Origin of the sequence: Alkalicoccus saliphilus (genome assembly GCF_003044065.1) — a bacterium.
Taxonomy (GTDB): domain Bacteria; phylum Bacillota; class Bacilli; order Bacillales; family Salisediminibacteriaceae; genus Alkalicoccus; species Alkalicoccus saliphilus.
The window spans coordinates 115344-172669 of record NZ_PZJJ01000001.1; the positions used below are offsets into that span (position 1 = coordinate 115344).

Annotated in this window: 59 protein-coding genes, 1 tRNA gene and 1 riboswitch (2 of these 61 cut by a window edge); of the genes, 10 read left to right on the forward strand and 50 right to left on the reverse strand. The window is 45.1% G+C overall.

Annotation, left to right across the window (positions count from 1 at the left end):
- Positions 1-297: the 3' portion of a MerR family transcriptional regulator gene (locus C6Y45_RS00590; RefSeq protein ID WP_245922442.1), read on the forward strand. It extends 9 nt beyond the left edge of the window; the window shows 297 of its 306 coding nt (coding positions 10-306); its start codon lies beyond the left edge, outside the window; its stop codon occupies positions 295-297.
- 219 nt (positions 298-516) lie between these two features.
- Complete coding sequence (gene cbpB, locus C6Y45_RS00595) at positions 517-966, forward strand: cyclic-di-AMP-binding protein CbpB (RefSeq protein ID WP_107582913.1); 450 nt, start codon at positions 517-519, stop codon at positions 964-966.
- 197 nt (positions 967-1163) lie between these two features.
- Here cbpB and C6Y45_RS00600 read toward each other — a convergent pair whose 3' ends face one another.
- Both C6Y45_RS00600 and C6Y45_RS00605 read right to left on the reverse strand, forming a co-directional pair.
- Positions 1164-1592: an SRPBCC family protein gene (locus C6Y45_RS00600; RefSeq protein ID WP_107582915.1), complete on the reverse strand. Its 429-nt coding sequence runs from the start codon at positions 1590-1592 to the stop codon at positions 1164-1166.
- 154 nt (positions 1593-1746) lie between these two features.
- On the reverse strand, positions 1747-2922 hold the full coding sequence (locus C6Y45_RS00605) for a DNA polymerase IV (protein ID WP_107582917.1): 1176 nt from the start codon (positions 2920-2922) through the stop codon (positions 1747-1749).
- 189 nt (positions 2923-3111) lie between these two features.
- Here C6Y45_RS00605 and C6Y45_RS00610 point away from each other — a divergent pair, with 189 nt between their 5' ends.
- A complete protein-coding gene (locus C6Y45_RS00610) occupies positions 3112-3306 on the forward strand; it encodes a hypothetical protein (RefSeq protein ID WP_107582920.1) in 195 nt (64 codons plus the stop codon).
- Between the two features lie 172 nt (positions 3307-3478).
- Here C6Y45_RS00610 and C6Y45_RS00615 read toward each other — a convergent pair whose 3' ends face one another.
- The 4 genes from C6Y45_RS00615 to C6Y45_RS00630 are packed head-to-tail and all read right to left on the reverse strand — an operon-like array spanning position 3479 to position 8684.
- Positions 3479-4591, reverse strand: coding sequence for a M20/M25/M40 family metallo-hydrolase (locus C6Y45_RS00615; protein ID WP_107582923.1), 1113 nt, complete (start codon positions 4589-4591; stop codon positions 3479-3481).
- Between the two features lie 55 nt (positions 4592-4646).
- A complete protein-coding gene (locus C6Y45_RS00620) occupies positions 4647-6194 on the reverse strand; it encodes an acyl-CoA carboxylase subunit beta (protein ID WP_107582925.1) in 1548 nt (515 codons plus the stop codon).
- Positions 6181-7026 (reverse strand): methylmalonyl-CoA epimerase, encoded by an 846-nt coding sequence (gene mce, locus C6Y45_RS00625; protein WP_107582927.1) that lies wholly within the window; start codon positions 7024-7026, stop codon positions 6181-6183. Before mce ends, C6Y45_RS00620 begins: the two co-directional genes overlap by 14 nt.
- 14 nt (positions 7027-7040) lie before the next feature.
- Complete coding sequence (locus tag C6Y45_RS00630) at positions 7041-8684, reverse strand: acyl-CoA mutase large subunit family protein (protein WP_107582929.1); 1644 nt, start codon at positions 8682-8684, stop codon at positions 7041-7043.
- A 128-nt stretch (positions 8685-8812) separates the two neighbouring features.
- On the opposite strand from C6Y45_RS00630, the gene prli42 reads away from it, so the two are divergent.
- On the forward strand, positions 8813-8902 hold the full coding sequence (prli42, locus tag C6Y45_RS17235; RefSeq protein WP_156897264.1) for a stressosome-associated protein Prli42: 90 nt from the start codon (positions 8813-8815) through the stop codon (positions 8900-8902).
- Positions 8903-9168: 266 nt separating this feature from the next.
- On the opposite strand, the gene C6Y45_RS00635 is transcribed toward prli42, so the two are convergent.
- The 12 genes from C6Y45_RS00635 to C6Y45_RS00690 form a co-directional block, all read right to left on the reverse strand.
- Complete coding sequence (locus tag C6Y45_RS00635; RefSeq protein ID WP_107582931.1) at positions 9169-10146, reverse strand: aromatic acid exporter family protein; 978 nt, start codon at positions 10144-10146, stop codon at positions 9169-9171.
- A gap of 640 nt (positions 10147-10786) precedes the next feature.
- Positions 10787-10861: transfer RNA gene (locus C6Y45_RS00640), tRNA-Arg, on the reverse strand.
- A gap of 69 nt (positions 10862-10930) precedes the next feature.
- Positions 10931-11296 (reverse strand): hypothetical protein, encoded by a 366-nt coding sequence (locus tag C6Y45_RS00645; protein ID WP_107582933.1) that lies wholly within the window; start codon positions 11294-11296, stop codon positions 10931-10933.
- Positions 11297-11477: 181 nt separating this feature from the next.
- Complete coding sequence (locus C6Y45_RS00650) at positions 11478-11906, reverse strand: BrxA/BrxB family bacilliredoxin (protein WP_107582935.1); 429 nt, start codon at positions 11904-11906, stop codon at positions 11478-11480.
- Between the two features lie 186 nt (positions 11907-12092).
- Positions 12093-13382 carry a dihydrolipoamide acetyltransferase family protein gene (locus C6Y45_RS00655; protein ID WP_107582938.1) on the reverse strand — a complete coding sequence of 430 codons (1290 nt, stop codon included), beginning with the start codon at positions 13380-13382 and terminating at the stop codon, positions 12093-12095.
- Between the two features lie 27 nt (positions 13383-13409).
- On the reverse strand, positions 13410-14393 hold the full coding sequence (locus C6Y45_RS00660; RefSeq protein WP_107582940.1) for an alpha-ketoacid dehydrogenase subunit beta: 984 nt from the start codon (positions 14391-14393) through the stop codon (positions 13410-13412).
- Between the two features lie 4 nt (positions 14394-14397).
- Positions 14398-15393, reverse strand: coding sequence for a thiamine pyrophosphate-dependent dehydrogenase E1 component subunit alpha (locus C6Y45_RS00665; RefSeq protein WP_107582942.1), 996 nt, complete (start codon positions 15391-15393; stop codon positions 14398-14400).
- Positions 15394-15415: 22 nt separating this feature from the next.
- A complete protein-coding gene (gene lpdA / locus C6Y45_RS00670) occupies positions 15416-16843 on the reverse strand; it encodes a dihydrolipoyl dehydrogenase (protein ID WP_107582944.1) in 1428 nt (475 codons plus the stop codon).
- Positions 16844-16845: 2 nt separating this feature from the next.
- On the reverse strand, positions 16846-17952 hold the full coding sequence (gene buk / locus C6Y45_RS00675; protein ID WP_107582946.1) for a butyrate kinase: 1107 nt from the start codon (positions 17950-17952) through the stop codon (positions 16846-16848).
- Between the two features lie 14 nt (positions 17953-17966).
- Entirely contained in the window at positions 17967-19064 is a 1098-nt protein-coding gene (locus tag C6Y45_RS00680) for a Leu/Phe/Val dehydrogenase (RefSeq protein ID WP_107582948.1), read from the reverse strand.
- Positions 19065-19194: 130 nt separating this feature from the next.
- The gene (locus tag C6Y45_RS00685) at positions 19195-20100 is read right to left on the reverse strand and encodes a bifunctional enoyl-CoA hydratase/phosphate acetyltransferase (RefSeq protein WP_107582950.1); all 906 of its coding nucleotides are present in this window, start codon (positions 20098-20100) and stop codon (positions 19195-19197) included.
- Positions 20101-20244: 144 nt separating this feature from the next.
- Positions 20245-22215 (reverse strand): sigma-54 interaction domain-containing protein, encoded by a 1971-nt coding sequence (locus tag C6Y45_RS00690; RefSeq protein ID WP_107582952.1) that lies wholly within the window; start codon positions 22213-22215, stop codon positions 20245-20247.
- 166 nt (positions 22216-22381) lie between these two features.
- Here C6Y45_RS00690 and C6Y45_RS00695 point away from each other — a divergent pair, with 166 nt between their 5' ends.
- Entirely contained in the window at positions 22382-22645 is a 264-nt protein-coding gene (locus C6Y45_RS00695) for a DUF2627 domain-containing protein (protein ID WP_107583253.1), read from the forward strand.
- Between the two features lie 18 nt (positions 22646-22663).
- Here C6Y45_RS00695 and spo0A read toward each other — a convergent pair whose 3' ends face one another.
- The 17 genes from spo0A to C6Y45_RS00780 form a co-directional block, all read right to left on the reverse strand.
- Entirely contained in the window at positions 22664-23443 is a 780-nt protein-coding gene (gene spo0A, locus C6Y45_RS00700; protein ID WP_107582954.1) for a sporulation transcription factor Spo0A, read from the reverse strand.
- 303 nt (positions 23444-23746) lie between these two features.
- Positions 23747-25471, reverse strand: coding sequence for a DNA repair protein RecN (gene recN / locus C6Y45_RS00705; RefSeq protein WP_107582955.1), 1725 nt, complete (start codon positions 25469-25471; stop codon positions 23747-23749).
- 464 nt (positions 25472-25935) lie between these two features.
- Entirely contained in the window at positions 25936-26385 is a 450-nt protein-coding gene (ahrC, locus tag C6Y45_RS00710; protein ID WP_107582957.1) for a transcriptional regulator AhrC/ArgR, read from the reverse strand.
- 25 nt (positions 26386-26410) lie between these two features.
- Positions 26411-27223, reverse strand: a complete 813-nt coding sequence (locus C6Y45_RS00715; protein ID WP_107582959.1) for a TlyA family RNA methyltransferase — start codon at positions 27221-27223, stop codon at positions 26411-26413.
- Positions 27220-29109, reverse strand: a complete 1890-nt coding sequence (gene dxs, locus C6Y45_RS00720; protein ID WP_107582961.1) for a 1-deoxy-D-xylulose-5-phosphate synthase — start codon at positions 29107-29109, stop codon at positions 27220-27222. The genes C6Y45_RS00715 and dxs overlap by 4 nt, the downstream gene beginning before the upstream one ends.
- A 9-nt stretch (positions 29110-29118) precedes the next feature.
- Positions 29119-29727, reverse strand: a complete 609-nt coding sequence (locus C6Y45_RS00725; RefSeq protein ID WP_107582963.1) for a CNNM metal transporter family protein — start codon at positions 29725-29727, stop codon at positions 29119-29121.
- Positions 29728-30376: 649 nt separating this feature from the next.
- Entirely contained in the window at positions 30377-31264 is an 888-nt protein-coding gene (locus C6Y45_RS00730; protein ID WP_245922444.1) for a polyprenyl synthetase family protein, read from the reverse strand.
- A gap of 1 nt (position 31265) precedes the next feature.
- Complete coding sequence (gene xseB / locus C6Y45_RS00735; RefSeq protein WP_107582967.1) at positions 31266-31496, reverse strand: exodeoxyribonuclease VII small subunit; 231 nt, start codon at positions 31494-31496, stop codon at positions 31266-31268.
- Positions 31496-32851 (reverse strand): exodeoxyribonuclease VII large subunit, encoded by a 1356-nt coding sequence (gene xseA, locus C6Y45_RS00740; protein ID WP_107582969.1) that lies wholly within the window; start codon positions 32849-32851, stop codon positions 31496-31498. The genes xseB and xseA overlap by 1 nt, the downstream gene beginning before the upstream one ends.
- A 1-nt stretch (position 32852) precedes the next feature.
- On the reverse strand, positions 32853-33716 hold the full coding sequence (gene folD, locus C6Y45_RS00745; protein ID WP_107582971.1) for a bifunctional methylenetetrahydrofolate dehydrogenase/methenyltetrahydrofolate cyclohydrolase FolD: 864 nt from the start codon (positions 33714-33716) through the stop codon (positions 32853-32855).
- 31 nt (positions 33717-33747) lie between these two features.
- Entirely contained in the window at positions 33748-34149 is a 402-nt protein-coding gene (gene nusB, locus C6Y45_RS00750) for a transcription antitermination factor NusB (RefSeq protein WP_107582973.1), read from the reverse strand.
- Positions 34150-34419: 270 nt separating this feature from the next.
- Positions 34420-34830: an Asp23/Gls24 family envelope stress response protein gene (locus tag C6Y45_RS00755; RefSeq protein ID WP_107582975.1), complete on the reverse strand. Its 411-nt coding sequence runs from the start codon at positions 34828-34830 to the stop codon at positions 34420-34422.
- A gap of 2 nt (positions 34831-34832) precedes the next feature.
- Positions 34833-36191, reverse strand: coding sequence for an acetyl-CoA carboxylase biotin carboxylase subunit (accC, locus tag C6Y45_RS00760; protein WP_107582977.1), 1359 nt, complete (start codon positions 36189-36191; stop codon positions 34833-34835).
- A gap of 9 nt (positions 36192-36200) precedes the next feature.
- Positions 36201-36698 carry an acetyl-CoA carboxylase biotin carboxyl carrier protein gene (accB, locus tag C6Y45_RS00765; protein ID WP_107582979.1) on the reverse strand — a complete coding sequence of 166 codons (498 nt, stop codon included), beginning with the start codon at positions 36696-36698 and terminating at the stop codon, positions 36201-36203.
- Between the two features lie 340 nt (positions 36699-37038).
- On the reverse strand, positions 37039-37374 hold the full coding sequence (locus C6Y45_RS00770; RefSeq protein ID WP_107582981.1) for a hypothetical protein: 336 nt from the start codon (positions 37372-37374) through the stop codon (positions 37039-37041).
- Positions 37375-37413: 39 nt separating this feature from the next.
- Positions 37414-37971, reverse strand: a complete 558-nt coding sequence (efp, locus tag C6Y45_RS00775) for an elongation factor P (protein WP_107582983.1) — start codon at positions 37969-37971, stop codon at positions 37414-37416.
- Positions 37972-38033: 62 nt separating this feature from the next.
- Positions 38034-39095 (reverse strand): M24 family metallopeptidase, encoded by a 1062-nt coding sequence (locus C6Y45_RS00780; protein WP_107582985.1) that lies wholly within the window; start codon positions 39093-39095, stop codon positions 38034-38036.
- A gap of 468 nt (positions 39096-39563) precedes the next feature.
- On the opposite strand from C6Y45_RS00780, the gene C6Y45_RS00785 reads away from it, so the two are divergent.
- Both C6Y45_RS00785 and C6Y45_RS00790 read left to right on the forward strand, forming a co-directional pair.
- A complete protein-coding gene (locus C6Y45_RS00785) occupies positions 39564-39974 on the forward strand; it encodes an SA1362 family protein (RefSeq protein ID WP_107582987.1) in 411 nt (136 codons plus the stop codon).
- A 56-nt stretch (positions 39975-40030) separates the two neighbouring features.
- Positions 40031-40828, forward strand: coding sequence for a hypothetical protein (locus tag C6Y45_RS00790; protein WP_107582989.1), 798 nt, complete (start codon positions 40031-40033; stop codon positions 40826-40828).
- A gap of 114 nt (positions 40829-40942) precedes the next feature.
- Here C6Y45_RS00790 and mntR read toward each other — a convergent pair whose 3' ends face one another.
- From mntR to C6Y45_RS00805, 3 genes are all read right to left on the reverse strand, one after another.
- The gene (gene mntR / locus C6Y45_RS00795; protein ID WP_107582991.1) at positions 40943-41377 is read right to left on the reverse strand and encodes a transcriptional regulator MntR; all 435 of its coding nucleotides are present in this window, start codon (positions 41375-41377) and stop codon (positions 40943-40945) included.
- A 335-nt stretch (positions 41378-41712) separates the two neighbouring features.
- The gene (locus C6Y45_RS00800) at positions 41713-44268 is read right to left on the reverse strand and encodes a vitamin B12-dependent ribonucleotide reductase (protein ID WP_425427841.1); all 2556 of its coding nucleotides are present in this window, start codon (positions 44266-44268) and stop codon (positions 41713-41715) included.
- Positions 44269-44565: 297 nt separating this feature from the next.
- On the reverse strand, positions 44566-45402 hold the full coding sequence (locus C6Y45_RS00805) for a lipoate--protein ligase family protein (protein WP_107583255.1): 837 nt from the start codon (positions 45400-45402) through the stop codon (positions 44566-44568).
- Between the two features lie 132 nt (positions 45403-45534).
- On the opposite strand from C6Y45_RS00805, the gene C6Y45_RS00810 reads away from it, so the two are divergent.
- Positions 45535-45909, forward strand: a complete 375-nt coding sequence (locus C6Y45_RS00810; RefSeq protein WP_107582996.1) for a rhodanese-like domain-containing protein — start codon at positions 45535-45537, stop codon at positions 45907-45909.
- A 72-nt stretch (positions 45910-45981) separates the two neighbouring features.
- Here the strand turns inward: C6Y45_RS00810 and gcvPB are convergent, their stop codons facing one another.
- The 11 genes from gcvPB to C6Y45_RS00865 form a co-directional block, all read right to left on the reverse strand.
- Positions 45982-47463, reverse strand: coding sequence for an aminomethyl-transferring glycine dehydrogenase subunit GcvPB (gene gcvPB / locus C6Y45_RS00815; protein WP_107582998.1), 1482 nt, complete (start codon positions 47461-47463; stop codon positions 45982-45984).
- Positions 47460-48806, reverse strand: a complete 1347-nt coding sequence (gene gcvPA, locus C6Y45_RS00820; protein WP_107583000.1) for an aminomethyl-transferring glycine dehydrogenase subunit GcvPA — start codon at positions 48804-48806, stop codon at positions 47460-47462. The genes gcvPB and gcvPA overlap by 4 nt, the downstream gene beginning before the upstream one ends.
- A gap of 19 nt (positions 48807-48825) precedes the next feature.
- Positions 48826-49914: a glycine cleavage system aminomethyltransferase GcvT gene (gene gcvT / locus C6Y45_RS00825; RefSeq protein ID WP_107583002.1), complete on the reverse strand. Its 1089-nt coding sequence runs from the start codon at positions 49912-49914 to the stop codon at positions 48826-48828.
- Positions 49915-50092: 178 nt separating this feature from the next.
- Positions 50093-50185: riboswitch (glycine riboswitch) on the reverse strand.
- Positions 50186-50304: 119 nt separating this feature from the next.
- Entirely contained in the window at positions 50305-50607 is a 303-nt protein-coding gene (locus tag C6Y45_RS00830; RefSeq protein WP_146159134.1) for a hypothetical protein, read from the reverse strand.
- Positions 50608-50665: 58 nt separating this feature from the next.
- Positions 50666-51148: a competence type IV pilus minor pilin ComGF gene (gene comGF, locus C6Y45_RS00835; RefSeq protein WP_107583006.1), complete on the reverse strand. Its 483-nt coding sequence runs from the start codon at positions 51146-51148 to the stop codon at positions 50666-50668.
- Positions 51141-51377 carry a hypothetical protein gene (locus C6Y45_RS00840; protein WP_160058025.1) on the reverse strand — a complete coding sequence of 79 codons (237 nt, stop codon included), beginning with the start codon at positions 51375-51377 and terminating at the stop codon, positions 51141-51143. The genes comGF and C6Y45_RS00840 overlap by 8 nt, the downstream gene beginning before the upstream one ends.
- Before the next feature lie 67 nt (positions 51378-51444).
- Entirely contained in the window at positions 51445-51876 is a 432-nt protein-coding gene (comGD, locus tag C6Y45_RS00845) for a competence type IV pilus minor pilin ComGD (RefSeq protein WP_107583010.1), read from the reverse strand.
- Positions 51869-52192 (reverse strand): competence type IV pilus major pilin ComGC, encoded by a 324-nt coding sequence (gene comGC / locus C6Y45_RS00850; RefSeq protein WP_245922447.1) that lies wholly within the window; start codon positions 52190-52192, stop codon positions 51869-51871. Before comGC ends, comGD begins: the two co-directional genes overlap by 8 nt.
- A gap of 387 nt (positions 52193-52579) precedes the next feature.
- Complete coding sequence (gene comGB, locus C6Y45_RS00855) at positions 52580-53605, reverse strand: competence type IV pilus assembly protein ComGB (RefSeq protein ID WP_160058027.1); 1026 nt, start codon at positions 53603-53605, stop codon at positions 52580-52582.
- Positions 53602-54669 (reverse strand): competence type IV pilus ATPase ComGA, encoded by a 1068-nt coding sequence (gene comGA, locus C6Y45_RS00860; protein ID WP_107583014.1) that lies wholly within the window; start codon positions 54667-54669, stop codon positions 53602-53604. Before comGA ends, comGB begins: the two co-directional genes overlap by 4 nt.
- Before the next feature lie 228 nt (positions 54670-54897).
- On the reverse strand, positions 54898-55440 hold the full coding sequence (locus tag C6Y45_RS00865; RefSeq protein WP_107583016.1) for a YtxH domain-containing protein: 543 nt from the start codon (positions 55438-55440) through the stop codon (positions 54898-54900).
- Between the two features lie 565 nt (positions 55441-56005).
- Here C6Y45_RS00865 and C6Y45_RS00870 point away from each other — a divergent pair.
- A complete protein-coding gene (locus C6Y45_RS00870) occupies positions 56006-56251 on the forward strand; it encodes a DUF2626 domain-containing protein (protein ID WP_107583018.1) in 246 nt (81 codons plus the stop codon).
- 56 nt (positions 56252-56307) lie between these two features.
- Here the strand turns inward: C6Y45_RS00870 and C6Y45_RS00875 are convergent, their stop codons facing one another.
- Positions 56308-56946 carry an MBL fold metallo-hydrolase gene (locus C6Y45_RS00875; protein WP_107583020.1) on the reverse strand — a complete coding sequence of 213 codons (639 nt, stop codon included), beginning with the start codon at positions 56944-56946 and terminating at the stop codon, positions 56308-56310.
- Between the two features lie 201 nt (positions 56947-57147).
- On the opposite strand from C6Y45_RS00875, the gene C6Y45_RS00880 reads away from it, so the two are divergent.
- Positions 57148-57326 carry the 5' portion of a DUF2759 family protein gene (locus C6Y45_RS00880; RefSeq protein WP_107583022.1) on the forward strand. 7 nt of this gene lie beyond the right edge of the window, so only the first 179 of its 186 coding nucleotides appear in the window; it begins with the start codon at positions 57148-57150; the stop codon falls past the right edge of the window.

Below are 57326 nucleotides of genomic sequence, written 5' to 3' on the forward strand. Positions count from 1 at the left end.
TCTACCTCCTATAAAAACAAAAAAGTAATTGGTATCGGTATTACCAGTGAACTGACCGGGCTGTCTGAAAGACAGATACGCTACTACGAAGAAAGAAAACTTATCCAGCCCGACCGCAGCAAAGGCGGCACGAGAAAGTATTCTTTTGAAGATGTTGAACGTCTTGTCGATATCGCAAATAAAATGGAAGATGGAATGCAGACTTTTGAAATACGTAAAGAAGAAATGAAACAGTCTGACGTAAGAAATAAAATGCTCCGCGGGCAGTTGAACGCAGCTTTCAAAATGCGCAAATAGCTGATAATCTCCCGGCCTGCAGGGTGTCAGAAATCACTGCAGGGCTTGTGATATTTCCCTTTTACTAATGGTTTGCACCTATAGACGCATCTTCAACGCCCCGGTCTGGAAGGATTCGTTCTTCTGCCGGGGCGATTGACATTCTTCCCCAATCCGGATATTATAATGCTTGGAGAAACAATTACTCTCTAATCTACCGATAGAAAGTGTGCATAGATCATGCCTGATACTCAAGATAGGGATCTGCTGAATGAAAAAATTACGTCGTTTATTATTCCTGCAGAAGAAGTCGCTCATGTACAGCCGGATAACTCCCTTGAGCATGCCCTGCTTGTTCTTGTAAAATCCGGATATACTGCTATTCCAGTACTTGATCTCAACAGCAGACTTAACGGTATTATAAGTAAAGCACAGATTCTTGATTCCATTCTGGGTATTGAAAGACTGGAACCGGAGAAACTGACGGACTGCCTGGTCCATGATATGATGACTTCGAGTTATATTGCAGTTCAGGAAAATACAACTTTTGAAAAAGTAATGCAGCAGTCCATACAGCATCCGTTCGTGTGCGTAGAAAATATGCGCGGAGAATTTGTAGGTCTGATTCCAAGAAGTAAAATTCTTGCCTTTTTAAATGGCTACCTTCACGACCTTCGCAAGAAACAATAGCTTTTGGCGTACTTTAAAGTGTGAACAGACTGCGTCTTATCAGGGGAGTAAGACGCAGCCTGCCACATAGAATACGATTTTATAAAAACAGCATAATTTTAAAAACCCTCCGGCTGCTCATTTTGCAGCCGGAGGGTTTTTATCTACACTGAAGAAATACCGGCATCGGTTAATCCTTAACAATTCAGCTGCCGGTATTATATTGTTTTTTCCAGCTTTCTTTTACGATCTGAAAACATCCCAAAAAGCATAAATTTTATCAGAAAGGCCGGGATGAAGGAGGTATATCTCACTTGATCCGTCATGAGAGTCCATCCGGGACGCAGCTCGATAAATTCATGTTTATGCTGCCATTTTATAAACGGAAAAGGCAGTTTCTCCCCCTCATCTATAAAATACCGGAGAGGCTGAACGTGTGAAATTTTACTTTCCCACGAAAGACGTACAATAAAAAAATTCATCTTCAGGTGGACTGCTGCACCTTCAAAAACTTTTTCATCCCCATGTAGTGTGAGTTTTGGGAACGAAGTTATAGCTGCAAGATTCCTGTTGTATTGAAAGAAATTCCAGACATCAGGCAGCGGTTTGTTTATTTTAGTGCGGTAATGAAAAGTTCCTTTAAACATCGTATTCTCCCCTTTTGTATAGATGCACCCGTTATCAGGCTTCAGCTTCCCCCGGGCACTGCTCCAATTTTTTACGAGACTCTCTTTCTTTCTTACTTTTCTCTACGGCATCATTAAATCCCTGCATAATTCAACTTAACACTCAGTAGGAATTCTACGGTGAACTGTTCCCGAATCCTCTTCTCAATTTATTCTCACCGTATTTTTCATTAATATCTCTCAAGAGCGCATCTTTTTCCCAGTCTGCTTTATCTTTTTCGTAGGAGAATAAATTCAGCTGTTTATGAGCTTCCCCATGCCTGATTAAGTCTGTTCCAGTTATACCGACAAGTCGAACAGGATTCCCATTCCAGCTTTCTTCCCAAAGTTTCACTGTATAATGAAGCAGCTCTTCCGTTTTATCAAGAGGAGCCGGAAGACGGATCGAACGCTGAATTGTATCCCAGCTGCTGTAACGGATAGTCAGCTGTAATCCTGAAGCATAAACGGCTTTCCGTTTCAGACGACGGGAAACAGATTCGGCCATCTCAATGAGCACAGGACGGACTGCTGTGAGGCTTTCAGCATCCTGGGCGAGAGTCCGGGAGTGACCAATGCTCTTAAATTGTTTTGCTGCTTCCGGGTCTACCGGCCGGGTGTCTTTCCCCCATGCCCTCTCATGAATTTTCCTTCCCCCTTCACCAAAGTTAAGAATAAACTCTGAAGCTTCAGCTGCTGCTATATCCCCTATAGTGTATATATTGTACCCTGCCAGCTTTTCAGCTGTCCGGTCACCGATTCCGTGCATCACAGCGGCAGGCATTGTCCAGAGTTTTTCCGGAATCTCCCGTTTACGGAGTACAGTTATTCCCATCGGTTTTTTCATATCGCTTGCCGTTTTTGCGAGAAATTTATTCGGAGCTATACCGATGCTGCTCGGGAGACCCAGCTCCTTCAGCAGCCGCTGCTGAATCTCTTCTGCAAGCGCAGGAGCTCCTGCCGGAATGCAGTCTGACACATCCATATATCCTTCATCGATCGAAACCGGTTCGACCATTTCTGTATACTCATTAAGTAATTCAAACATCTGACGGGACTTTTCTCTGTATCTTTCAAAGCGGGGTTCCCTTACAATAAGATCCCGGCATGCTCTTCTTGCTTCCCATAAAGGAACAGGAGGCTTCACACCTCTTGCTCTTGCTTCGTAACTGGCTGTGACAACGATTCCTTTTCGTTTTTTTGCATTTCCTGCTATAGCAAGGGGCTTCCCTTTTAATTCGGGATTATCAGCCGTTTCCACTGATGCATAAAAACTGTTCATATCCACATGGAAGATAACACGGCCACCCATATCATCAATCTCCTTTCAGGAGGACAAGATTATATTTATACTTTATACATTTTACCACAGGACAACAGATGAACCTTGCAAGGCATCTTTCTTTATAACTAATTTACTAGAAAAGTCTTACATACTATCGCCAATTTCCATACGTTTATGTTAAAATTGAATTGTTATAGAAAGGTGGTCGATGAATAAATGGATGCTTATTACACTACTTCCAGCTATCAGTCCGTTTTTTTTCTGGTAATCGAAGTTTTGAATGATTACGCCAGACATGAGAGACCATCACCTACGATTCAGCAGCTTGCTGCAAGAACAGGTCATTCCGAAGAAAAAATACTGGAATCACTTGAATTCGGCAGCATCAGTCCGAAATCCCTTCTCCACTAAGAGGGGGTTTCGGGCTGAAAAGAATACCTGCGAATATATATAAGAATACATCAGCGACTGCCCGGAGTGTTCATTATCAGTTTTTTCAACTGGAGTACTCGCTGTACACAGGGCAAAAAAACACACCGGCAATGCGGTGTGTTTTTTTATTTCGTTCATCCAGGAGATCCTTTTAAGTTTTCACTTCGTTTATAATCTGGACAACGAGACGGGTAAGAAAGTTGAGCTCTTCAACGGACATCCGTTCGTTCGTAGTGTGAATATCTTCGTAGCCTACACCAAGATTGATCGTAGGAATTCCGTGGCCTGCGATAATGTTCGCGTCACTGCCTCCCCCGCTCTGCTTCAGTCTAGGAAACCGGCCGATTTTTTCAACAGCACGGCTTGCTTTTATCACTACTGTGTCATCCGGATTCTGCTTGAAACCTGGATATACTACCTGAATCTTCACTTCTGCAGACGCACCCATTTCTTCTGCAGCTGCTTCAAACGCCTGTTTCATTGCCTCCGTCTGCTTTTCCATTTTCTCTTTTACAAGCGATCTTGCTTCTGCCGTAATATCCACTCTGTCACAGACGATATTCGTCTGGCTGCCGCCTTCCATGCGTCCTATGTTAGCCGTAGTTTCTTTATCGATTCTGCCCAGAGGCATCGAAGCTACAGCTTTTGAAGCGGCTGTTATAGCTGAGACTCCTTTTTCCGGTGCCACACCTGCATGAGCTTTTTTTCCGTGTATTGCAGCATACACTTTTGACTGATTGGGGGCTGCTGTCACAAGATCCCCTACCGGACCATCACTGTCGAGAGCATAACCATAGTCTGCTTTTACAAGGTTCATATCCAGCTCCCTCGCTCCTGCAAGACCTGATTCTTCCCCGACAGTAATCACAAACTGTACTGTTCCATGTTCCGTACCTTCTTCCTGAATAGTCCGCACGGCTTCTATCATAGCAGCTATGCCCGCTTTGTCATCTGCGCCAAGGACGGTTGTTCCATCGGAATAAATGTATCCTCCCCTCACCTCAGGCGAAACACCGAGCCCGGGGACCACCGTATCCATGTGAGAAGTAAAGTAAATTGTATCCCACTCTGTATTTCCTTCCCACGTTACAACAAGATTTCCAGCTCCGTGCCCTGTCCGTGTCTTGGAATCGTCTTCCTTTACAGAGAGGCCGAGTCCGGTAAATTTTTCAATCAGTCTGTCGGCTATTTCTCTTTCATATTTCGTTTCTGAATCAATTTGAACGAGTTCAATGAATTCGTTAAGCAGCCGTTCCTCATTCATTAGGATGTGCCTCCTCAATAGTTATGTACGGAGACGATTGTACCATAAATACAGTCTAGAGCGGGATATTGCCGTGCCTTTTTGCCGGACGCTGCTCTGTTTTCTCCTGGAGCATTTTCAAGCTCTCCATAATTTTCTGTCTCGTCTCTCTCGGGTCGATGACATCATCCACCATCCCATTTGCCGCTGCAATGTAAGGGTTGGCAAATTTTTCACGGTACAATTCAATTTTTTCTGCTCTAGTTTTTTCAGGGTTCTCGCTCTCCTGAATTTCTCTTGCGAAAATTACATTGGCAGCACCGTGGGGTCCCATTACGGCTATTTCAGCATTCGGCCAGGCATATACTATATCCGCTCCTATGGATTTACTGTTTAAAGCAACATAGGCCCCTCCATACGCTTTACGGGTGATCACCGTAATTTTTGGGACGGTAGCTTCTGAATACGCGTAAAGTATTTTCGCCCCGTGCCGGATAATACCTCCGTGTTCCTGCTGGACACCCGGAAGAAATCCTGTTACATCTTCAAATGTAACAAGCGGGAGACGGAAACTGTCGCAGAAACGGATAAAGCGGGCGATTTTATCTGAGGAATCGATATCGAGTCCTCCCGCCATTACTTTCGGCTGATTCGCAATTATTCCAAGCGGACGGCCGCCAACTCTGGCGAAGCCGATAACGGCATTTTTTGCAAAGTCCTTCTGCACTTCCATGAATGACTCTTTATCTGCTGTTTCCCGGATTACTTCCCGTACATCATACGACCTGGACGGATCTGACGGGACATGGTCCAGCAGATCGTATAGAAACTCATCTTTCTCTTCATAGCTCTGAATCGGCGGCTCTTCTTCCTGATGCTGGGGAAGATAAGACAGCAGATCTCTTACCTGGCGCAGAGCTTCTTCTTCACTTTTGCAGGAGAAGTGGGCATTGCCGCTCTTTGATCCGTGAACTTTTGCTCCCCCCAGAGCTTCGGAGGAGATTTTTTCTCCTGTAACAGTCTCTATTACTTTTGGCCCTGTAATAAACATCTGGCTTGTTTTTTCCACCATAAATACAAAGTCAGTTATTGCCGGTGAATATACTGCCCCTCCGGCACACGGACCCATAATAACTGAAATCTGGGGGATAACACCGGAGTATATTGCATTTCTGTAAAAAACATGCCCATATCCATCTAAAGAGAGAACACCCTCCTGTATTCTCGCACCGCCGGAGTCATTTAAGCCGACAAAAGGCGCCTTATTTTTTACGGCAAGATCCATTACGTTGGCTATCTTTTTTGCGTGCATTTCCCCGAGCGCTCCTCCGTAGACAGTAAAGTCTTGAGCAAAGAGGAAAATTTTCCGGCCGTTAACGTAGCCATATCCAGTGACAACCCCCTCCCCGGGAGCTGATCCTTTCTCCATCCCCTCTTCGTCAAAACGGTGTTCAATAAACGGCTGGAGTTCCACAAACGTGTTTTCATCCACGAGAAGCTCTATTCTTTCTCTCGCCGTTAATTTGCCCTTTTCGTGCTGCTTTTCCCGGCGTTTGTCTCCTCCTCCCATTTCCACTTTTCTTCTTTTATCATAAAGTTCGTTCAGTTTTTCATACATGTCCATCCGCTGATTCATCCTTTCTCTCTACAAGTTCCAGTAGGCTTCCGTGTGTGGATTTAGGGTGAAGAAAAGCTATTGGATGCCCCTGGGCTCCCGTTTTCGGTTCTTCATCAATGAGCTGGACCCCGGAACGCTTCATTTGTGTCAGTCTGTCCTGAAGATCTTCCACAGCTATGGCCAGATGATGAAGGCCCGGTCCTTTTTTATCAATAAATTTTTGTACGGGGCTGTTTTCGCCGAGCGGCTCAAGAAGTTCCAGCGTTACTGAACCGAGCGGAAGAAAGGCTACCCGTACTCCTTGTTCCGGAACTTCCACAACATCCTGTATATCAAGCTGAAAATGAGAGCGGTAAAAAGAAGCTGCCTCATCAATAGATGTTACCGCTATACCGATGTGATCCACACCCCGCGGCTTTTGAAAAAGCCGTGTTTCTTCCCCCCGTCTCGCTTTTACGGATTCTTCAATGTATGAAGCAATCAGACCTGTCGGCGTACCCGGAGTAAAAATCTTTTCCACTCCTGCTTCTTCAAGTCTAGCTATGTCATACACTGGAATAACCCCGCCTCCAATAACGAGAATGTCTTCCGCTTCTTCTTCCTTAAGCTGTTTTACCACGGCAGGAAATAATACATTATGCGCTCCTGATAAACTGGAAAGTCCTATTACGTCAACATCCTCCTGAACTGCAGCCCGTACGATCTGTTCTGCGGACTGCCTGAGTCCAGTATATATTACTTCCATGCCGGCATCTCTCAGAGCCTGGGAAATCACGAGTGCCCCCCGATCGTGGCCGTCCAGTCCCGGCTTTGCTATAAGTACTCTAATTCTTTCCATAAATGGCGCCTCCTCTACGACGTATATTCTCCAAACACATTCCTGAGTGTATGACATATTTCTCCAACTGTTGCATAAACTTTAACAGCTTTTACGATGACATCCATCATATTTTCCCCGTTTTCAGCAGCTGCTTTAAGCTCCTCAAGCACAGCCTCCACCTTTTCACTGTCCCTTCGCTCCCGGAGGGTTTTCAGTCTGTGAAGCTGCTCTTTAACAAAAGCGTCATCCACCGCCATCAAGTCCGGTGCCTGTTCTTCGCCTGCCTGAAATTTGTTTACTCCTACAACTATATCTTCTTCCTTTTCAAGGCGTTTCTGTGCGTCATATGCAGCACGGTGGATTTCTCTCTGCATGTACTGGCTTTCCACCGCCTGCACCGCGCCTCCCATTTCATCAATTCGTTCAATATAACGGAAAGCTTCTTCTTCAAGCCTGTCGGTTAATTCTTCAATAAAATAGGACCCGCCGAGCGGATCAATAGTATTTGTCACTCCGGTTTCATGAGCGATGATCTGCTGCGTACGCAGTGCAATTCTCGCGCTGTCTTCCGTTGGAAGCGAAAGCGCCTCGTCTTTCGCATTCGTGTGAAGACTCTGAGTCCCTCCAAGAACTGCGGCCATAGCCTGCAGCGCAACTCTTACAACGTTATTTTCCGGCTGCTGGGCAGTAAGCGTAGAGCCTGCAACCTGGGTATGAAAGCGCAGCTGTTCACTCTTTTCTTTTTTTGCTCCGAAACGCTCCCGCATCATCTTTGCCCACATTCTTCTTGCGGCACGGAATTTTGCCGTTTCTTCGAAAAAATCATTATGTCCATTAAAGAAAAAGGCAAGCCGCGGAGCGAATTCATCCACATCAAGTCCCGCCTCCATCGCCGCCTCGACATAGGCAGCGGCATTAGCCAGTGTGAAAGCAAGCTCCTGTACTGCTGTGGATCCGGCTTCGCGGATATGGTAACCGCTGATACTGATAGTATTAAAAGCCGGAGCTTCCCTGCTGCAAAATTCAAAGATGTCCGTGATAAGTTTCATGGATGGTTTAGGCGGATAAATATATGTTCCCCGGGCAATGTATTCTTTTAAAATATCGTTCTGAATGGTCCCGCGGATCTTTTCCGGCGGGACCCCCTGCTTTTCTGCTACTGCTATATACATTGCAAGCAATACGGCAGCCGGTGCATTTATTGTCATGGAGGTACTGACATCACCAAGTGAAATCTGGTCAAATAAAAGTTCCATGTCTTCCAGAGAATCGATGGCTACACCAACTTTTCCTACTTCCCCTAAAGACATCGCATCATCAGAATCGTATCCGATCTGTGTAGGCAGATCAAAAGCGACCGATAAACCGGTCTGTCCCTGATCCAGAAGGTAACGGAATCGTTCATTTGTTTCTTTTGCAGATCCAAAGCCTGCATACTGTCTCATAGTCCAGAGCTGCCCGCGGTACATCGTACTGCGGATGCCCCGTGTATAGGGATACCGGCCTGGAAAACCGAGCTTTTCTATGTAAGCGTTATCAATTTCCTCCGGGAAATAAGCTCTTTCCACATCCAGCCGGGAGCCGGTACGAAAAGTATCCTTCCTTTCCGGTCGTTTTTTCAGCTGCTCCTTTACTTCTTTCTGCCATGCTGCATAAGCCTCTTTATAATCTTCCATGGGCGCCTCCTTCAACTCGTAAATATGGTCTTATTATAACATAGAGTTGTTAAGTCTTCCCATCCTCTTGAAAAGTCGTTTTTTTCCGGCTAAAATAGAAGTAGTAAAAGTTTTGAGGAGGGAAAAGTATGCCTCGTAAGTTTCGTAAAGCGATCGTTTATATGATGATTATCGTAATGTTTGTTGGAACTGCACTTATGGGAGTTTCTGCGTTTTAATACTAAAACCAAAACAAACGGCTTCCCGGCTGATTTATCTGACCGGGAAGCCGTTTTTCTGTGGCTTTTTTAGAGCTCTGTGCAGATAAAAGGGCACCTGAAGTGGAGGAAGCTGAAAATCTCCTCCAGTTATAACCATCAAACCAAACTTTCACACAGCTTTTTGCTTAGTGATAGATTACTGAACGCCGCCGTCTTTTTATTACATTCAGCAGCCCTTTGTCACGTCGAGGAAAAGCAGGTCATATCAAACCTTATTTCACATATTACACTTTTGATTCAAATATTCCGTATTCCTGCACCGGACGAAACTGTTTTTTGATGGCAAGATACTGCTCCAGTTCTTTCACGAGATGGGCAAGTGCTGCTCTTGCTTCAAATTCTTCCCTCGTTTTAGGAAGCTCCATTTCTTTAAAAGAGTCCCGGAGCTCCTCCAGCTTATCTATAAAAAGGTAAGCCGTATTTTTTGAGTGGACACCTTCCGCCAGATCGTCCATAAATCCAGCGAGCATGTCTGCCTGCATTACATGATAATCTATTGAAGTCAAAAGCGGCATCATTCTTTCGATAATGTCGAGCTGTTTTTCCCTCATTTTAAAATAATGATAGTACGTGTCCTCATAGCGGAGAATATGGTTTTCCAGGTTTTGTACTGCCATATTTTTTGCTTCCTGGATGAGCTTTCCGGCTTCCACAATTTCACTTCCGCTCCAGTCAGAATCCCCGCGGCGTATATAAGAGGCAAACTCATGAAAAATCACCGCATAATTCTCTTCCAGACGGTTCTGAAGTTTGTTCAGCTCCGCCTCATTACTCGGCATATAAATATTCATAACGAGCGCCATTCCGACGCCGATAACTATTAAAAACAGTTCGTTGACTATAACTTCTGTACTGACAGTACCTACTGTATACAAATGAAAAATAATAACCATACTCGTGACGATCCCAGAAGTAATTTTTAACTGCACCGCAATTGGTATAAAAACAAGTATTACAAGCGCAATGCTGAGGAAATGGTACCCCAGCGCCTCGAAAATAATGGCTGCGGTGAGCAGCCCTATAATGCAGGCTGAAAACCTTTCCCAGGCGGATAGATAGGATTTTTTTCTTGTCCTCTGAATACAAAGAATCGTAAGTATTCCTGCAGAAGCATAAAAATCCAGCTGCAGTGTCTGTGCAATTAAAACAGCCAGTGCAGCTCCAACTGCTGTTTTCAGCGTTCTGTATCCAAGTCCTCGCATAATGTACCGCTACTTTCTATTAGTTTGGTAAAACCGGGAAGTTTCTTTTTTATTATAAAGCTATGTTAAAGTTCGCTGTTGACGGCTGGAGAAAAAGAAAAGTTCTGTTCTCATTGACGCTGCTCTTTATTCTACAAAACCGCCGCCGAGGTGATTTTTCGAGACGCCTCTGTAAGCGCGCAGATCCTCCCGGACGGACGGGACAGTCGAAGGCTTTCTCCGCGGCAGGTGTAAAGAGCCGCAGGCAACCTTCATAAACGACTCGGAGCTTTAACAGAGCGTATAATAAAGAAAAATTCTGTACTGGCCGCACAGCTCATTCAGCAGCTCCTGGCTCTTTCTGTTCAGGGAGCGTTAAGGCATGTACCCCCGGACGTGACAAAAAAGCTTTCTTAAAAAATATTTTCTCAGAATCATTCGGTATTATACTTCCATATGAGAGCACGGCTTTCCTGCCGTATCTCTGCAAGCGGAGTAAATTGTTTTCTGAGAAGTAATTCACAGCCTGCTGAACTGTTTATACGGAAAGTGGCGATAGGCGGAAAGCCTCCCTATGAAAACATAGGAAGCATTTTTTATAAAAGTTAATAAAAAAACCTCCAGATATAACTGGAGGTTTGTTAAATGAATTAATTTAAAGTGGCGCGCCCGCCAGGATTCGAACCCGGAACGCGAGAGCCGAAATCTCGTATGATATCCATTTCACCACGGGCGCAGAGCAGTGCGGTGATCTCCCACCGACACCTCATTATTATAGCAGTATAATTTTACAGATGCAAGTTATTTATTCATTTTTAAATTTTTCGTAGTCTTCGAACATTTTTTCAAAACGCTCATTCATCTGTTCCTCATTATAACCTTTTCTTGCCAGACGTGCAGCAAAATTCTGAGCCCATAGAGTCAGTCGTTTCGACATCTTCTTATATTTTTTTGATTCTTTTTGATCACTGACTTCTTTTGATCTTCCGTCGGCGTTGGACATAACATTTTCTGATATGAACAGTGCTTTCCAGATATCTTCTTCTTCGAATTCATCTGCATGATCGTTAAAGTACTTAATAACCCGCTTATAATAATTATCGAAAGTTTTAAAAGGAATTTCTTCTTCCTGATTTAAATAAGTATGTACTTCTTTATAAAGCTCCTGCATTCGTTCACCACTCCTAAATGATTTCCGGCACTTATGCTCACGGTTTAAAATTATAGCATATCCACTCCCTATTGCATAGACTGCCGGACGATTCTTCTTTCCGAAGGTATCTTGAGAGAAAAAATAACCGGGGCCGGCACTAACTATGCGGCTCCCGGTATTGAATGATCATGAAACAATATTATTTTTTGAAATGCTCATCAAAATACGATTCCAGTTTATTCACAACTTCGATCGGCTCGTGACCTTCTATTTCGTGGCGTTCAACCATTGCTTTCAGCTCGCCGTCTTTAAGCAGTGCAAAAGAAGGTGAGGATGGCGGATATCCCGTGAAATAGGAACGGGCCTTTTCTGTAGCTTCCTTATCCTGACCTGCAAATACGGTAACAAAACGATCCGGCTGCACTTCATAATTTTTCATATAAGCAGCAGACGGACGGGCGATACCCCCTGCACATCCACAGACAGAGTTCACGACAACAAAAGTAGTTCCCGATTGATTCAATGTCTCTTCTACTTCCTCCGCTGACTGAAGCTGTTCATATCCAGCCTGATCCATATCCTGACGTGCGGCCTGTACCACATCGTTCATAAACATTTGAAATTCCATGTATATTTCACCCTTTCTTCTTTAATTCTCTTCTTATTTTACACGTTATAAGAAGATTTTCCAAAGATTATCGCACCAGGCTCTTATATAATGATGGATATTTCACAGTGAACTGTCCAGTATCCTGCACGGAACGGAAATTTATACTCCGAAAACAGTACGCATAAAGGAAGTCACTTTTTCTGCTTAATATATAGATACGGAGCCTTCATTCATATTTTCGAGCGATGTTTTAATATGATTCATGAATTTCCCACAAATATAACCATCGAGCACCCGGTGATCCAGAGACATACAGAGATTAACCATATGTCTTACTGCAATAGCATCATTCTCAAGTACAACCGGACGTTTCACTATCGATTCCACTGATAGAATAGCCGCCTGTGGAGTATTGATAATCGGCTGGGACTGTACTGAACCGAATGAGCCTGTGTTGTTGAGTGTAAAAGTTCCTCCCTGCATATCTGCAGAAGACAGGGAACGGCTGCGTACTTTTCCGGCAATGTCATTTAATGAACGGGCGAGACCTTTAATATTTTTTTCATCTGCATTTTTAATTACCGGCACGAAAAGTTCTTCTTCTGTCGCAACTGCCATGGAAAGATGGACGTCTTTGTAGCGTATAATTTTGTCTCCATCCCATTTGGAATTCACCTGCGGATACACCTTCAGAGCATCGACGACAGCCTGCATGAAAAATGGAAGATAAGTAAGCTTAAAGCCTTCCTGTTTCAAAAAATCGTCTTTTTTCTTATCACGCAGACGCACGAGGTCCGTTACGTCTACTTCCACCATCATCCATGCGTGTGGAGCCTCTCTTTTGGAAGCAGTCATATTCTGCGCAATAGCTTTACGGACCCCGGATACCGGAATCTCTTCTGTCCGCCCCGTCGGTGCAGAAGAGATTCCCTGGCTCTGAACCGGCATGTCTTCAGGTTTCGGTCTGTCGGCTGAAGCTTCTGTTTGAGGCGTTTCGTTCTTTGGTGACCTGCTGACCGCTCCGCCTTCAATTACCGCGAGAATATCTTTTCTTGTAATTCTTCCTCCACGTCCTGAACCTTCTACTTCCGTAAGATTTATATCGTTTTCCTGCGCCAGCTTCAGTACTGCCGGGGAATACCGGCCTGAAGATGATTTATCTTTAACTTCTTCTTTTTTCTCTGCCTTTTCCGAAGTGTCTGTAGTGCTGGTTTTTTCCTCAGCTTTGGTATCACTGCTGCCGTTTTCACCAGCTCCTTCGATTTCCATCGTACAGATCACCTGACCTACTTCCACTTTTTCGTCTTCCACCGCAATGAGTTCCCCGATAGTACCCGTGTAGGAAGAAGGCACTTCTGCATTCACTTTATCGGTCATAACTTCCGCAATGGGATCGTATTTATTTACTTTATCACCAGGCTGAACGAGCCATTTTGTAATGGTCCCCTCCGTTACACTTTCACCAAGCTGGGGCATGGTAATTTCTGTTGCCATCGTAAAGGCCTCCTTTATAGGTTCATACTAAAATTCCGCAAGCTCCCGCATTGCTTCTTCCACTTTATCCGCATTTACCATGAATTTCTTTTCGAGTGCCGGAGTATACGGCATTGCAGGAACGTTTGGTCCAGCGAGCCTTTTTACCGGGGCATCCAGGTCAAAAAGACAGTTTTCTGCTATCACAGCTGAAACTTCACTCATGACACTTCCTTCTTCGTTATCTTCTGTTACAAGAAGAACTTTTCCAGTCTTTCTTGCTGCTTCAATAATTGCTTCTTTATCCAGTGGATATACGGTTCGAAGATCAAGGATATGAGCTTCATACCCATCTTCGGCCACCTGTTCAGCTGCCTGCTTTGCAAACTGGGTGCACAGGCCGTAAGTAATGACCGTTATGTCATCGCCCTCCCGCACTGCAGCCGCTTTTCCTATTGGAACGGTATAATCTTCTTCCGGTACTTCTTCTTTTAAAAGGCGGTACGCGCGTTTATGTTCAAAAAACAGTACAGGATCGTTCGAACGGATCGCAGCTTTTAAAAGACCTTTCGCATCATAGGGAGAGGAGGGAATAACAATTTTAAGACCTGGTGTGTTGGCAAAAAGGGCTTCCACTGACTGGGAATGGTAAAGCGCCCCGTGCACACCTCCTCCAAAAGGCGCCCGGATTGTAATCGGGCAAGTCCAGTCATTATTGGAGCGGTAGCGTATTTTAGCCGCTTCTGAAACAATCTGGTTCACCGCAGGCATAATAAAATCTGCGAACTGCATTTCCGCTACCGGACGCAGCCCAAACATTGCCGCACCAATTCCGACACCTGCGATGGCCGATTCAGCAAGCGGAGTATCAATTACGCGTTCTTCACCGAACTCATCATACAGACCATCAGTAGCGCGGAATACTCCGCCCCGTTTCCCTACGTCTTCACCGAGTACGAATACATTTTCATCTCTGGCCATTTCCTCTTTCATAGCCTGTGTTATTGCTTCTATATATGTTAAAACTGGCATGTCATTATTCCTCCTCGTAAACGTAGTGCGTCAGTGTACTGACATCGGCATAATCAGCCTCTTCCGCGTAGTCTGTCGCTTCATCGATTTCCCGGCGGAGCTTTGCACGTATATCGTTTTCCAGCTCGTCTGTTAAAATCCCTGCTTCCCTTAGATACTGACCGAACGTGTGGATAGAATCTATCTTTTTAGCTTCTGCCACTTCTTCTTTTGACCGGTACGTGCTGTCATCGTCGTCACTTGAATGGGGGGTAAGCCTGTAGGAAACCGTTTCAATGAGAGACGGCCCCTCCCCTTTTAATGCTCTTTTTCTTGCTGCTGCAACCGCTTCGTATACTGCGAGCGGGTCGTTGCCGTCGACGGATTCTCCGTGAATACCGTAGCCGTGGGCACGGTCCGATACATGTTCAATGTTCAGCTGTTTATCCAGCGGCACGGAAATAGCATATTTATTGTTTTCACACATGAAAATTACCGGAAGATCATGTACGCTTGCAAAGTTAATTCCCTCGTGAAAGTCCCCCTGGTTGGAGGAGCCTTCACCGAATGTAGTAAAAGCTACGAATTCCTGCTTTTTCATCTTTGCTGCCAGTCCAAACCCTACAGCATGAGGCACCTGGGTCGTCACAGGCGAAGACCCGGTCACAATTCGTTTAGCTTTGTAGCCGAAATGTCCCGGCATCTGCCGGCCGCCGGAGTTCGGGTCTTCCGCCTTGGCAAAACCGGAAAGCATCAATTCTTTTGCAGTCATACCAAAATGAAGCACTACTCCCATATCCCGGTAGTAGGGAAGGACGTAGTCTGCCGTGTTATCAAGTGCCATGGCAGCTCCAACCTGAGCTGCCTCCTGCCCTTGACAGGAAATTACAAACGGAATTTTACCTGCGCGGTTTAACAGCCACATCCGCTCATCTATCATGCGTGCTTCCACCATTGTTGTATACATCTTCAAAACATCTTCACTGCTCAGGCCGAGAGCTTCATGACGATTTTTTTCCATTGTTGAAACCTCCTTAAATTCATTACCCATGTATCTGTTTACCATCGACAGCGAGTGCCGCTTCCCCTATTGCTTCAGAAAGACTCGGATGAGGGTGGATGGAAGAAGCTACTTCCCAGTGAGTAGCGTCCAGCAGCTTTGCCAGTGCCGCTTCAGAAATCATATCAGTCACATGCGGTCCGATCATATGAACGCCGAGAAGATCATCTGTATCTTGATCTGTTACGAACTTTACGAAGCCGGAAGTGTCCCCATGGACGAGAGCTTTACCAACAGCCTGGAAAGGGAATTTTCCAATTTTTACATTATAACCTTTTTCTGCTGCTTCATCTTCTGTCATTCCGACACTCGCTGCCTCAGGTGAAGAATAAGTACATCTTGCAGTCATCTGCGGATCCACCGGATGAGGGTTTCCACCTGATATATGTTCAACGGCCGCAATTCCTTCGTGGGAAGCCACATGGGCAAGCTGCATTCCGCCAATAACATCCCCGACAGCATATATATGACTTTCTTTTGTCTGATAATTTTTATTTACTTTAATAAAGCCGTTTTCCACGATAATATCTGTATTTTCAAGGCCGATGTTCTTTACATTCGGCTCTCTGCCTACGGATACAAGGACTTTATCAGTTGTAACTTCTGCCTGCCCGCTGTCTGATGTATATGGGACAATTACTCCCTCACCCACTGTTTTCACCCCGGAAGCGTCGACCTTTGCACCGGTGTGTATAACTACACCTTTTGCAGCCAGTGCCTTTTCCATTTCTTTTGAAATATCCTTATCTTCTGTTGGAAGAAGCCGGTCCGTATATTCGAAGACGTTTACTTTCACCCCAAAGTCAGCGAACATCGATGCCCATTCAACACCGATAACTCCCCCTCCTATAATTGATATGGAAGAAGGAAGCTCTTCCATCGCGAGAGCCCCATTGGAAGAAACAATATTTGTTTCATCGAGTTCGAGACCGGGAAGAGTTCTCGGTCTGCTTCCTGTTGCAACGATTACGTTGGACGGTATAAGCATATCGTTTTCCCGCCCTTCTTCTTCGTATTCAACTGAGATTGTCCCAGGTGTCGGTGAAAAGATGGACGGCCCGAGAATTCTTCCTAATCCATGGTATACATCAATCTTCCCTTTTTTCATGAGAGACTGCACACCGTTATAAAGCTGATCAACGATCTGCTGCTTTCTTTCCATTACTTTCGGGAAATTCAAAGCAGTTTCCTTTGTTTCCACTCCGAATGTATCGGCCTGCTTCACCGTTTTAAAAACTTCTGCGCTCCGCAGAAGAGCTTTACTCGGAATACAGCCCTGATGGAGACATGTCCCCCCAAGTTTTCCTTTTTCTACTACTGCTACATTTAAATTCAGCTGAGCTGCTCTAATAGCTGCAACGTATCCACCGGTACCGGCTCCTAATATGACCAGATCATATTTTTCTGCCATACTTATCTCTCCTTTATTTTATCTGCTTCAGGTATAACGTATGTTTTTGGTCTTTCCTGCCCCCGAAGAACCCGGAGAGCTCCTTCGTTAAGCGCCTCGAGTTCATTTTCACCGGGCATAACAATTATATCTGCAATCCACTCAATACGGGAACAAATTTTTTGTATGAATTCTTTCCCGTGCGCAAGCCCTCCAGTCAGAACAATTGCATCCACCCTGCCTTCGAGTACTGCTGCACTGGCGGCAATTTCTTTGCTTATCTGAAGAGCCATAGCGCTGTATACGCTTTCTGCTTCTTCATCCCCCCGGGAAATTCTGTTTTCCACTTCCACAGCGTCGTTCGTCCCAAGATAACCGACGAGTCCACCGCCGCCTACAATTTTTTTCATAATCTCATCCGAATAGTATTCTCCTGAAAAGCACATTGCTACGAGGTCTCCTGCCGGCACCGTCCCTGCACGTTCCGGCGAAAACGGCCCCTCTCCATGCAGACCATTATTCACATCAATAACCCGTCCGAAACAGTGGGCTCCTACAGTTATACCGCCGCCCATATGCGTTACGATGAGGCGTGCATCTTCATAGCTTTTATCCATTTTTTCTGCAACCCGCCGCGCAGCAGCTTTTTGATTAAGTGCATGAAAAATACTCTTTCGTTCAATATCTGCAAAGCCGGAAATCCTCGCTTCCGGCATCAGTTCATCGACGACTACGGGATCAACTATGAAGGCTGAAATATTAAGCTGTTCTGCTATTTCAAAGGCAATGATCCCTCCCAGGTTGGACGCATGCTCTCCTGCATATCCTTCTTTCAGATCTGCAAGCATGTCTTCATTAACCGTGTAGGTGCCCCCCTCTATTGGTCGCAGCAGACCGCCTCTGCCTACCACGGCTGACAGTTTAGATAAATTGATTCCTGACTGATCCAGCGTCTGCAGAATCATATTTTTCCGGAAAGAGTACTGATCAATAATGGAGGAATAGGGCGCCAGATCACTTCTTTCGTGACGAATCGTTTTTTCCAGAACTTCGTGCTCGTTATCGTAAATCCCTATTTTTGTGGAAGTAGACCCGGGATTCAACGCTAGTATTCTATATTGCTTTTCCACATTTTCCTCCTTATTTATCTGCCACGGGATAAAATATTCATTCCGTTCTGCAGAAACTGCCGGCGGGATTTTCTCATCGTTTCGATCCGTTCCTCGGCCAGGCGGTTCGCAGCTGCATAGGTTGGGATATTATCTCTTCTGGATATCTCGAATATTTTTTCTATGCTGTCGTAGATCGTCTCCACTTTTCTCATAGCGCGCTCCCGATTGTATCCAAGCAGTTCATCGGAAACATTGATGACTCCCCCCGAATTAATGACATAATCCGGTGCGTATACTATTCCCTTTTCCTGCAGAATCTCTCCATGACGGTTTTCCAGAAGCTGATTGTTCGCTGCCCCAGCCACCACTTTTGCTTTCAGCTTCGGAATAGTATTATCATTGATCGTTGCTCCTAAAGCACATGGTGAATAAATGTCGCAGTCTACACTGTATATATCTTCTATATCTACAGGTTTTGCCCCAAACTCCTCTACTGCACGATTAACAGCTTCCTTATTTATATCAGTCACAATCAGTTCGGCCCCTTCTTCATGAAGGTATCTGCACATATTGAAGGCTACGTTGCCGACCCCCTGAACCGCTACTTTTTTCCCTTCCAGGCTATCTGAACCAAATGCTTCTTTAGCGGCAGCTTTCATTCCTACATATACGCCATACCCGGTCACAGGTGAAGGATTTCCAGAGGAACCAAAGGCAGGCGACACTCCTGTTACATAATCAGTTTCTGAATAAACAAGGTCCATATCTTCTACTGTTGTACCGACATCCTCTGCAGTAATGTACCTGCCGTTTAGACCTTGGATAAATCTTCCGAAAGCACGAAACATCGCTTCGTTTTTATCCTTTTTCGGATCTCCGATAATAACTGTTTTTCCACCGCCGAGATTCAGTCCTGCCGCAGCGTTTTTGTAAGTCATTCCCCGGGCGAGACGAAGGGCATCTTTGAAAGCTTCTTCCTCTGTATCATACGTCCACATTCTCGTTCCCCCGAGTGCTGGTCCGAGCGTCGTATCGTGAATAGCAATGATAGCTTTAAGGCCGGATTCTTTGTCCTGGCACACTACAACCTGTTCGTAATCATATTCTTCCATATGTGTAAATAATTTCATAATTAATTCCTCCTGTGAATCTGTCTATGTTTTTTAGTGTAATAAATATGTTTTATTGGGAAAAATTCGTTTTCAGCCCGGGATGAAATTATTGGGCCAGCATTTATTATTAAGGTGCATCAAGGTTTTGTTAAAATTTTCTTGAAGCAGCAGCCATAACTACTGATAACAATCTGCTTTTTTCCGTATCAGTTCTTGAAGTCAGTACAATTGGAGCGCGGGCTCCGACGATCATTCCCCCGGCTGTCGCCTTTCCGATATAAGTAAATGATTTATAAAGGGAATTCCCTGTTTCAATCTCCGGAGCTACGATAATATCGGCGTCTCCCGCTACCGGGGACATAATTTTCTTACGGGCTGCTGCTTCAGCCGACACAGCATTATCAAACCCGAGTGGACCATCGACTAAACAGCCGCCTATCTGCCCCCGTCTGTTCATCTGCGTGATTACTGCTGCGTCCAGAGTCGCCTGCATGGCAGGATTAACCGTTTCGACAGCAGCAAGAAGGGCTGCTTTAGGTTCTTTCATGCCCATTTGATGAAGGGCTGAGACAGCATTTTCAACGATCTGTACTTTTTCTTTAAGGTCCGGAGCAATATTCATCGCTGCATCCGTCAAAAACAAAACCTTTTCTCTTCCAGGCATCTCAAAACCGGCAATATGAGAAAGAACATTACCTGTCCTTAAACCATATTCTTTATGAAGCACCGACTTCAACAGAATGGAAGTGGATACCATCCCCTTCATCAGCACATCCGCTTCTCCATCGGAAACGAGCCGCACCGCCGTTTCGGCTGCTTCTTTTTCATCAACGCAGTCAGTAAAGGATGTTATTCCTTCCATTTCTTCAAAACCTGCTTCCTTCATAGCATCTGTCATCTCCTGAAACGGACCGATGAAATGAAAATCAGCAAGAGACTGCTCTATCGCCGTCTTTGCCGCACGGAATATTGAAGGGTCCACAGCGTGCGCAACAGCAATAACTGTCCGGGACCGGCTTTGAAGAACCGCCGTTTTTAAAGACTCGAAATTCATCGCCTACACTCCTTTTAAATGCTGTACTTTATATTAAAATGCAAGAATGATGCCAAGTTGAATACTCCTTTCAACCCGGTAATTCCTATAAAAATCATGCAATAATATGCATGATACGCATTTTTTTGCATGCAATTTTTTGCATCAAAGGTGGTGCTTCTCCATTTTATAATATAAACTGCGAAGGCTGATTTGAAGACGGCGGGCTGTTTTAGTTTTGTTTCCATTTTCTTCAATCAGCGCCTGCTGAAGAGCTCTTCTTTCTGCTTTCTCTATTTCTTCTGCCAGGGACAGCTGCTCAGAAACTCCGGTCTTTTCGCCGATAACCCCTGTTTTTTCCTCTTCGGGGAATAAATCAGCAGCCTGTATAATACGAGCGCTTTGGGACATGTGTATGATTGCTCTTCCAAGTACATTTTCCAGCTCTCTAACGTTACCCGGCCACTGATACTGCTGCAGCTTCAGGAGAGCTTCTTCTGAAAGATCCTGAACATTTCTTCCGTATTCCTGGTTGAGCTTTTCCAGGAGATAGCGGGAGATTACGGGGATATCTTCGTTCCGTTCACGCAGAGCCGGAATATAAATCGGCACCCGGTTCAGCCGGTAATATAGATCCTGACGAAATTCGCCATTTTCGATTTTCTTTTCAATATCTACATTTGTCGCTGCAATAATCCGTACATCGACTTCTTCTGATTTTGTCCCTCCGACTTTTACAATTTCTCCTTCCTGGAGAACACGGAGCAGTTTCGCCTGCATTTTTGCAGACAGTTCACCAATTTCGTCAAGAAATATACTTCCTTTATCAGCTTCTTCAAACAGTCCCTTTTTTCCTCCCCGCCTCGCCCCGGAGAAAGCACCCTCCACATAACCGAAAAGCTCACTTTCCAAAAGCGTTTCCGAAAGTGCGGCGCAGTTTACCCGGACAAATCTGTTATATTTTCTGCGACTTTCGTTATGCACCGCGTGGGCGAAAAGTTCTTTCCCGGTACCCGACTCCCCCCGGAGAAGAATAGCTGCCGGCGTCTTTGCTGCGGCTTTCGCCTGTTCAACGGCCATTTGTTGCTCAGAGGAGCTTCCTGCGATATCAGCAAATTCATATTTTGCCTCTAAAGTCCGGATAATCCGCCGTGCCTGTTCCAGTTCGGTTGTAAGAGCTTCCATTTCAGATACATCGTGAATGACACCAACACTTCCCTGCACCTCTGCGTCAACTATCAGGGGAGCTGCGTTGACAACGACATCGCGCCTTGATGGACCCACTTTCATCCTGGCTCCTCTTACGGACTTCCTGCTCTGCAGTACTTTCATATGTATGCTTTCTCCTTCAGAAATATCAGTAGCTGCAGGTTTACCTATCACTTCTGCTTTAGTAAGGCCGGTAAGACGGGTATAGGCAGGATTAATTAATAAACCGTGCCCCTCATTGTCCACAACTGATATGGCATCATTCGATGATTCGATTATCGCTTCCAGCATCGTACGTATGCTTTTCAGGTTGGTTACTTCCTCTGCCATATTTTCTATTTCTGTTATGTCACGGAAGACAGCGAGAACACCTATTATTGCCCCTTCATCGTACATAGGTACTCTTGTAGTAATAATCGTCCTGTTTTCACCGATCTGCTGTTTACGATTCAATTCAGTTTTCTCCGTTTTTAATACGCGCGGAAGTCTGCTGCTCGGCATTTCCTTTTGAATATACTTACCTATCGAACCCTCTGCTGACAAACCAGTCATTTCCTCTGCCCGTCTATTAATCAGGGTGATTTTTTCTTCCCTGTCTATAGCGATCATTCCGTCATGCGTACTGTTGACAATTTTATGAAGTTTTTTGTTTTGTCGGACTGCCGCCTGCAGCTTTATATAGTATTCGTGCAGCCGTTTTATCACACCGCGTCCTGATTGAAAACTTATTTCTGCTTTTTCTCCAATAATAAGCGCGTATGGAACTGCTTTTTCCGCTTCTTTCAATGAATTGTATTCTTCAATTTTAAGATCTGTTTTTTCGTTCGTAGTAATAACAATACCGCATATATTAAAAGGTTCGGGGATGGGAGTATTATTCAGAAAATGCTCTATTTCTCTTTTTGTACCGTTCAGAAGTATATCCATCTTTCATCTGCCCTTTCCACCCTGCATCGTATCAGGGGAATACTGTTTTTTAGCATGTTTCTCTCTACTATACAAAATACTGGCTTTACAGGCTACTCGACTTTTCTGCCGCAATCCTTTAGAATAAAGCTGAGATTACGGTTTGAAATGAGGGAATATGATGACGATCCAGCGATTTGCCGCTTTAGTTATTCTGCTTATCCCTATCATTACAGCAGGATATGGCATAAAACTTATGAGAGATACTCTATTTCAGATTTTGAACACTCCTTTCCCTTCCCATTATCTTCAATTTCTGGCAGGTATGATCTGTCTTGCTGTCGGTGTCTGGTTTATCGGAGGTTTTATTCTCCACAGGGACCGGAAGAATAACAAGGTAGCCCCCCGTTTTCAAAAGCGGCAGCCTGCCAAAAAAAACCTGGAAGTCTAAAATGACTTCCAGGTTTTTTTATTTTCCATGCTCCACCCTCAGTTTATCCGCTACCATCGCAATAAATTCTGAATTAGTCGGCTTCGATTTTGCGCTGTTCACTGTATATCCGAACATTTTGGAAATAGAATCGACATTTCCCCGCCCCCAGGCTACTTCGATCGCGTGCCTTATAGCCCGCTCAACACGGCTCGGCGTTGTATTAAATTTATCGGCAATATCGGGGTAAAGAACCTTCGTTACAGACCCGAGCAGGTCAATGTCGTAATAAACCAGAGTTATCGCTTCCCGAAGATACATATAGCCTTTAATGTGAGCCGGGACTCCTATTTCGTGAATAATGCTCGTAATACTGGCATCAAGATTCATCGGGGTAAAGGACTGTTGAGAGTTACTCTGACTCCGTTCTTTTCCAGACTGCTCCGCAGAGGCTACTTCCCGTACTTTATCAACAAGCAAATCCATATCAAAGGGTTTCAGCACGTAGTAGGACGCTCCCAGCTCCCCTGCTTTTTTCGTAACTTCTTCCTGACCGAAAGCTGTGAGCATAATGATGCTCGGTTTTTTTTCAAGAGGTGTTTCGTTTAACTTTTCCAATACTGCGAGCCCATCCAGATGGGGCATAATAATATCAAGAATAATAACATCCGGCTGCTCTGTTTTTATAATTTCCAGGCACTCCTGCCCGTTGTAGGCTTTGCCAATTACAGTTATATCATCCGTATCATTAAGGTATTCTTCCAACAGACCAACAAGCTCTTTATTATCGTCGGCTACACAGACTTTAATTCTGTTCACTCCCGCGTCCCCCTTACCTCTCTGCCTCGTACTGTATTTCCTGCAGTTTATGATGCTCCAAGTATAGCATAGTAAAAGTGTACCTTTAAAGCAGGGGCAGGCCCGATTAACAACAACTCTTAACTCCCGCAGAGTTTATTATTAAATGGGTATAACATCTATTATCTTCTGCAGAACCAGCAGTGGCAGGGCTTCACCGGATATACCGGACTGTACAGAATAAATACACATTCAGAGAAAGAAATATTTTATATATTTTTTTCGAATAAGGTAAAAGAAAATGTGAAATCAGCCTGCTCCAGGTTATTTCCGGTCAGATGCCTGGGAAATAAGCTCCCGCGCATGCTGCTTCGTTACGTCTGTAATATCAGTACCGGACATCATGCGCCCTACTTCTTCAATCTGCTCTTCACTGTTCAGCGGATGGACGCTGGTTATAGTCCGTTCATCTTTTTCCTGCTTCGAAATAAACAAATGCGTATCGGCCATCGCCGCCACCTGAGGCAGGTGTGTAATACATAAAACCTGGGAGCCTTCGGCAAGGCGGTGTATTTTCGATGCAATCGCCTGTGCCACCCTTCCGCTTACTCCCGTATCGACCTCATCAAATATGAGGGAAGTTACGCCTTCGTGACGCGCGAGAATAGATTTCAATGCGAGTATCATCCGGGAAATTTCTCCCCCTGACGCTACTTTTGCCAGCGATTTCAGCGGTTCTCCTTTATTTGTCGCGACCTGAAATTCTATTGAGTCAATACCCGACCGTTGAAATGGATGTTTTTTCAACAGCTGTTCCGCCGGGAATTCTTCCTGAGGAGCTGTCCGAACAAGCACTTCAAACTCCGTGTGAGGCATATATAAATCTTTCAGCTGCTGCTGAATAGCCTCCTTCAGTTTACCGGCTGCCTTTTTTCTGATTCCACTTATGTGCATTCCCTCCACATAAAGGTCTGCGGCTGCAGCCTCCAGTTCCTGCTGCCATTCCCCAAGCCGCTGTTCCCGGTTAGTAAGTGTATCCAGCTCTTCTTCGATTGAAGCACAATATTCCAGGATTTCCTCCACACTTTCTCCGTACTTACGTTTCAGCTGGCTTATCTCACTCAGCCGGGCTTCAATTTCATGAAGTCTTTCCGGATCAAATTCGATGGACTCATAATAATCCCTTAAAGAAAAGGCAGCTTCTTCCAGCATATAATAGCTTTCTTCCACTGTTTCTTTTAACTTTCCAATCTCCGGATCCATTTCAGCCGCTTCTTCCACCTGATTTTTTGCAGCCATCACCCACTCCAGACCTTTGCTGTCACCGTATAAACTTTCGTATGCTCCATGAATCGTTCTGTAGAGTCCCTCACTGTTGTTCAGTTTTCTCTTTTCTTCTATCAGAAGTATGTCTTCCTGTGGCTGAAGCTGAGCCTGCTGAATTTCTTCAAACTGATACTGAATCAGGTCAAGCCGCTGTGCCATCTGCTGTTCATTGTCAGAAAGCTGCTTCAGCTGCTTAAGTTTTTTATCAAACCTGTCATACAGAAAGGAATATTCCTTTTTAGCTTCTTTCAATTCTTCCTCAGCAAACCGGTCAAGAAACATACCATGCTTATCGGTCTGCAGAAGCTGCTGATGCTCATGCTGTCCGTGAATATCGACAAGCTGCTGGCCGATCTGACGCAGAATGCCGAGTGTGGTCAGACGACCATTCACCCGGCAGACGCTTTTACCCTGCTTAGTGATTTCCCTTTTTAAAACAACTGTTTCTTCTTCATCAAGCTTAATTCCAAGATCCTGGAACAATTCTGCTGTTTCTGCAGGAAGAGGTTCTTCCACCGTGTACAAACCTTCGATTTCTGCCCTTTTGCTTCCGTGCCTTACAAACTCTACAGAGCCCCGTCCGCCTATGAGCAGCCCGATAGCATCAATAATAATTGATTTTCCCGCACCAGTTTCTCCAGTTAAAACTGTCAGACCCTCTTCAAACGATACTGTCAATTCTTCAATTATGGCAAAGTTCCGAATTGAAATTTCCATCAGCACAGCTGATCAGCTCCTTTCAGATTGATAAACAGAAACTATGTAGTGTGTTATTCCAAATACTGTATAAAGAAACCGGTCGTAAAGTTCAACAACTTTCCATGTCATACATTATAAAAGGGAGCCTTGAAATAATACAGCCCACTAAAGACCGGCCGCTTTCGTTTCCATAAGTAGGATTTTCAAGTAGGATTTTCCTGGAAAACCGGTTGAAAGTGGAGTTTTTCTCCAGTCATTAACAGCGGACACAGCGTTATAAAAAAAGGCTGAATCCTGCTTTGTACCAGGCCAGCCTTTTTCTTTATAACACTGTTTAGGTTAACTCTGCAGAAAAAACAGCACCGCAGCTTGCTCTCCGTCTTCTGGAGGCAGTTATTGTTTTCAGCCGTCCCCTCACATGAAAAAAGTACAGCTTCCGGATCTTTTAAGCATGTAGCAGGGAGGCTGAAAAAGTTCCTCATGCCTTATTAAAGCATTTCCAGAAATTTTTCAGTCATCTTCCCCGGATCCTCTTCTGAGCGGCAGATAATGAGAATGGTGTCATCCCCGCATATAGTTCCCATAATTTCTGTCCAGTCAAGATTGTCAACAAGTGCCCCTACCGCATTTGCATTACCGGGAAGGGTCTTAATAACGATCATATTGGATGTATAATCTATGGATACGAAACTGTCGATCAGGGCTCTTTTAAGCTTCTGCAGCGGATTGAACCGCTGATCGGAAGGGAGACTGTATTTGTAGCGTCCGTCCATCATCGGTACTTTTACAAGGTGAAGTTCTTTAATATCCCGGCTTACTGTCGCCTGAGTTACATTAAAACCGGCACTTCTCAGCTGGTCTACCAGTTCATCCTGAGTTTCGACGTCATTATTACCGATGATATCCCTGATTTTTATATGTCGCTGTCCTTTATTCATAGAAGAGTTCCTCCAAAAATTCAGTTTATTGCGGCGGTTTTTCGTGGGCTTCTTTCACCGTGCCTCTAATTTCACCTTCTCCGTACTCTGATTTTCCGGAGGCCCTCAGATGCATCAGAAATTCAATATTTCCTTCTCCTCCCCTGATCGGGGAAGGAACAATATTAATGACGGCGAAACCTGCTTCCTCAGCAATTTCAGCTGTCCTCTTTAGAACTTTTTCATGAACGGAAGGATCCCGGACAATTCCTTTTTTTCCAACCTCGTCCCTTCCGGCTTCAAACTGCGGTTTTATTAGTGCGGACACCTCGCCGTCAGCGGATATTATTTCTTTCAGCGCCGGCAGAATCAGCCTGAGGGAAATAAACGATACATCAATAGTGGCAAAGTCCGGCTGCCCCTGGTCGAAATCTGCCGGTGTACAGTAACGGAAGTTTGTTCTTTCCATGACTATTACCTGTTCATGCTGTCGAAGTTTCCAGGCAAGCTGATTATAGCCTACGTCAAGTGAATAAACGAGCCGGGCTCCTTCCTGAAGCGCACAGTCCGTAAACCCTCCCGTAGAGGCTCCTATATCGAGAACAATTTTATCTTTCAGGTTTAAATGGAAAGCCTCCACTGCCTTTTTAAGCTTCAATCCACCCCTGCTCACATAGGGACTGATCTCCCCTTTCAACGTCAGAACAGCGTCAACCGGCACTTTTGTGCCGGCCTTATCCACTCTTTCACCGTCAGCCAGAACGAGCCCTGCCATTATCGTACGTTTTGCTTTTTCTCTTGAGTCAATTATTCCCTGGTCCACGAGCAGTACGTCAATTCTTTCTTTTTTCATTTTCAGGCCCGCTGTTTTTTAGTAGGAAGCATTTCCAGGATACGCGCTGCTGCACTTTCATCTGTAAGACCCACTTCTTTAAGAAGGTCCGGTACGCCCCCGTGTTCGATGTAGCAGTCTTCGATACCCATCCGCTCTACTACTGCGGAATGGATCCCCTGTTCGTGATAAAATTCCAGTACCGCACTTCCGAATCCTCCTTGAAGAACATGTTCTTCCATTGTGAGAATCGGTTTTTGTTTTTTATTGAGTTCAATAAGCTTGTCATGATCGAGAGGTTTGATTGAACGGGCATTAACAACTTCTGTATATATGCCTTTTTGAGCGAGAAGCTCTGCCGCTGCTTCAGCTACGGGAACCATCGTACCAAAAGCAAGGATGGCTGCATCCTCCCCTTTTTTAAGCACTTCCCACTGTCCGATAGGAATTTCCTGCAGAGTTTCGTCCATCTCCACACCAATTCCACTGCCACGCGGATATCTCACTGCCACAGGTCCATCTTCGTGCTGTACGGCTGTGAAAAGCATATGCTGAAATTCATTTTCGTCCTTTGGCGCCATGAGTTTCATGTTAGGCAGATGACGCATGTAGGAGATATCAAATACACCCTGATGAGTTTCTCCATCTGCCCCGACGAGTCCGGCCCGGTCAATAGCAAAGGCCACATTTAAATTCTGGCGGCATACATCATGGACAAGCTGATCGTATCCGCGCTGAAGAAACGTGGAATAAATCGCAAGCACAGGTTTCATCCCCTGTGCTGCCAGTCCTGCTGACATCGTTGTTGCGTGCTGCTCTGCTATGCCGACATCAAACATTCTTTCCGGGAATTCCTGAGCGAATTTATCGAGTCCGCTTCCATTCGGCATGGCAGGAGTAACGGTGACGAGCTTCTCGTCCGTTCTGGCAATTTTTTTCATCGTTTCTGCAAAGACTCCGCTGTAGCTCGGCGGCCCCGGTTTCTTAACAACTTCACCGGATTCGATTTTGTACGGCCCAAGACCGTGCCAAGTGCCTTTAGCATCATTCTCGGCAGGTGCATAGCCTTTCCCTTTTTTGGTTACAACGTGGATCAGTACCGGCCCTTTAGTTTTTTTGGCGTACTGGATATTGGAACGCAGGTCATTGATATCATGTCCGTCCACCGGTCCAAGATACGTAAACCCGAGCTCTTCGAAAAACATACCCGATACAAACATATATTTGAGGCTGTCTTTCAGACGTTCCGCTGTAGCGGCAATACGTCCGCCGAATGCCGGTACTTTTTTAATAAGCATTTCAAGATCTTCTTTTGCCCGGGTATATTTACCGGCTGTACGCATTCTTCCCAGCATATTGTGAAGTGCCCCGACGTTCGGTGCAATTGACATTTCATTGTCATTCAAAATGACTGTCATGTCCCGCTGCTCATGACCAATATGGTTAAGCGCTTCCAACGCCATGCCCCCGGTCAAAGCGCCGTCCCCTATTATTGGAACGATATGCTCGTCCGATCCTTTCAAATCACGCGCGAGTGTCATACCCATCGCCCCGGAAAGCGAAGTGGAGCTGTGTCCTGTTTCCCAGCAGTCATGAATAGATTCGGAACGCTTTGGAAATCCGCATAGTCCTTTATGCTGGCGGAGAGTATCAAATTGACCGGCCCTGCCGGTTAATATTTTATGCACGTATGCCTGATGGCCTACATCAAATAAAAACTTGTCTTTCGGGCTCTCATACAGCTGGTGCAGTACGAGAGTCAGTTCCACCACCCCGAGATTCGGCCCGAGATGGCCTCCCGTAACTGAAAGTTTACTGATCAAAAATTCTCTTATATCTTCAGCTACACTCCGAAGCTGCCTGTCATCCAGCTCTTTTAAAAAAGCCGGGTCCTTCATCTCTAGTACATCCAAAAGAAACCCTCACTTTCTTCCTTTTAAATTCTTTCGCTTCTTCTTTTTCTTCTTAAAAATTGTTATTTTCAATTTTACCTCTATCACATAAAATAATCTACCCACACGGTAAATGATCTCTGTAGAATATTGAATCGCAAGTGTTTTCCCTACTGATTTTCCACCGACGGTCAATGCAGCGACGATACTTGTAAACAATACTGATATAGCAAACTGGGTGGTGGAACCTTCTTCATGACCTAGCTGGGAGGCAAGCTGCAGCACCACATAGGCAGAGGCTGTACCACTAATTACCCCTGCAATATCCCCGATAACATCGTTTGTAAAATTGGAAAATTTATCGGCATTGCGTGTTATTTGAACAGCCTGCCTGGCTCCGGGAAGTTTTTCCGCGGCCATCGCATGAAATGGCTTTTCACGGGCTGCAGTCGCGGCAACCCCTATAGTATCAGATATTACCCCCAGAAGGACGATGAGAAACACAATCATCATTCCTACTGCCCAGGCTACCCCGCTTAATATCGCTGTGGAAATGACAGAAAAAATAGCCGCTAACACGAGTGTGATAACGGCGATCATCCAGCTCCATCTTAATGATTGTTTCATTGATTCCTTCATTTATAAATCCCGTCTCCCTTGGGCAGCTCATACTTATTATGTAGATGGTGAGTGGTCATTAAAAGAGTAAAGACTGCGCCTTAGGTCCAGTAGGTTTTCCCAGCCGGGTACCGCAGCGTCGCCGCCACGGTGGTTTCCCTTTAAACCCGGCTTGACGCTGTCGCCAGACGCCAGACTGGATTACCACTCAGTACGCACTATAATCCTCATTTAATGTCCTGTGGAACAGTCTAGGGGTTTTCCCCGGCAGTTCAAATCAACCTCTATCCTCTTTTGCAGAGCTGATTTCATATGGTTGGCTACCATAATCCCCTCAGACTCCACTCAAGGCAGGCTACGCTGCCCGCTCGTTCCCTGACTCGCAAGGCAGGTTCATACCTGCAAGCACAGCATCAGTGGGTCTGACGCCATACTTACAGGCCTCCGCGGCTGCAGGGTCATCGCCCACATGCCTTTGTGGATCGCCCTACAGCCTTTACTCCCAGTCAGGACCCAGGGCTGGGCGCCTCAAGCCAAGACTAGGAACTTCATCGATGTGCCCTTTAGCGGATTTTTAGGCCCGCTTTCGAGGCTGTAGAACCGACTAGAATACTGCACCACTCACCTGTATTATTATATCATGAAATAAGAGGTACGGACAATTAAATGGCTACTGATCACGTTCTGCAATGTAAACTGCCAGCTCCTGCAGTATGTGACTCGGCACAGAAAGCTCCTCCAGTTCGGAAAGGGCCGCTCCCGTGTGAAATTTCAAACGCTCTTTAGTCTTTTCCAGACCGAGCAGGCTCACGTACGTATTTTTATGATTACCTTCATCACTTCCTACCGGTTTTCCCAGCAGCTGCTCGTCTCCCTCTACATCAAGCAGGTCATCTTTAATTTGAAAAGCCAGACCTATATGGATCCCGAACCGGTGAAGTGCCTCCTGCTCTTTCTTTTCCGCACCTGCAATAAAAGCTCCCATCTGAAGTGCTACGGCCAGCAGATCCCCGGTTTTGCGGTTATGAATACTTTCCATTTCCTCTACGGTAACTTCTTCATCCTCTGCAAGCATATCAGCTGTCTGACCTCCTACCATTCCGTCCGGTCCTGCCGCACGGGAAAGAAGGCGTACGTTTTCCAGTCTTTGTTCGGGAGTAAGACGATCATCGCTGGAAATAAGATGAAAAGCATGCGTCAGCAGGGCATCCCCGGCCAGTATCGCTGTGGCTTCACCGAATATCTTGTGATTCGTCGGTTTACCTCTGCGGAAATCGTCATTATCCATTGCCGGAAGATCATCATGAATCAAGGAATAGGTGTGTATCATTTCCAGCGCACAGGCAGTGCTGTCTCCTGCTGTTTTGTCCATATCATAGCTTTCGAGCACGGCATAGAGAAGCATCGGACGTATACGCTTCCCTCCGGCCTGAAGAGAATAAAGCATAGCCTCCTGAAGTTGAAGAGGAGCATCAAGCGAAGAAGTTATATCTTCAAAGAAGCTTTCCACCCTGGTTTTATGGCTGTCGATAAACGTGTCGAGAAGAGGCTTATTCACGCTACAATTCCTCCTCGGGAAGATTCGATAAGGACCCGTCTTCAGACAGAACTTCCGTCATCTGCTTTTCCACTTTGTGAAGCCGGTCGTGACAATCTTTCGAAAGTTTCATTCCCTCCTGAAACATATCTATCGCTTCTTCCAGAGGGACATCTCCCTGCTCGAGTTTCTGAACTATTTCTTCCAGTTCCCGCATTGATGTTTCAAAAGAAGCCTTTTTTTCTTCCCCCATTATAATCCCTTCCTTTCTTCTTGAACTTGTTTTTTTACAGTGCAGTCCAGGGATCCGTCCTGCAGACGAATGGTTACCGCTCCGCCTTCGTACGTATCTTCAATCGATTTGATTAAGCTTTTTTCTTCATTGTACACAAGGCTGTAGCCTTTTTTCATGAGCTGAAGCGGACTGAGCAGGTCAAGTTTGGAAACCTGCATGGACAACTGCTGATTTTTATTCTTCATAAGCAGCTCCATCGTGCGCACAAGATTTTTTTCAAGCTGCTCTGCCTTTTCCCTTTGAGAAGCCGCTTGCTTTTCAGGATGAACATTTTTCAGCCTTTCGTGCCATGACTGCAGGCGCTGCTGCTGTTCCTGACTTGCCTGCCGAAGACTCCGTTTCAGTCTCTCCTGCATCATGTCCAGCTGCTGCTCCTTTTCTTCAAGAAGCTTCTTCGGATACTTGAAAGCATAGGAATTTTCCAGTCTTTTTAATTGATCTCCTGCCTGCTTCATATGTTGAATCATGGTCCGCTGAAGCCGTGCATGGCGCTCTGCAGTAAATGCTCTCATTTCCTGTATATCCGGGACGACCATTTCCGCTGCAGCTGTTGGTGTCGGTGCTCTGAGATCAGCCGTGAAATCACTTATCGTTACATCCGTTTCGTGGCCGACAGCAGAAACAACTGGGGTCTGAGATTCAAATACAGCTTTTGCGACCTCTTCTTCATTAAATGCCCACAGCTCCTCGAGAGAGCCGCCTCCGCGGCCGATAATCATGACTTCAAAGATTCCCGCCTCATCCGCCTGGCGGACAGCACGGGAAATAGACCCGGAAGCATGAGGTCCCTGCACGAGCACCGGAAGAAGCGTCACTTTTGCAAGAGGATATCTTCTTCTGAGAGTTGTGACAATATCTCTGACCGCGGCCCCTGTTGGTGATGTTACGACTGCGATACGTTCCGGTATTCTCGGAAGTGGTTTTTTACGGCTTTCTTCAAAGTAGCCCGCTGCTTCAAGTTTTTTCTTCAGCTGTTCAAACGCGAGATACAGGTCACCAATACCGTCGGGCTGCATTTCTTTTACGTAAAACTGATACTGGCCGAATGGTTCATAAACTGATATGTCACCGCGTACAAGTACTCCCATGCCATTTTCGGGTGTAAAGCGGAGAGATTTATTGCTGCCGGCAAACATAACAGACTGGAGTCGGGAACGGTCATCTTTGAGTGTAAAGTACATGTGGCCCCGGCTGTGTTTTTTAAAATTGGATATCTCAGCACGGACCCACACATTCTGGAGCGCAGCGGAAGTATCAAGCAGTTTTTTTATTTTGACAGTCACATCATATACTGATAAAAACTGACCATTCACACTATCCCTTCTTTCCACCGGCTGCACGCTCTGCTGCTTTCAGCGTGTTATACATGAGCATTGTAATTGTCATAGGTCCTACGCCTCCCGGTACCGGGGTCACGTAGGAAGCTTTGTCTTTTACCGATTCAAAATCGACGTCTCCTGTCAGCTTGCCCTCTTCCGTGCGGTTGATGCCCACATCAATAATTACCGCCCCGTCTTTAATGTAGGACTCATCCAAAAACCCGGCGCGTCCTATAGCGACCACGATGATGTCCGCCTGCTTTGTCATCTCACGGATATCTTTCGTCCGGGAATGGCAGTAAGTGACAGTAGCATTTTCATTAAGCAGAAGCTGTCCAACAGGTTTTCCTACTATGTTGCTCCGGCCGACGACTACAGCATGCCTGCCTTCGATAGGAATATTTTTCATTTTTAACATATGTATAATTCCGAAGGGAGTACAGGGCAGAAAGGAATCTTTTCCTATCATCATTCTTCCGATATTCACTGGATGGAAGCCGTCCACATCCTTTTCCGGTGAAATGGCTTCAATAATCTTCTCTTCAGAAATATGATCAGGAAGCGGCAGCTGTACAAGAATGCCGTGAATGTTGTCTTTTTTGTTCAGCTTGTCAATCTTTTGGAGAAGCTCTTTTTCAGATATAGTATCTTCTGTACGATCCACTTCAGAATAAATACCTGCTTCACGGCACGCCTTCTCTTTACCCCTTACATAGGAAGCGGAGGCAGGGTCATCTCCTACGAGAATGACCGCAAGTCCCGGGATAGTTCCTTCCTCTCCAAGCCGTTCTGCTTTTTCTTTAAGTTCCCGGCGTGTTTCCGCTGCTATTTCCTTGCCCGATATAAGCTCTGCACTCATTGATAAACAACTCCCCTTCAGATAATTATCATTACTCGTTTTCGAGTATTGAAGCTATTTTGGAGGCCACACCATTTACAAATTTCCCGGCTTCTTCCTCTGCGTTAAAACCTTTTGCCAGATCAATGGCTTCGTTAATACTTACGTTCACAGGAACGTCTTCTACGTATTTCATTTCGTAAACGCAGAGACGAAGTATCGCTCTATCCACTCTGGAAAGCCGTGACAGCGTCCAGTGCTCCAGCACACTGTCCAGCAGACCATCTATTTCTTTCTGATTTTCCAATGTTCCTTTTACCAGCTGAAGAAGAAAATCATTTCCTTCCTCTTCTTTTTCAAGCGTTGCTTCAATTGCTTCTTCGGCTGAGACTCCGGTCATTTCGACCTGATACAGCGCCTGGACGGATTTGATCCGCGCCACTCGTCGATTCATTTTATCTTTCTCCTTTTCTGCTAACAGGTCAATTCAATACTTACTCATAATAGCATAGAAAAGGGGCCCCTTGCACGAAGATGTCTTAAAACGTAACGCTCTGCACACCGGAGGATTTAACAGACCTTCAGTTGACCTGTGAAGATACTTTACAGCGGTAACCGTGAACAATAGTACAAACCGCAGAAAATTCTGTGAAGCCGGGCGGATTGCTCATTCACAATCAGAAAGCCGCCCCGGGAAAAACCGGAGCGGCTCTGCATAGTACGATCAGGAATCTGCCAGAACAGTTTCCTCGTCGTTTTTTGATTCAAACTGTATCCCTGTAATATGAATATTTACAGATAACACTTCAATAGATGTCATTGTTTTCAAAGTCAGTACAATGTTTTCCTGTACTTTTTTTCCTGTCTCAGGAATAGAATGTCCGTATTTAGCGACAATATAAACATCAAGAGTAAAACCTTCTTCACTGACTTCGGCTCTTACTCCTTTACTGTGGGTGCTTCTTCTTCCAAGGCGTTCCGCCACACCGGTTGCGAAGTTCCCTTGAAGGTGGTCGACTCCATCGATCTCCGAAGCTGCCAGTCCGGCTATAATTTCGATTACGTCCGGTGATATCTCGACTTTACCTAAATCATTTTTATGTCCCGGAAGCTGGATCATCTGATATTCAGCCATCCTTATTCCTCCCTCGGTTTAATCGGATATGTTTCCAGGAACTTAGTGTTAAAATCTCCGCTGCGGAAAACGTCGTGGGCAAAAAGCTGCTGATGAAATGGAATTGTCGTTTTAACACCTTCCACCATAAACTCATCCAGTGCTCTTTCCATTTTGGCAACAGCTTCTTCGCGGTCTGCGCCGTATACGATTAACTTTGCAACCATAGAGTCATAGTAAGGGCTTATCATATAGCCTGTATAAACAGCGCTGTCGACCCTCACTCCCGGTCCGCCCGGCGGAAGATAATACGAAATTCTTCCGGGGGAAGGCATAAAGTTTTTAAATGGATCCTCAGCGTTAATCCGGCATTCAATGGACCAGCCGTTGAAAACAATATCCTCCTGTTTTACCGAAAGCTCTTTTCCGGAGGCTACATTGATCATTTCTTTAATCAGGTCCACTCCTGTAACCATTTCCGTAACAGGATGCTCCACCTGTATCCGTGTATTCATTTCCATAAAATAAAACCGGTTTTCTGTGTGATCAAATATAAATTCAATCGTACCGGCACCTGTATAATCAACAGCTTTAGCTGCTCTGACAGCTGCCTGGCCCATTTCCTCCCGTATTTCCGGTGAAATAGCGGGCGAAGGCGTCTCTTCAACAAGTTTTTGAAGACGTCGCTGAATCGTACAGTCCCTTTCCCCGAGATGAACAACGTTTCCATAGTTATCAGCCATCACCTGGATTTCCACGTGGCGGAAATCTTCAATGAACTTTTCAAGATAAACGCCTTCGTTGCCGAAGTTGGCTTTAGCCTCTTTCTGGGTTACGGAAATTCCTTTTCGGAGCTCCTCTTCGGTTTTCGCTACACGGATACCTTTTCCTCCACCGCCGGCCGTTGCTTTTATAATAACGGGATAGCCGATTTCTTCGGCTACTCTTACGCCGTCATCCGGAGATTTTACAAGTCCATCAGATCCAGGAACAACGGGAACTCCCGCTTCCTCCATTGTTTTTCTGGCCACATCTTTAGTTCCCATCTGGCTGATGGCATAGGGGCTGGGGCCTATGAACGTAATGTTGCAGGCTCCGCAAATTTCTGCAAAATCAGGGTTTTCCGACAGAAAACCATATCCTGGATGAATGCCATCGGACTCCGTCAGTGTTGCTGCACTCATGATATTTGTGAAATTCAAATAACTGTCTGCACTAGAGACCGGGCCGATGCAGTAGGACTCATCCGCAAGCTTCACATGCAGAGCATCATGATCAGCTGTGGAATACACAGCCACTGTTTTAATACCCATTTCTTTACACGCTCTGATTATTCTTACCGCGATTTCCCCGCGGTTGGCTATTAGAATTTTTTTCAGCATAATATCCCTCTATTCCGGCTTCACAAGAAATAGTTCCTGTCCGTATTCCACCAGCTGGCCGTTTTCTGCAAGTACTTCCACAATTTCTCCGTCAATTTCTGCTTCTATTTCATTCATGAGCTTCATCGCTTCGACAATACATACAACACTTTCATTCTTCACTTTATCACCCTTTTTCACATACGGATCAGCATCCGGGGAAGGGGACGAATAAAACGTCCCGACCATAGGTGAGGAAATTTTATGGAGGTTTTCCGAATCGGAAATTTCTTTTTGTGGTTTTTCTTCTTCTGCGGCCGGTTTAACTTCCTGCTGCACTGGAGCAGAAGGAGGCTCAGCGGGCGCTTCCGGAGGTGATTGTTCCGGCTGGGGAATCTGAACAGTGCCACCTGAAGCACTGTTTTTCCTTAACTGTACTTTAGCACCGTTCTGCTCGTATTTGAATTCGCTGATGCTGGAATCATCAATTAATTTAATTAATTCTCGTATTTCCTGAATTTTCAACATAGATTTCACTCCTGTTTTTGTTTTGGCTTCGGCTGAAGCATGTTTATTGGAATACCAGAAAACAGAGCCTTGGAGCTTCTCTGTTTCTGTATGAACAACCCCGGCACAAACTGCGTTTATTATGTACCCTGCGCCAGACTGCCTATATAAGATTTATGCTACCTTAAATCAACCGGATTGAAAACCTTTTTTACATAAACTGCCGTATTCCAAAAATATATCTCACGTAATGGTGTCTTTCTTTTGGTAACGCTTACAATAAAAAGCAGGCACTGAAACTGATACCGGTATATTACCAGGAAGGGGGCGGACCGATGCTGTACGGGAACCGCCCCTCCTTTTACACTTCTTCTTCCGTCTTAGGGGTATTCTTATATTCTCTGAAGACAGGGAAATCAGAAAGGTTATCCGGAATTTTACCCTCTTCCAGCAGGATAATCTTAACCATATCTTTGTTTCTTGCCATATGATACTTTTCTCCATATTCATTTTCTTTTGTATATTGTTTCAGACTGTCGTAATCTTTTTCCTGGATGGAAACGGGGGCTCCTTCCGCTTCTTCGGGATTCTGTTCAAACCCTACTTGGAACTCCACGATTTGTATTTTATCGTTTTTAATGTTGCGCGTCTGCTCCAGTACTGCTTTAGCGCCTTCCGTTAAATCTGACCAATCCATACTATTACCTCCTGCATACCGGCCTGGCCGGTGATTTTATTAAGCCCGGGACACGTACTTTCCTTCCCGTGTATCGATAATGAGTCTGTCCCCCTGATTGACGAAGAAAGGAACCTGTACAGTAAGACCTGTTTCCAGCGTTGCCGGCTTAGTCCCCCCTGATGCTGTATCGCCCTTAATTCCCGGCTCCGTTTCAGTTACTTCCAGCTCGACAGACTGTGGAGGCTCCACACCGAGAATTTCATTTCCGTACATAAGTATGCTGACTTCCATATTTTCTTTTAAGAATTTCAGCTGGCGTTCAATCTGTCCGGTTTGAAGATCGATTTGTTCGTAGGATGAAGTGTCCATAAATGCATGGTCATCCCCACTTGAATAAAGGTACTGCATCGTTTTATTTTCGATGTGTGCCTTTTCTACCTTTTCACCGGCCCGGAATGTTTTTTCCTGGGTGTTTCCTGTACGGAGACTGCGCAGCTTTGAGCGTACAAATGCTGCACCTTTTCCCGGTTTAACGTGTTGAAATTCAAGCACCTGCCAAATATCATTATCTGTTTCAATTGTCAGTCCTGTCTTAAAATCGTTTACTGAAATCATGTTTGTTCCTCCTTTATTAAATGAACTGCTGAATCGGAACGTGCTTTTATGACGTCAAGCTGCTACAAAACAATCAGTTCCTTCGAAGACTTCGAAAGAATACGGCAGCCGTCCTCGGTAATAACTACATCATCCTCAATTCTCGTGCCGCCGGTGCCCGATACATATATTCCTGGTTCCACTGTCACTACCATTCCCGGTTCCAGCTTCTGACTGCTTCTGAAGGACAATCCTGGTCCTTCATGCACTTCCATCCCCATGCCATGGCCGGTGGAATGTCCGAAAAACTCCCCGTAACCTTTTTCTTTAATATAATCACGGGTGAGGGCATCGGCTTCTATACCAGTTATTCCCGGCTTTAGACCTTCCACCCCACGTATCTGCGCTTCAAGCACTGTTTCGTAAATTTCCCTCAGTTTCTCTGAAGGCTCTCCTACCGCAACTGTCCTCGTAATGTCTGAACAGTATCCTTTGTAATAAGCTCCGAAATCAAGGGTGACGAGCTCTCCTGATTCAATTTCCTTATGACTGGCAACTCCGTGCGGGAGCGCCGACCGGTATCCGGAAGCAACGATAATATCGAACGAAGAAGAATCCGCACCTTTTCTGCGCATGAAAAATTCCAGTTCATTTGACACGTCAATTTCTTTTACTCCTGGTTTTATAAAGCTTTGAATATGCGTAAAAGCTTCGTCGGCGATATTCACCGCCTCCTGGATGATGTTAAGTTCTTCATCCGTTTTCCGAAGACGCAGCTTTTCTACAAGGCCTTCCACCGGTACAAGTTCTACCCCGAGTTTTTCGGTGTATGTTTCATACTCACCAAACGTCACATGATTTTTTTCAAAGCCAAGCCGGTTAATCCCCATTTTTTTCAGCTGTGCGGCTGTTTCTTCCACAAGGGGTACTTTATGTTCAATCACTTCGAATCCCTCAGCCTGCTTTTCAGCCTGGTCTGCATAGCGGAAATCTGTTATAAACTTTGCTTCAGTGTCTGATATAACCGCTGCCCCTGCTGTCCCTGTAAATCCTGTAATATATCTCCGGTTGTATGTACTTGTAATAATGATCCCATCAATTTCGGCTTTTTTCATCTGTGTACGAATTTCTTCCAATCTATTCAAGAGCTTCCTCCTTCTATACCTGTTTTGTCTGTCTGCTTCCCCGGGCTCTGTTCTTTAATCTCAAACTCCGTTTAAAGCCGGCGCGAAACTCCTCACCATGCGGGAGGTGAATGAAGCGTAGTCGCTGCTAAAGACAGTACGGAGAATAAGCAGTCAGCAGCCTGAAACAGCTTCTGGCAATTTCCGAGGCGGTCGGCACCACAGTTTTCCTATGATTTCCGTGTCGAAAGAAGCGGACAAAGGTCACCGTACCTTCTCCCCACTGGTATTTTATCACAAGGCTCCCTTCTTGAATAGCTCGTCCCGCCGGTCCGTTGAAAGAGAGGTGTAATATGTTCGAAGATAGGGAATAGAAATACACAGATTTAATGGAGGTATTTAAATTAATAGTGTAGAATTATAATTAATAATATCCCTGATACCTGCCCCGAGCTGCCTGCAGCTAAACTTCCCTGGAGGTGTGAGCATATGTCTTTTAAAAGTCTGCCCCCTGTCCTTCTTGTTGTCATCGGACTCGCGGTTTTAGGAATCGGCGGACACCTGATTCAGGATCCGGGCGGTTTTATAAGGAACATATTTGTAACGATTGGTGTTGTTACGCTGCTTATTCTGGTCTTCCGGCGCTATATTCAACCCCGGCTTATGCAGCGTCAATCCGGTTTCCAGGTACCTGTTAAAAATGGGAGACCTGAGCCTGCTTCCTCAACGGCTCCCCGGAGTAAAAGCCGTCCGAAAACCCGCCGCGGGAATACAGCTCTAAAAACTGTAAAGCATGAAAAACGGGGAGCGCGGCCCTTGATTAAAAAACAATCAGATGTGAAACTTACCGTCATTGAAGGTAAAAAGAACACCAAGAAAAAGAGCCGGGCTTTGTTTTAACCGCTTGGCTCTTTTTCTATAGTTATGAGTGATATTGCTCTTTGGGAGGTTTTTTTATGTCGGCTCCTGAATTTTTTGTGAATATTTATTCGCAGCTGCTTTTTATAGGCTGGCTTATCACTGCCGGTACTGTTTATTGGGGGCTGGACAAACGCGCTGGTTTTCAGCTTCTTTATCTTACTGTTCTTTCGCTGTCCATCGGCTATATAATTATAATGTATTTTCCTTATATACAATTAAATAATCAGCAGGCTCTCGTGACCCATCCGCACGTTCAGACCACGGTTACGCTGTTTGCTTTTCTTCTGCCTCTCTGTAAACGAAAATATGAAGTAGCACTGTGCATGGCTGTTCCACTTGCAGTAAGCCTCGGCTATCTTCTGGAAGGTGTTTCCGTTTTTTCTATTACAGGCGGTATTATTATTGGGGGATTCATCAGCTATACTCTTTATCGAAGTCACGAATGGCTCGGCTCCATGCCTGATGCCTACTTGTTTACATTTTCCATCATTCTGCCGATATTTATTTCCGCGTTGATCTATCCGGAAGCCTACTTTCTGCTTCTGCCGGGAATTCTTCTCGGTATCGGCGTCGGAGCTTCCATGGAACAGTACAAAATCAGACTGCATATAGAAGCCACCCCGAGAAAAAGTAAAGTTATCGCTTTCTTTATCGGTTCGGCAGGAATTATTTTTGTTCTGTCTGCTGTAAGACCGGTGTTCAGCATATTTATGACCGGTGAACTCGTAACTGGTGTTTTTATAGGTTTATGGATAACACTTATTCTTCCTTTTCTTCTGCTTGTGGCAAATTTATACGTGAGACACGGAAATACCGAGCAGATTGTCCGGTAGCGTTAACAGATCGTTCTTAAAATATTTCCAATAAAAGACTTGATACCCTGGAAAAAAGGCTGCCTCTGAATGGGCAGCCTTTTTCTTTATTCGTTTATTTTTTTTATCAGCCATTCAATTATCTCTTACTGCTTCCTCATTTTTTTCCTGCACTTTACGTAGAGATTCCACTCTTTCCGGTTCTTCTTCAAAATATTGGACGAGATCCCCCACTCTGTCTATTGCTTCCCAGCTCAGATGATGTTCAATACCTTCAACGTCCTTATAAATTCTGGATTCATCGACTCCTATAATGCGCATAAACTCTTCCAGCAGCTCATGCCGGTATACAAGTCTCTTTCCTATTTTTCTACCTTTAGAAGTAAGTACAAGTCCCCGGTATTTTTCGTAAACGAGATAATCATTTGCGTCTAATTTCTGTACCATTTTAGTAACAGAAGAAGGATGTACGGCTAATGCCTCTGCTATATCTGAAACTCGGGCATATCCTTTTTCATCGATCAACTGGTATATTCGTTCTAAGTAATCTTCCATACTTGGTGTCGGCATATCGCATCCTCCAGACGTTTCCATTTATAAAGTGCAGAAACTGTAATACGCACTTTTATTTTAGCATAATGAATTGAGTATTTCTACGCTGTGGCGGGCCCGGCTGATAAATAAGCAGGCCGGAAAGAAGGTTAATACGGTCTTGAAGAACGTGAACGGCCTGTGCATAAAACATTATGAACCACTTATCCCGAAAAGAGGCCGGAACCCAGCTGGTTCCGGCCTCTCAATAGATTTTCTGACTGCTCTACTGCGTTTAAAAAAACAGCCTGTTTACATAAAGCTGATTTCTTTACGTAAGCTTTGGAAACTAATCATATAACAACCAGTTCTTTTTACAGACCACATTTCAGCTGGGCACTGCAGTTGGTGCACGTATTACACCCTCCAATATCCTCTACTGTTCCTTGTCGGCAGACAGGACATGTGTCACCGACTTCACTTCCGTAATTAACAGAAGTTGAGCGGAGATCGGCGATCGTATCAACGAGGACGACCGGTTTATTCGTTTCGCCACGTTCTTCCCCGCCCGTAAGATCGACTGCGTAATTATCGTTTTCTTCGGCTTTCAGCGTAAGAACCTGGGAATCGCGGCTTCCATCCACGTACACTGTTCCGCCTTTCGCCCCGCCCTTGTATAGACGCTCATAAACACCTTTTACCTGGTCCACTGTGTATCCTTTTGGTGCGTTCACAGTTTTACTCAATGAACTGTCCACCCATTTCTGAATTACACACTGGACATCCGCATGAGCTTCCGGCGGCAGGTCCATGCTGGATACGAACCATTCCGGAAGATTGTCCGGGTCCTGCTCCGGATGCTTATCAAGGTAGCGCTGGAGAATAGCCGCCTTCACTTCGATAAATTTCCCAAGCCGCCCGCTTCGGAAGTACGAGAAGGAGAAATACGGCTCAAGACCTGTTGAAACCCCCACCATCGTGCCGGTGGAACCAGTAGGTGCCACGGTAAGCAGGTGAGAATTACGAATGCCGTAATTACGGATTCCTTCATGAATATCCTCAGGCATTTTTTTCATATAGCCTGTCTCTGTAAATCGTGTCCGGAGATAATCCGACTCTTCAGGGCTGCTCCCCTCCAGATAAGGAAAGCTTCCTTTTTCCTCTGCAAGTGCAATCGACGTCCGATAGGCAGTAACAGCTATTGTTTCGAAAATTTTATCTACAAGAGCGTTACCTTCTTCAGAACCATAGGTCGTTTCTGTCTCAATCAGCAGATCGTGAAGACCCATAACTCCGAGACCAACGCGCCTCTCACCCAGAGCCTGTTTAGTGTTTTCTTCCAGGAAGTATGGAGTAGCGTCAATAACGTTATCCTGCATTCTCACACCGGTTGCCACTGTCTCTGCCAGTTTTTCGAAGTCTACTTTTTTCGAAACCGGATCTGCCATCTCAGCCAGGTTGACCGCTGCCAGGTTACATACGGAATATGGAGCAAGCGGCTGCTCCCCGCATGGGTTCGTTGCCACTACTTTTTGTCCGTAGGCATTGGCATTTGTCATTTCATTTGCATTATCGATAAAGAAAATACCAGGTTCTGCCGAGTAGGTGGCACAGACGTTAATTAAATTCCACAGCTCTTTTGCTGCTATTGTGCGGTAAGTCCGGATACCAAAACCGAGATCCTTCCATTCACGCACGTCTCCGTATTCCTGCCACTCCCGGTTGTACGCTTCCATTTCTGCTTCATTGTAGTTTTCGACGTCCGGGAAACGGAGTTCATAATCCTCATCCCGTTCGACCGCCTCCATAAATTCTTTCGTAATACATACAGATATATTTGCTCCCGTTAAAAACTCAGGATTGTTCACTTCGTAGGTACCACCGTCCCGCAGCTTGTTTTCTGCATCACGGATAATTTTAGGGTCGAAGCCTCCCTGTCCTTCTATATGCTTATAATTTACTATACTCTGATACATTGCTTCCTCGAGCTCTGTGAACGGCGTGAATTTTAATTTGTCCTTAATAAGTTCTTTAATCTGCTCGTCACTTGTATTTTCCAGAAGGTAGCGGAGGATCCGCGGATTCTGCATTTTCGAAATAATAAATTCAAGAACATCCGGATGCCAGTCCGAAAGCATGATCATCTGGGCTCCGCGCCGCGAGCCTCCCTGCTCAACAAGGTGAGTCAGCTTGGCAATATCATCAAGCCATGAAACCGATCCGGAAGACTTACCGTTAACCCCCCGGGCCAGCGTATTTCGTGGACGCAGCGTGGATCCATTTGTTCCGACACCGCCGCCACGGCTCATAATTTCCATTACCTGCTTCCGGTGGTCAGAAATACCTTCTCTGGAATCTGCAACAAAAGGCATAACATAACAGTTAAAATACGTAACGTCCGTATCAGCACCGGCACCGTACAGAACACGGCCTGCCGGAACAAAGTTCATATTAACGAGTTCTTCGTAAAACTTCGTAAACCACTCCTGCTGCTTCTCTTTCGTTGTTTCTACAGAAGAAAGTCCTCTGGCGTTGCGTTTGGCAATTTGTTCATAATATACTTCCAGCGGCTTTTCGATTGTAGCCAGCGGCCGCTCCACAATTCCTGTCTTTTTCTCTTCTGGTTCGTCAAGCACAGAAAGAAATTCTTCATCTACAGCAATTTTTGCTGTTCCTGTCCCCCAGTCCACTTCCGTAACAAATCCATAGCCACGCGCCGGAAATTTAGGATCCGATTTTACGGTCAGTACAACAAAATCTCCCGACTTCAGCGTTTTTTTCTCCGTGTCTTTAAATGTATAACGGTCCAGCATGACAAGTTTTGACACGCCGCTCTGCCTGCGGTGCATCTCCGGTGTTACAGGAAACACCTGTGGAAACTGCTCAATATCTTTGTTCAGCTGCTCCACATCAATTCGTTTTTCTGACATAAAGGTAGTCACAGGCCTCGCTCCTTTTAACTTTAAAATCCTCCGCTCTTCAAAAAGAAAGGAAGCCCTGCGGTAAAGGCTTCTTTTCAGCTGAGGTTACAAAACGCTATATATTGTGTCCTTAATTAAATAAAAGCACAATATATAGGATATCTAGTGTAATTCTATACCCTGGATACGTTGTTGTAAACTCTTATTTTCTTTTCCCGGCACGGTATACTTTCTTATAGTTCCGGAGAAAACAGCTCTGGGACAAGTACCGAGCTGTAAAAATCCTTCCATAGTCACATTAAAAATTTAGTACTTATACGTCCATTTTTCTGAAGCATATTTTTCTTCAGCGAGAGCTGCAGCTTCTTCCAGCTGAGAACTTGTCAGTTCATACGGTTCCAGATGAATATTCAGCGCTTCTTCAAAACCCTTTCGAAAAGCTGTTTTAAGTTCATCTATTGTTGCAGGGTGTTCCATCAGCTCCGACAAAGGCGCAGCCTTCGTTTTGAACCCCTGCTGCATACGTCTGCGCAGCCGTTCGCTGGAAAAATTAAACATATCAAACAGTTTTTCCTCGTCGAATGTACGTATAATGGAGCCATGCTGAAGAATGATACCACGCTGACGGGTCTGGGCACTGCCGGCTATTTTCCTTCCGTTTACAACCATTTCATACCATGATGGGGCATCAAAGCAGACCGCCGACCGCGGGTTCCGGAGTTCTGCTTTTTCTCTCTCTGTTTCCGGTATCGAAAACTGGGCATCGAGTCCGAGGCTGCGGAAACCATTTAAAAGTCCCTGCGAAATAACCCGGTAGGCTTCCGTAACGGAGGCAGGCATGAGCGGGTGCGATTCTTCAGCTATAAAGCTGTAGGTCAGTTCGTCATCATGCAGAACCGCTCTCCCTCCAGTGGGACGGCGTACGAGTCCTGCTCCGTGGGCGGTAACCATTTCTATATTTATATCTTTATGGATGCGTTGAAAATAGCCGAGGGAGAGTCCTGCCGGCTTCCATTCGTAAAAACGGACTACAGGGGGAATTTCCCCTTCCCGGTGCCAGTCCATCAGTTTTTCATCCAGTGCCATATTGAAGGCAGGCGATTGTTTTCCTGAATCTATGTAAAGCCAAGTTTCCACGTTGATATTCCTCCTGACTACTATTATCATACCTAAAAAAACACCGAGTTACAAAAAGAATTCTTCAAGGATTGCACAAATCATTATTAAGGTATATCATTTATGAAGATACTTGTAAATCATCAAAGGAGTGGCAATATGGACTGGTGGATTTTGATTATTATAACGCTTATTTTAGTAGGTTTTCTGCTTTACCGTATGAAAAAGCCTAATTATCTGACTGCTCTGACGCAGGAGGAATTTACTAAAAACTACCGGAAAGCACAGCTGATTGATGTACGGGAGGAACGGGAATTTAAAACGGGTCATATTCTGGGCGCCAGAAATATTCCTCTCTCCCAGCTGCGTATGCGCTCCGGGGAAATCCGTACCGATAAACCTGTCTACATGTACGATCAAAACGGTTCCCGCTCGATTCAGGCAGCAAAACTGCTGAAAAAAAAGCGGGGCGCTGAGGATTTGTATATGCTTAAAGGCGGCTTTAAAAAATGGACGGGAAAAATTAAAAAATAAAAAAGACCCGGAAGCCTTTATTACGGCTTCCGGGATCTTTTTTGTATTCTTTTAATAATATTTCTCAAATGATCAGCTTTTTGTTGAAACATAGGCTTCCCGGCTGTATTTAAGCACCGGTTTTCTGGCCGCTGTAGTTTCATCAAGGCGTCCTATTACAGTACTGTGAGGCGCTTCCTGAACTACTTCCGGAGTGTTTTCAGCTTCCTCCGCTATTTGAATCATTGCATCACAGAACTCATCCAGCGTCTCCTTGGATTCTGTTTCTGTAGGTTCCACCATCAGACATTCCTCTACATTGATCGGGAAGTAAATCGTCGGCGGGTGGTATCCAAAGTCCAGAAGACGTTTTGCCATATCCAGTGTACGGACGCCGAGCTTCTTCTGTCTTTTACCGGAAAGAACAAATTCATGCTTACAGTGCTGCTCGTACGGCGTATCGAAATAAGGCTGGAGCCGGCGCAGCATGTAGTTGGCATTCAGAACGGCCTGAAGAGAAACCTGCTTCAACCCTTCCGGCCCCATTGTCCGAATGTACGTATATGCTCTGACATTAATACCAAAATTACCATAATATGGTTTTACACGTCCGATCGTTTCCGGAAAGTCATAGGAGAACGTGTAGTGTTCCCCTTCTTTAGCAATTATCGGTGCAGGAAGATAAGGAACGAGATCCTTTTTCACTCCTACCGGCCCGGATCCCGGTCCCCCTCCTCCGTGCGGGGTAGTAAAAGTTTTATGAAGATTCAGGTGCACAACATCGAAACCCATGTCTCCCGGCCGTGTTATTCCGAGAATAGCATTCGAATTTGCTCCATCATAATACAGTTTCCCCCCTGCTTCATGGATAATTTCCGCCATTTCAGAAATCTGCCTTTCAAAAAGTCCAAGAGTATTTGGGTTTGTCAGCATGAGAGCTGCTGTATCGTCTCCCGTCAGCTCTCTTAGATGATCGAGGTCCACCAGTCCTTCTTCCGTCGAACGGACTGTTACAGCTTCAAAACCAGCGACAACAGCTGACGCCGGATTGGTTCCGTGAGCCGAATCAGGTACGATCACCTTCGTCCGCTCATAATCTCCCCGCCCTTCATGATAGGCACGAATCAGCATAAGACCGGTCCACTCTCCGTGGGCACCCGCCGCCGGCTGAAGCGTAACCTGATCCATGCCGGTCACTTCCTCAAGGGATGTCTGCAGTTTATACATAAGCTCCATCGCACCTTGAATCTGGCTTTCCGGCTGGTATGGATGCAGATGAGCAAATCCTGGATAACGGGCGACATCTTCATTAATTTTCGGGTTGTATTTCATCGTACACGATCCCAAAGGATAAAATCCGGAGTCTACACCGTGATTCCTTCTCGAGAGAGCCGTATAGTGCCGGACGAGCTGAAGTTCAGAAACCTGTGGGAGTTCAGCTGCCTCCTCCCGCTGAAAAGAAGAAGGAAGAAGTTCATCCAAGTCTATTCTGTCAACATCCAGTTCAGGTAGACTGTGACCGATGCGCCCTTCTTTACTCATCTCAAATATTAATGCCTGATTTTCTGTAGTCATTCTGCTCCCTCCAGTGCTGATGCCAGTGCATCGATTTCTTCTTTTGTACGCAGCTCGGTTACTGCAAGAAGCATTTGCTTTTCTCTGCCTTTATAAAAACGACCAAGATCCAGACCTCCGATAATACCTTTATCGAAAAGCTGCTCGTTGATTTGAGAAACTTCTTTAGTGAACTCTATAACAAACTCATTAAAGAAAGGCCCGCTAAAGGCAGGACGAAACCCTTTTGCTTCAAGTGCTTTTTTGGCATAATGGGCCTTCTGCATATTCTGTTCAGCCATTTCTTTAAGACCGTATTTCCCGATCGCACTCATGGCAATTGCCGCTCCAAGAGCGTTCAGTGCCTGATTGGAACAGATATTACTCGTAGCTTTATCTCTTCGAATATGCTGTTCCCGGGCCTGCAGCGTTAATACAAATCCACGCTGTCCACTGTCATCTGTCGTCTGGCCGACCAATCTTCCAGGAACTTTACGCATAAGCTTTTTTGTAACAGCGAAATAGCCGCAGTGTGGTCCTCCAAGCTGTGTTGGAATACCAAATGGCTGCGCATCTCCCACTACTACATCAGCACCAAATTCTCCAGGCGGCTTAAGCATCCCCAGACTCAGCGGATTGGATGATACAATCATATGACTTTTATCGCTGTGGGTTATTTCCTCCACCTTTTGGAGGTCTTCTATCTGACCGAAAAAGTTAGGGTACTGCACAATTACACAGGCCGTGCTGCTGGTGTATTTCTGCTCCAGGTCCTCCATGTCCGTACAGCCGTCTTTCTCTTCAATTTCCACCACTGTAAGATTCTGCCCTGCAGCATTTGTTTTAAGTACTTCAAGAGCTTCCGGATGCACTGTTTTAGAAACGAGAATTTCTTTTTTCTTCGTCTGACCGCAGCTCATCATCGCTGCTTCAGTCAGAGCTGTCGGTCCATCATACATTGAAGAGTTGGCAAGGTCCATTCCCGTAAGCTCACAGATCATCGTCTGAAATTCGAAAATCCCCTGTAGTTCTCCCTGCGATATTTCCGGCTGATACGGCGTGTAGGCAGTAAAAAATTCCGAGCGGAGAAGCATGTGATTTACTACAGAAGGAATATAGTGTTCGTATACGCCCGCTCCGAGGAAAGAGGGGTAGTCTTTAACGTTTACGTTTCTTCCTGCCAGCCGCTGCATTTCTTTAATGAGCGCTGTTTCGTGCAGTGCCGGTTCAATTTCCAGCGGTCCGTCAAACTTTACTTTGTCGGGGATATCTTCAAAAAGCTCATCGAGACTCTCTACGCCGATTGTGTCCAGCATTTCCTTCTGATCCCGGTCTGTCATTGGTAAATAGCGGAAATCGTTCATTGTTTTCCACCCTTTCTGTTTAAGATTTATTTCTTGCGTAAAAAGGCGTTTTCACTACTTCAGCTTTCAACGTTCTTTTGCGGACCTGCACACTGACCTCTGTGCCAATTTCTTTGTACTTACTGTCTACAATGGCCAGTCCAACATTTTTCCCGAGTGTCGGAGACTGGGTGCCTGTCGTAATAAATCCTATTTCTTTATCTCCGTCGAGAACTGGATATCCGGTTCTCGGGATACCTTTGTCGATCATTTCCAGACCAATCATCCGGCGTTCCGGGCCGTTTTCTTTCTGCTGTTTTAACGTTTTCTGTCCAATGAATGGAACAGACTTGTCAGGCTTTACCGCAAACCCTATCCCTGCCTCTATTGGTGTAATATCTTTGGAAAGCTCCTGGCCGTAAAGCGCAAGCTTTGCTTCAAAACGGAGAGTGTCTCTTGCACCGAGGCCTATCGGCTCAGCACCTCCTTCAATAATTTTCTTCCAGAGCGGGACGGCAGCTTCAGGCGTACAGTATATTTCAAATCCGTCCTCCCCGGTGTATCCGGTTCTGGAAACGAGGACGTTCCAGCCGTCAATTTCAACATCATTCTGGAAACGAAAGAAAGAAATTCTACTCAGGTCCGAAGCAGTCAGTTTCTGAGCAATCTTTTCAGCTTCCGGCCCCTGAAGTGCAAGCTGAGCGTAGCCTTCAGATACATTGGCTATAGTGACGTCTTCCTTTCCCACATGGGACTGAAGCCAGTCAAAGTCTTTTTCAATGTTGGCGGCATTAACTACAAGCAGTACTTCCTGTTCGGAAAATTTGTAAAGAACAAGATCGTCAACTGTGCCTCCGTCTTCGTAACACATAGCCGTATACTGACACTGACCGCTTTTTGCTTTGTCCAGGTCATTTGTGAGCATCTTCTGCAGGAATGAAACAGTATCCGGACCGGTAACTTTAAGCTCTCCCATGTGTGAAACATCAAAAAGACCTGCTTTTTCTCTTACCGCAGCATGCTCTTCTTTTATTGAAGTAAACTGTACGGGGAGATCCCACCCGCCAAAATCTATCGTTTTTCCTCCATATTCGCTGTAAATTTCATAAAGCGGTGTTCTGTTTCCCATTGTAGTGCACCTCCATTTGATTATGTAATGCTGTCTGCTTTTGACGACAAAAAAAGACAGAAACGCCCTGATTGTAGTCAGAACGCCTCTGTCTGTGTACCTGAGAGTTTTCTCCTCCAGCTGAAGAAATCAGGAGGTTTCCCCATCGGTGATCCTCTTTTGGATCTTTCCAGAGATGCGTCAAGCAGGAGTCTGCTTTGCCTGAGAGATTCACGCACCTGCGCTTGCTCCTTCGGCGACGGCCTTCGCCGTTCTCTCCCCCTGCTGTCATTCGCCTTGTTTTTAATTAACGTATGTGAAACAAGTTTATCGTACCACTATTCTCTTTTTTCAGGCAAGTGTTTATTCTCTATAAACGAGTACAGGAAGCTCTTTAAAAACTTTCTGTTTTTACGACTCTTCCTCCCATTGAAATATTCCTGCACCGTGTTCATATATAAACTGCACTTTCCGATGGTAGAGTCCCGATTCCGCTTCTATTTCCATCCGCCACTTCTCACCTTGATTTTCCGCTGTACCAACAACCTTTCCTTTTTCAAAATTCCCTGTAAAAAGAAGCTGTTCCTTATCGCTGTTACCCGATGCATCGATCAGGTAGTCGGATGCGGTCATAACAAGCTGCTGTGTATACATATCTTCCAGCTCGTGGGCGAGCAGTTTTCTTTCCATTTCGTAATGATGAATCAAATACATGGAAAATCCACTTATACAAAGGATAAAAAGCATTGTATACAAAAGCATAAAGCCTTTTTTATTGGCCAGATAATACATAATTATTATGTCCTTCAATATAGGTATATTTCTGCTCTGCCCATTCGGCAGGATGAAGCAGATAGCGGGTCCTCGTCTTGTTCCCGGCTGTCACCCAAATTTCCAGGCCGAAACGGTGCTTTCGAAAACCATAATCCGTAATATGCTGTAACGTTACTTCATGCCCCTGGGACATTACTCTTCTGCGGATTTTATCTTCATACCTTTCATAAGAGACAGTTTTTCCCTCAACATTCATCAGCAGCCGGTCGTTTGACGCAGTAACCGCATAGCTTTCACTCTGCTGAAACTCCTTTTCCAGCTGTTTTGTAAAAACATAGAATTCATGCATGGAAAATTGATTGATTTCCGGTTTTTGACTCATCCAGAAATGGTAGCCTGATAAAAATAAAGGCAGAACAAGTGTCAGCAGGAATAATCCTGCCAAAACAGCAACCAAAGTAAATCCTTTCTCATTAGTCATATCCTGGAAGACATACTGCCGGCTGTCTCCTGAATTCTCCTTCGGCTTTCAGACAGTATTCTTTACCATTCTCAAGGTAACGGACACTTCCGGAAAAAGAAGCGGCTTCTCCCTGAAACAAACCGGTTACCGAAGCGTCCTCCTGAATGAGTTCCAAAAGAAGCTGCCCTGCTTCCCGCTCAGCTTCCATCAAGTAAAATTCGCTGTGCAGAAATCCAATGAGTACCACAAAGCTGCTGCAGCCTGCAGTCAACAGAAGCAGAGAAGCCGACATTTCAAGAAGAAAATATCCTTTATTATTCAATTTCCAGAAAATAAAATCTCCCCCTTCCTATTTGAAAAACGAGATTGTACTTTTTTGAAGCTGCTGTTACCCGCAGCTGCCCGAAATGTCTTACATTGCCATTCGGATTAAACTGAACCTGATTCAACTTTAGTGAAAGCTCTTCGAAGGCAAGGGGATAAATTGGACGGCGGTCAAGGAGAATCTCCCCCTCAGAAACCGCCCGGTACTGCCCGGAGGCATAAAAACGGAAACTTACTTCTTTTCCCGTTTTCATTGCTTCAAGCTGCATGGAATGAAGATCCCGCTGCAGTTCATTTAATAAATATTCCGCCTGCATCTGACGTGTTATTTCAGAAACAGGCAGCAAGGCCGCCATACTGACTGCAGAGATTATCAGCAGTGAAAGCATTACTTCCGGCATGCTGTATCCTCTGTTACTCATTTCCTGCGCGGGCTTTCATTCCTTCTATCACGATCGATGTCCCGTCCGGGCACGTATCCCTGTCTATATAACCCCCTTCTTTCAGTGCTGATGCCGAAGCTGGGGACTGGCCATTGTTATCCATCTGATAGGCCATGATCTGTGCTTCCACAAGCTCAAGCGACGCTTCACAGCTTTTGGAATTAGCTACTGTCTGGTTTTTTGTCAGGTTCGGAATAAAAACGAGGAGCAGAATTGAAATAATTACGAGTACTACCATAACTTCTATCAGCGTGAAACCTTTTTTGGATTTGATTACTGCCAGAATTTTTCCCATTTTCATCATCCTTTTATTTGTTTTGACAGCATGGCCCTGCTTTTAAAACAGCGGGATTTTCTGCTGCACTGCATAAAACGGAACAATACTGTCTCATGTGTATTTCACGTTACGCTCTTTCATTATGAATTCTTCCATCCCGTCCTTTAATAATTACATTATCTTTCTTCTAACCTCCGCGTTGATTACGTCCCTGGCAGCCCTCCTGTTTTGAAAACAGAAACAGTCTTATAGACCCGGAGGAGGCCGGTTATTCAGGGACGCGACTTCTTTATTTCCTGCTTCAGGCGCACCGTAACGGAAACTGTCCGTTGTATGTTTAACTGCGTTATCAGCAGGTGTTTAACGAAGAGGTGTTTTTTCCGGCTCAGTAAACTGGAAAATATATTACGCAAAAGAATCAATAATTGAAAATACCGGCATCATCATTGAAACAAACAACACGATCACAATCGCTCCGATCAAACAGAAGACGAGCGGCTGCACAAGCCGGATAGCCTTATTTGTATGATCATACATCTGTTGAAACAAATAAGCGGAAAATGAATCGAGCTCCTGAGCCGCTGCACCGCGGGACTCCCCAAAAGACCAGACTGCCGCTATCTGCGAAATAAAATATGGACTGCTGTGCAGAACTTCAGTAAAAGAATCTCCTGCTTCGAGTTTCTCAATGAAGTTCCCCGCTTCCATACGAAAGAACGCAAGCATCGATTCTTCTTTCATCGTATAAAGGGCCTGCTGCAGAGAAAGGCCACCCTGAAGCATAGGCGCGAGCTGAGCTGTGAAATAATAGGATATCAATTGGCGGACATACTTATGAACCAGTGGAATTTTCATCATAAAGTCAACCTGTTCTGCCGCCGGCTTTCTGCGTATCCAGAGTACAATCATAATTCCACATATAAGTACAGACAGAAAAAGAGGCAGCCTGAACCAGTCAATAAAAAAAAGCATGCTTTTTGTAACTGCCGGAAGTTCATGATCCATCGCCTCAAAAAACTGCTGGAACTGAGGAAGTATCCCTTCCATTAAAACCATTCCCAGAATAACTACTCCAACAGAAAGCGCCAGCGGATAATGAAGGACGGACTGCATCTGCTTTTTCAATTCATGCCTTTTCAGCAGTAAATACCCGGATTGGGAAAGTGCCTTTTGAAAAGATCCGTATGTTTCCAGCATTCGAATAAAGTTAATAATTTCTTTTGTAAACCCTGCTTCAAAAAGCTGATCAGCAAACGTATCTCCTTTTTCCATCTCCTTATAAACACGGAGAAGCCATTCTCTTTTATCCTCCATCAAAAAAGCAGCATACAGTTCTATTGCTTCGCTAATGTTATAGCCTTCCTTCAGAAGAACAGATATATCTACGAGCAGCTTTCCTCTTTCGTAATCATTTTTAAAAAGCTTCTTCACAAGTAAGCTCCTTTTCCGAAACGCTTCCACTCATCTTCTGCAATATATCCGACAGCTATGCCTTTCTTCATAAGAGTTCCAAGATCGATCCGGGGCACTTTTTTGCCGGACCCTTTTTTAAGGTTATCAAAAGCTTCCTGCAGTTCTTCCTCCATTAATATTTCATAGATCGCCTTCCTGCGTACAAGTCTTCTTCTGCGGCAATGGATCGAACACTCCCCGGTGCAGAAGGGACACTTCACATCAACAAGTCTCTGGGCTGCCACTCCGCAAAGAACTTCCTGAAGATCTGCCTCGTCAATACCAAGATCTTTAAGCCTTCTGAGAGCTCCGGCAGTGGAGCTGCTGTGAAGGCTCGATATAACAAGGTGACCGCTCATTGCCGCTTTGACCGCAATAGCTGCCGTTTCTTCATCTCTTATTTCTCCTATTACAATTAAATCAGGATCATGCCTCAGCAGACTTCTAAGACCTGATGCATAGGTTACTCCTGCTTTTTCGTTAATTTCCATCTGCAGAAGTCCATTCTCCCGTCTTTCCACGGGGTCTTCCAGTGTCATGATATTTTCTTTTGCACTGCTCATTCTATCCTGAAGCAGTGAATACAAGGTTGTTGTTTTGCCGGCTCCGGTCGGGCCGCATAAAAGGATTAATCCATGGGGGCTATGTATAAGTTTCTGAAGGGATGCTACTTGATCCGGGAATAGTGCAAGCTCTCGAAGAGTATCTGATTTTTCGTATGGAAATATACGCAGTACGAGCGTTTCCATTAGGGAGGAGGGGAATGTTGAGAGTCTGATAAAAATAGTACGCTGTTCCATGAGTATTTCGATACGTTTGTTCTGTGGACGACGCCTTTCACCGATATCCATACCGGCAATGAATTTCATGTGGGAAATCAGCTTCCGCCCTGCCGGCAGCGCTACTTTTTCAACGTCAATCAGCTGACCGTCAAGACGAAATCTAACCCTTACACTTTCTTCATCAGGAAGCAGATGTACATCTGATGCTTTTAATGCCACCGCTTCTCTGATAATCTCTTTTAATTTCAGTGAAGCTTCCATATACCACTCTCCTTTTTATTTACCTTTGTAAAAACAGCGTGCTCCGCACCTGACCATCCGCAGAGACACTTAAACACTGCAGATAGCTTCCAGGTCTGTTACTCACCTGAAGCCCACTCATTTCACAAAGCTTTTTACAACTACAGAACATACATTCGACATGAAGGAATAAAAACCCTTCTTTTTCCAAAAAAAAAAAGCTGATTCAAAAAGAATCAGCTTCGTTCTTTACTTTTGATCTTCTTCCTGGGACGAAGTTTCTGTATGAAGGTCCTGCTCTTTATGGAGTGCCTCCACATCTCTGCGCAGACGTTCTTTTGTTTCTTCAATTTCCTGGACAACCTGCTGGGCAAGTTTTCTGCCTTCGGATTTCTCTTCCTCCATTACACCTTTAACATCCCCTGTCAGCTCTTCACCCATTCGAGAGGCTTTATCGGTAACTTCAGAAGTCCGCTCTGAGATTTTTCCCAGGCTTTCTTTTGCAGCACTCGTAATACTTCCGGATTTTTCTTTAGCAAGCTGGGAGTATTCTGCTCCTTTTTCTTTGGCAGTGTTCGTCCATTCGGTCGTTCGATCCACAGCAGCTGAGCTTTTTTCTTTAGCCGTATTCGTCCATTCCGCTGTGCGGTCTTTTGCTGATGAAGCTTTTTCATTTAAATCGGTCCGAAGTTCCCTTCCGGATTTAGGCGCCATTAAAACCGCTGCCGCAGCCCCTACCAGGCTTCCTACTACAGCTCCTAAAATGAAATCTTTCGTATCCATATTACTCATAAATTGCTTCCTCCTTTTATTCTTCGTGTATGTATATTATTCTACATACATTCTATAATACCTTTGTTTACCTTAAATTAAACCCTGAAATTTCAGGAATTGGGTAAATCACCCCCTGCTCTGTGTCTGCGTATTAAGTATTGTTAAACAGCTTTTTCATGAACCGTGCGGAAGCGGAGTTGTAGCTGCATTCTTAGAGAAACCTCCGCTTCCTGATACATGACGGATGCAGTTCAAAAGCTTTTCCTCAGCCGATGGAAGAAAATGCAGCGGCTCTGTCATCAGCACAGAGCTTTCAGAGCCTGAAAGTAAAAGAACCTTTTCGGAATTTCTCTTCCATAACGTAAGTAACTTTCTTTGAAAACAATACCTGCTTCACAAATTTCCGCCTTGGAGAGGCCCGGAGTTCCTGACGTTCCTGTATGACAGACTCCAATAAAAAGTACTGCTCATGAAATCCTCCGGAAGCAACAGTTTACAAACAAACCTTTTTCGATTTATAATGAGGTGAACTTACTTTCGTTCATCTGTATGTTTTCAGCTACATAAAAAGGAGGGGGAAGTCATGGAACGCATGTATCGAGTTCTCGGGTTCTGGACGGGGATATTTGCCGTTTTGTTCCTCGTAGGTGATATGCTTGAAGCAGCAATTTTATTCTTCGCACAAACCGGTATATTCATTGCACTCAGCTATCTCAAGCTTTCAGAGCGTGCATACGTTTATATCTTTGGTGCGTACTTAACAGTGTTCTTCGTTGGATTCACATATTACACTACATTTATTATGATCCCGGATGTCGGAGGCCACTAAACCTTGCCGGAATCAAAAAGCTGTATGCCCGCGGAGGAGCATACAGCTTTTTTATATTACCAGCCGAACCCGTTAATGAATGGGTTTGTTTCTTTTTCCTCCCCAATCACGGTAGAAGGTCCATGTCCATTCAGAACTTCTGTTTCGTCATTCATCACAAGAAGTTTATCGTGGATACTTTTCATTAAGGTTTCCTGGTCTCCTCCGTGAAGGTCTGTTCTTCCTACTCCGCCCCGGAACAGGACGTCTCCGGAAAAAGCCGCTTCCTCATTAATAAAATAATAAGTAACACTTCCAGGAGAGTGGCCGGGCGTTTCAAACAGGTAAAAGAAAAAGCTTCCAACTTGTTTTTCACCCTCTTCTTTCCATAAATAATCTGCTTCCCGGCATTCCACCGGTTCTATTCCCGGGAATACACCCGACCCGTTAAGCTGTGGACTCCCGAGCCAGTCCTTCTCCTCTTTATGCAGATAAACAGGACAGTTCAGTTCATCCCTCACCTGCTCCAGTGCTCCTATATGATCAAAATGGGCGTGCGTTAAAAGTACTGCTTCGACCTCCAGCTTAAGCTCTCTGATCCGGGACAGGAGCTTACCGGGTTCTCCACCCGGATCGATGATTAATGCTCTGCCATTTTCGTAAATTAAATACCCGTTTGTCTGTAGAGGGCCCAGCGGGATGCGTTCGTATTTCATATGTATCTCCTCCTTGCTTCCATTATAGGACATTTAATTGCCATAAACAAAAAAAGGAATTCAGCACTTCCGAAAAGTGACACTCGACAACTGGAGAAAAAAAAAGTAAAATATGAAGTGATAGAAGCTGTCCGACCATTTCGGATATTACAGACTGCTACATACAGGTCTTTTTATACTGAGAGAAGGAGGTATACTTAAATGTTTCTTGGACTTATTACTTTAGGTGTCACTATTTTATCGGTTTTTGGGTTAATCACAGAAGCTAAACGAAGAAACTTGTTCGGAGCCGGTTTTGCCCTCGTTTCCGTAGCTGTATTCGGATGGTTTTCCCTGCGGACCCTTTTCGCTGTGATCTTCACAGGCGGAGGCGGCGTAGT

Excerpts from the sequence above, each read along its gene's own strand:
- cbpB (WP_107582913.1), top strand. The coding sequence starts at position 517 with ATGCCTGATACTCAAGATAGGGATCTGCTGAATGAAAAAATTACGTCG.
- C6Y45_RS00600 (WP_107582915.1), bottom strand. The coding sequence starts at position 1,592 with ATGTTTAAAGGAACTTTTCATTACCGCACTAAAATAAACAAACCGCTG.
- C6Y45_RS00605 (WP_107582917.1), bottom strand. The coding sequence starts at position 2,922 with ATGGGTGGCCGTGTTATCTTCCATGTGGATATGAACAGTTTTTATGCA.
- C6Y45_RS00610 (WP_107582920.1), top strand. The coding sequence starts at position 3,112 with ATGGATGCTTATTACACTACTTCCAGCTATCAGTCCGTTTTTTTTCTG.
- C6Y45_RS00615 (WP_107582923.1), bottom strand. The coding sequence starts at position 4,591 with ATGAATGAGGAACGGCTGCTTAACGAATTCATTGAACTCGTTCAAATT.
- C6Y45_RS00620 (WP_107582925.1), bottom strand. The coding sequence starts at position 6,194 with ATGGACATGTATGAAAAACTGAACGAACTTTATGATAAAAGAAGAAAA.
- mce (WP_107582927.1), bottom strand. The coding sequence starts at position 7,026 with ATGGAAAGAATTAGAGTACTTATAGCAAAGCCGGGACTGGACGGCCAC.
- C6Y45_RS00630 (WP_107582929.1), bottom strand. The coding sequence starts at position 8,684 with ATGGAAGATTATAAAGAGGCTTATGCAGCATGGCAGAAAGAAGTAAAG.
- prli42 (WP_156897264.1), top strand. The coding sequence starts at position 8,813 with ATGCCTCGTAAGTTTCGTAAAGCGATCGTTTATATGATGATTATCGTA.
- C6Y45_RS00635 (WP_107582931.1), bottom strand. The coding sequence starts at position 10,146 with ATGCGAGGACTTGGATACAGAACGCTGAAAACAGCAGTTGGAGCTGCA.
- C6Y45_RS00645 (WP_107582933.1), bottom strand. The coding sequence starts at position 11,296 with ATGCAGGAGCTTTATAAAGAAGTACATACTTATTTAAATCAGGAAGAA.
- C6Y45_RS00650 (WP_107582935.1), bottom strand. The coding sequence starts at position 11,906 with ATGGAATTTCAAATGTTTATGAACGATGTGGTACAGGCCGCACGTCAG.
- C6Y45_RS00655 (WP_107582938.1), bottom strand. The coding sequence starts at position 13,382 with ATGGCAACAGAAATTACCATGCCCCAGCTTGGTGAAAGTGTAACGGAG.
- C6Y45_RS00660 (WP_107582940.1), bottom strand. The coding sequence starts at position 14,393 with ATGCCAGTTTTAACATATATAGAAGCAATAACACAGGCTATGAAAGAG.
- C6Y45_RS00665 (WP_107582942.1), bottom strand. The coding sequence starts at position 15,393 with ATGGAAAAAAATCGTCATGAAGCTCTCGGCCTGAGCAGTGAAGATGTT.
- lpdA (WP_107582944.1), bottom strand. The coding sequence starts at position 16,843 with ATGGCAGAAAAATATGATCTGGTCATATTAGGAGCCGGTACCGGTGGA.
- C6Y45_RS00680 (WP_107582948.1), bottom strand. The coding sequence starts at position 19,064 with ATGAAATTATTTACACATATGGAAGAATATGATTACGAACAGGTTGTA.
- C6Y45_RS00685 (WP_107582950.1), bottom strand. The coding sequence starts at position 20,100 with ATGAATTTCGAGTCTTTAAAAACGGCGGTTCTTCAAAGCCGGTCCCGG.
- C6Y45_RS00690 (WP_107582952.1), bottom strand. The coding sequence starts at position 22,215 with ATGGATATACTTCTGAACGGTACAAAAAGAGAAATAGAGCATTTTCTG.
- ahrC (WP_107582957.1), bottom strand. The coding sequence starts at position 26,385 with ATGAATAAAGGACAGCGACATATAAAAATCAGGGATATCATCGGTAAT.
- C6Y45_RS00725 (WP_107582963.1), bottom strand. The coding sequence starts at position 29,727 with ATGAAGGAATCAATGAAACAATCATTAAGATGGAGCTGGATGATCGCC.
- xseB (WP_107582967.1), bottom strand. The coding sequence starts at position 31,496 with ATGGGGGAAGAAAAAAAGGCTTCTTTTGAAACATCAATGCGGGAACTG.
- folD (WP_107582971.1), bottom strand. The coding sequence starts at position 33,716 with ATGAGTGCAGAGCTTATATCGGGCAAGGAAATAGCAGCGGAAACACGC.
- nusB (WP_107582973.1), bottom strand. The coding sequence starts at position 34,149 with ATGAATCGACGAGTGGCGCGGATCAAATCCGTCCAGGCGCTGTATCAG.
- C6Y45_RS00755 (WP_107582975.1), bottom strand. The coding sequence starts at position 34,830 with ATGGCTGAATATCAGATGATCCAGCTTCCGGGACATAAAAATGATTTA.
- accC (WP_107582977.1), bottom strand. The coding sequence starts at position 36,191 with ATGCTGAAAAAAATTCTAATAGCCAACCGCGGGGAAATCGCGGTAAGA.
- accB (WP_107582979.1), bottom strand. The coding sequence starts at position 36,698 with ATGTTGAAAATTCAGGAAATACGAGAATTAATTAAATTAATTGATGAT.
- C6Y45_RS00770 (WP_107582981.1), bottom strand. The coding sequence starts at position 37,374 with ATGGATTGGTCAGATTTAACGGAAGGCGCTAAAGCAGTACTGGAGCAG.
- efp (WP_107582983.1), bottom strand. The coding sequence starts at position 37,971 with ATGATTTCAGTAAACGATTTTAAGACAGGACTGACAATTGAAACAGAT.
- C6Y45_RS00785 (WP_107582987.1), top strand. The coding sequence starts at position 39,564 with ATGTCTTTTAAAAGTCTGCCCCCTGTCCTTCTTGTTGTCATCGGACTC.
- C6Y45_RS00790 (WP_107582989.1), top strand. The coding sequence starts at position 40,031 with ATGTCGGCTCCTGAATTTTTTGTGAATATTTATTCGCAGCTGCTTTTT.
- mntR (WP_107582991.1), bottom strand. The coding sequence starts at position 41,377 with ATGCCGACACCAAGTATGGAAGATTACTTAGAACGAATATACCAGTTG.
- C6Y45_RS00800 (WP_425427841.1), bottom strand. The coding sequence starts at position 44,268 with ATGTCAGAAAAACGAATTGATGTGGAGCAGCTGAACAAAGATATTGAG.
- C6Y45_RS00810 (WP_107582996.1), top strand. The coding sequence starts at position 45,535 with ATGGACTGGTGGATTTTGATTATTATAACGCTTATTTTAGTAGGTTTT.
- gcvPB (WP_107582998.1), bottom strand. The coding sequence starts at position 47,463 with ATGACTACAGAAAATCAGGCATTAATATTTGAGATGAGTAAAGAAGGG.
- gcvPA (WP_107583000.1), bottom strand. The coding sequence starts at position 48,806 with ATGAACGATTTCCGCTATTTACCAATGACAGACCGGGATCAGAAGGAA.
- gcvT (WP_107583002.1), bottom strand. The coding sequence starts at position 49,914 with ATGGGAAACAGAACACCGCTTTATGAAATTTACAGCGAATATGGAGGA.
- C6Y45_RS00830 (WP_146159134.1), bottom strand. The coding sequence starts at position 50,607 with ATGTATTTGATTCATCATTACGAAATGGAAAGAAAACTGCTCGCCCAC.
- comGF (WP_107583006.1), bottom strand. The coding sequence starts at position 51,148 with ATGACTAATGAGAAAGGATTTACTTTGGTTGCTGTTTTGGCAGGATTA.
- comGD (WP_107583010.1), bottom strand. The coding sequence starts at position 51,876 with ATGAGTAACAGAGGATACAGCATGCCGGAAGTAATGCTTTCACTGCTG.
- comGC (WP_245922447.1), bottom strand. The coding sequence starts at position 52,192 with ATGGGAAAAATTCTGGCAGTAATCAAATCCAAAAAAGGTTTCACGCTG.
- comGA (WP_107583014.1), bottom strand. The coding sequence starts at position 54,669 with ATGGAAGCTTCACTGAAATTAAAAGAGATTATCAGAGAAGCGGTGGCA.
- C6Y45_RS00865 (WP_107583016.1), bottom strand. The coding sequence starts at position 55,440 with ATGAGTAATATGGATACGAAAGATTTCATTTTAGGAGCTGTAGTAGGA.
- C6Y45_RS00870 (WP_107583018.1), top strand. The coding sequence starts at position 56,006 with ATGGAACGCATGTATCGAGTTCTCGGGTTCTGGACGGGGATATTTGCC.
- C6Y45_RS00875 (WP_107583020.1), bottom strand. The coding sequence starts at position 56,946 with ATGAAATACGAACGCATCCCGCTGGGCCCTCTACAGACAAACGGGTAT.